Below are 57,671 nucleotides of genomic sequence, written 5' to 3'. Positions count from 1 at the left end.
CAGCACCGACGCGACCAGCAGCACCGTTCCGAAGGCCGTGTCGTCGGGTCGCGTGATCGCTCCGGCGATCAGCAGGCCCGCGAACAGCACTGCCGAGACGACGCGGCGCACCGTTCCCTCGAGTCGGACGAGCCGCCGCTCGACGGTCGGGACGGTCACGGCGAGCGTGCCGTCCTCGAGCGTGGTGGCCAGCTCGTCGAGACGCCGGGGCAGACGCCAGACGAGACCGAGGGTGTCGAGCGCCTGCCGGCCGACGTCCTGCGCGACGTTGCCGCGCTCCTCGCGGATGAGCTGCTGCGCGTAGGGCTCGACCGAGTCCCACAGGTTGAACGCCGGATCGAGCGCGCTGGCGACTCCGGAGGTGAGCGACATCGCCCGGACGATGAGCAGGAAGTTCTCGGGCAGCTGGAACGGCAGCGAGCGCACCACGTCGCCGAACTGCACCGCGAAGTCGCGGAACTCGCGCGGGTCGACCTCGCGCAGCTCCGCGAACCCCATGCCGCCGAAGCGCGCGAACAGCGTGGTCATCGCCCGCTCGAGCTCGCGCGAGTCGGCGGAGGGGAGCAGCACGCCGACCTTGCGGGCCGCGTCGACGAGGCCCTTGCCGTCGCGCGACGCGGCGGCGATCAGCATCGCCCGCAGGCCCGCGCGGGTCGTCGGCGGCACCTCGCCCATCATCCCGAAGTCGATGAAGGTCAGGCGCCACGGCAGCTCGGCGCCCGGGGTCGGCGTGACGAAGACGTTGCCGGGGTGCGGGTCGGCGTGGAAGTAGCCGTTCGTGAACAGCTGGTCGAACATGACCGCCGCGAAGACCGGAGCGACCTCGGCCGGGTCGATGCCGGCGGCGCGGAGGGCGTCGGCATCCGTGATCTTGATGGCCGTGACGTCCTGGAGGGTCAGCACCTTGCGGGTCGAGCGCTCCCAGACGACGTCGGGGACGCCCACCCGGGCGTCGCCCGCGAAGTCCGCGGCGAAGCGGACCGAGTTGGCGGCCTCCTGCAGGTAGTCGATCTCCTCGAGGCTGGTGACCGCGAACTCCTCGACGAGTGCGGGCGCGTCGACGCGATCCGAGACGAGGCGCACGTGCGTGAGCCAGCCGCCGACGCGGCGCAGTGCCGCGAGGTCGACGTCGACGATCTCGTCGATCCCGGGCCGCTGCACCTTGACGATCGCGGAGGCGAAGCCGGTGTCGGCCGCATCGATCGGAGTGAGTCGGGCGCGGTGGGCCTGACCGAGCGAGGCGGCGGCGACCGGGGTCTCGTCGACACCCGCATAGGCGCGCTCGAGCGGCAGCCCCAGCTGCGCCTCGGCGAGCGCGCGGATCCCGGAGAAGGGGACGGGCGGCACCTCGTCCTGCAGACCCTCCAGCTCGCGGGTGATCTCGGGCGGCAGGACGTCGAGGCGCGACGACATGAACTGGCCCACCTTGATCATCAGTCCGCCGAGCTCGACCGCGAGCACGTGGAAGCTGCGCGCGAAGCGGCGCATGCGCGCGGGGCGCGTGCGCAGAGCGATCGACGACAGCCCGACGCGGGGAAGCAGCAGATCGAAGAACCAGGTCACCGCGAGGTGCCAGGAGGCGAAGCGCAGGATGCGGCGGTAGCGCCGCTGATCGCTGCGCGCGCGGCGGCGGCCCGGGCCCTCAGGGCCCGGGCGTACCGGCGCCACCCGGGTCAGTCCTGCGCGAGGATCGCGTACAGCCTGCGGCGCGAGTCCTCGAGTTCCGTGATGGCCTTCCGGATCTGATCCGGGGTGCCCGATCGGCCGACCTGCGCGGCGGCCTGCGCGAGCTCGACGCCGGCCTTCGGCAGGGCGCCGAAGTCGACGGGCTCGGGCTCACCCGCGAAGGGAGCGGAGGTGCCGGAGGCGGCGACCTGGGCGCGACCCGCCTCGGTGAGCGAGTAGGTCTTGCGGCCGTTCGACTCGTCCGCCGAGATGAGTCCCTCGTCGGCGAGCAGCTGCAGGGTGGGGTAGACGGAGCCGGGGCTCGGCTTCCAGCTGCCCGAGCTGCGCTCCTCGATCTCGTGGATGATCTGGTAGCCGTGCATGGGCTGCTCGGCGAGGAGGGCGAGCACCGCCGCGCGGACGTCGCCGCGGCCGACGCGAGTGCCGCTGCGCTTCTCGAAGCTGGAGCGCACCTGCTCCATGGCCTGCCAGATGCCCTCGATGGGGTTGCCGGAGCCGAAAGCACCGGTCGATGACGAGCTGTTCATGATGACCTCCTGTTTCTGCGAACGATACTCAGCGATATGTGCGGCGACTGTGAACGACTGCCCCGTCTTCCTGGGAAGTCAATGCCCCGAGCCCATATCCGCGAGCACGTGAGACTGGTCGCATGAGTGAATCCGGCAGCAGCCAGACCCTGAACGCCGGTCGTCCGGCCAACTTCATCCGCTGGGTCCGCACCCGCGACCGCTGGTTCCCCGAGATCCTGCGCGGCCGCTACCTGCGCACCACCCCCGAGGGCTGGGAGGTCAGCGCCGACGGCGAGACGCGCCTCCTCGACCAGTCCGTCTGGGCCGTCTACAAGTAGGGCTCCTCCGCTCGCACTCTCCACACCATCCGGCGCCGCCGCCCGTTGTCCACAGATCGGACATCGCGCCTGCGGCCACACGAAAGTGAGCATTACTCTCCTGGCACGGGGCTGACGTGAACCGTCGCCGGTGCCGAGCACCGAGCGGCTGAGGAGAGGACATCGGATGAGTCGAACGGAACGGTCGGGGCCGGCTGGCCGTCGAAGGCGGCGGGCGCGAGCCGTCCGCGCGTTCGCGGGCACGACGGCGGGCTGCGCGCTCGTCGGCGGACTGCTCGGCGGCGCAGCGGTCGGCGGTGGGGTGGCGGCGATGCCCGCCGCGGCGGCGGACGCACCGCGCACGACGATCGAGAACACGCTCCTGCACGGCGGGGCGACGAACGACGGCGTGACGACCGTGTCGGCGTGGGTGCAGAAGGGCGAGACGCTCCGCGTCGACCTCCATCCGCTGAAGGGCGGCTCGGGGTCGGCGGAGGGCGAGAGCGGAGGCGGCACCGCGGCGATCACGGCGCCCGACGGCTCGGTCCTCGACGCGCAGGCGTTCGCGCCGGGTGCTCCGCCGACCGAGGCGGCGGGAGGCTCGTTCGTCGCGGCCGAGACGGGGGTCTTCCGCGTCAGCGTGACCGACGACGACGTGACCGCACCGGTCAACCTGCTGTGGAGCATCGGGGTCGCCGACGCGGGCGGCGATGCGCTCGCGGGCCGCGTCTGGTCCGAGTCCTACGCGATCCAGTCGGGAGCGAGGGCCGGCTACGCCGGTCCGGGGGAGCGGAGTGCGTCTTTCACTCTGTACGCCGTCACCGAGACGGGTGCCCGGTACGACATGACGCTGCGCGGCTACGACGGAGTCGCGTCGACGCTCCAGGCGACGAACAAGGGCAACGTGCGGGTCGGGTCCTCCGATCCGTCCTACCTCTCGGTCCCGATGCCGCAGTCGAGCGAGGCGGGCGGAGTCGGGGCGCAGTACGTGCAGGCCTCCGGGCGCTCCGGCATCGAGGGTCTGCAGACCTACAAGCTCTTCCTCGATCCGCCGTCCGATGACCTCCCTCCCTCGATCGCGCCCGACTACCGGGCGCCGACGATCGAGGGGCTGGCCTACCGACGGGCGGGATCCGCGTCGAACGCGGGATCGCTCACCGGCACGCTCGGCACCCAGCCGGGGACGGTGACGGTCGACATCGACGCCGACGGCGACGGCGACCACCGGGGAGCGCGCGACGTGCACCTCACCGAGATCGTCGCCGAGCCCGGCCCGTTCTCGGTCGACTGGGACGGTCTCGACGCGCAGGGCGCCGCGGTCGACACCGGTGATCCCGACGTCGGGTTCCGCGCGTCGATCGGCCGGACCAACGAGTTCCACTTCACCCGCGTCGACGCCGAGACGTCGTCGGGCGGCATCGCGATCGTGCGGTCGACGGGAGGCGGCACCAGCCCGTCCGCGATCCACTGGGACGACTCCCTCCTCTCCTCCTCGAACGCCGAGCGCTACTCGACGACGGCCGAGGCGCTGTCGGCCCAGGACGGCACGGAGTCGAGCGCGGGGGTGCACCGCTGGGAGGCGGACGACTCCGGCGAGGGGCGCACCCCGAACGCGAACGACTCGGTGCACGGGTCGTACGGCGACCTGCGGGCGATCGACGACTACACGTTCGGGTCCGACTCGGCTACCGCGACCGCGGGTCTCGACGGCCTCGCTCCGCACCTCACCCTCGCGAAGAGCTCGACCGTCGCCTCCGACGCGCCGCTGCTGCCGGGCGCGCGGGTGCCCTACCGGGTGACGCTCACCTCGGACGGCTCCGGCGACCACGCCGACGCCGCGGTCGTCGACTACCTCGACGAGGGGGTGCTCGACGACGCCGATCTCGACGCGGAGTCGATCCGCACCTCGCACGGCACGGCCTCGATCGATCCGGCCACGGGGCGGATCGCCTGGGCTGCGGGCACCCTCCCGGTCGGGACGGTCGCCGAGCTCGCCTTCGACGTCGTCGTCCGCGCGGGAGGTGACGGCTCTCTCGTCAACACCGCGTGCGTCGCGGGAGCGCCGTTCGTCCCCTCCGACTCGGGGACCGGGACCGATGCGAACCCCTGCGCGACCGTGCCGCACACGGTCGGCGAGGGCCGGCTGTGGCTGCAGAAGACGGCCTCGCAGCCCTCGGTCGAGCACGGCGGGCAGGCCGGCTTCGACGTCGTCGTGGGCAACTCGGGCACCGTCGAGGCGACCGATGTCAGCGTCACCGATGTGCCGGTGCTCGAGCACATCTCCGACGTGACGATCGAGGACGGCCGGGGCGGCGTCCAGTCGGTGTCTGAGCCCGTCACGGGCCTGCGGATCCCGGCGGGCGGTCAGATCGCGCTGCACGTGACCGGTCGGGTCGCCGACGGCTACGACGCGGTGACGATCCCCAACCGCGCGACCATCTCCCGCCAGCCCGACGGATTCGATCCGCCGACGGTGCAGAACCCCTGCGCCGACGACGCCGCGTCCTCGTGCGCCGAGATCCCCGTGCCGCCGGTCGGCGGCAGGCTCGAGATCGAGAAGACCGCCCTCCACGAGTCGGTCGCCCACGGCGGCAGGGCGGGCTTCACGATCGAGGTCTCGAACATCGGCGACCGTCCGGCCGAGGGCGTGACGCTCACCGACGTGCCGACGCTCGCGCACCTGTCCTACGTGACGATCTCGCGCGACGGCGGGCCCGCCTCCGCCGACCTGTCGGTGGAGGGGCTGGATCTGGCCCCCGGGGCCTCGGCGACCTTCACGGTGACGGGCGTCGTCGCCGACGGGGTCGACGCCTGGACCGTCACCAACCGGGCGAGGATCGACGACCTGCCGGCCGGCTTCGAGCCGACCCTCGTCCGCAGCCCCTGCTCCGACGAGGCGTCCGCGTCGTGCGCGCAGGTCGTCGTGCCGGCGATCGGACTCGTGCCGACCGTCCTCGCCTCCACGGGAGCGGCGGCCGGTCCGCTGGCCGCGGGCGGGGCGCTGCTGCTGCTGACGGGCGGCGGTCTGCTCGGCCTCCGCCGGATGCGCGCACTGCGCGTCCAGCACTGATCAGTCAGCGCTGAGCACAGATAAGGGAGGGGGCTCCGCGCGGGAGCCCCCTCCCACCTCACCCGACGCGTCCTGCGGGGCGCCGACTCCGGAAGGCCGAACGATGTCCCCCTCCCTCGACGAGCTCCCGCTGCGGGTCACCGAGCGCTTCCCGCTGCCCGACGGCGGTGTGGGCGTCAGCACCTGGTCGGCGGCCGACCCGGAGCAGCTCGAGCAGCAGCTGCGGACCCGCGTCGGGCACGCCCACCCCGAGCGCGAGCCCGCGCGGCACCTGCACCGGTCGCATCCGCCGCTCGTGCGCATCGAGGTGTGGGAGGGAGGCGGCCGGCGCCTCCTCGACCCCGCGCAGGAGGCGCTGACCGATGCGCGGTGGCGGAGGGCCCTCACCCGGTCCCGCCGCCCCGCGTGGCTCCGACGTCTGATCGGTCCCGCCGATCTTCCGCGGACCGATCCGCCCGCCGAGGCGGCGCGGTGGACCGAGCGTCCCGGAGAGGGCGGCTGAGACCCGATCGACGAGAGGAGAGCGGCCTCAGCCCTTCACCGCTCCGGACGTCATGCCGGCCACGATCTGGCGGTTGAAGAAGATGTACATCACCAGCGGCGGGATCGTGATGAGCAGCACGTCCATGAAGAGGAGGTTCCACGACGACTGCGACTGCGACGAGAAGTTGTAGAGCGTCAGCTGCACAGTGGCGTTGTCGTCCCCGGGGAGGAAGTACAGCGCGTAGGTGAAGTCGTTGAACACCGCGACGGCCTGCACCACGATCACGGTGACGATCACGGGCTTCAGCAGCGGCAGCACCACGGTGAAGAAGAGGCGGAACGGGCCGGCCCCGTCGATCACGGCGGCCTCGTCGAGCTCGCGCGGGATCGTCGAGACGAAGGCGCGGAACAGGAGGATGCAGAACGACAGGCCGAACGCGACGTGCACCGCGATGAGGCCGGGGAGGGTCTTGAAGAGCTCGAGGCCCTGCAGCACCCAGATCGTCGGCACCACGGCCGGCGGGATGATCAGGCCGGCGAGGACGAAGCCGTTGACGAGCGGGTTCCACTTCGACCGGCGGCGCTGCAGCACGTAGCCGACCATCGCGGCGAGCACCACCATCACCGTCACCGAGACGATCGTCAGGACCGCGCTGTTCACGAAGGCGCGCAGCAGGAGGAAGTCGCGCGCCTCGATCACGGCCTGCAGGTTCTCGAAGAACTGCCACTGGGTGGGGAAGGTGAAGCCGAGCAGCGACGACTCCTGCTGCGTCTTCGACGCGGTGAGCACGATGAAGGCGAAGGGGACGATGAAGACGATGACCGACAGCACGATCGCGGCGATACCGCCTCCGTACCGCCAGGCGCGCGAGCCGCGGCCGACACCGCGCTGCTTCACCTTGGCGCGGAGCGGATCGACGTCGAGCGGCGCCTTCGCGAGCGGGGACGGGGTGAGCGGGGTGGTGGTCACTGCTCGTTGTCCTTCCGGTTGAGCCAGGCCGACAGCGGGAAGATGATCGCCGCCACGACGAGGAAGAGGATGACGTTGCCCGCGGTCGAGAGACCGTAGAAGCCCGCCTGGTACTGCTTGTAGATGACGGAGGCGACCACGTCGCTCGTGAAGCCCGGCCCGCCCTTCGTCATCGCCCAGATCAGGTCGAACGAGCGCAGACCGCCGATGAGGGAGAGGAGGACCACGGTCACGGTGGCGGGGCGCAGCAGCGGCAGGGTGATGTGCCGGAAGTTGTGCCAGGCGCCGGCGCCGTCGACGCGGGCGGCCTCGAAGTAGTCCTGCGGGATCGCGACGATGCCCGCGATGTAGATGAGGGTCGCCAGCCCGACGCCCTTCCAGACGTCGACCAGGGCGACCGAGAACAGCGCCCACTGCGGGTCCGTCAGCCAGCCGGGCCCCGCGACGCCGATGGCGGCGAGTCCCTGGTTGACGATCCCGTCGAAGGGGTCCAGCAGCACCTTGAAGGTGATGCCGATGCCGATCGTCGACACCAGCACGGGGAAGAAGACGACGCTGCGGAGGAATCCGCGGCCGATGATCTGCGAGCTCAGGAGGAGCCCCAGGGCCATCCCGAGCACGATCTTGAGGCCCGAGGTGATCAGCGCGTAGATGAAGGTGTTGACGAAGCCGGTCGAGAGCGCCGGGTCCTGGAAGAAGGCGACGAAGTTGTCGAAGCCGATGAAGGTCGAGTCGAACAGCGTCCAGCGGGTGAGCGAGAAGTAGAGCGAGGCGACGGTCGGAACGAGGAAGAGCACCACGTAGAAGACGCCTGCGGGGAGGTAGAACCAGGTCGGGTACGGGCTCTTCATGGCCCGGCGCCGCTTCGGCGGTTCCGCGGTGCGGGTGGGCGCGGGGCGCTCCTCCGTGAGTGTCGTCATGTGATCTCCGTCGATCGGGAAGCGAGGGGGGAGGGGCGGCGCCCCGGCGGTGCGGCGGGCCGCGGAGTCGCCTCCGTCGCCCGCCGCACCGGCGTCGGTCACCAGCCGTCGAGGCCGAGCTGCTGGGCCTGCTTGGTCACGTCGTCGTCGTACTGCTGGGCGCCCTCGGCGGCCGGGGTGATGCCCGAGCCCACGGCGACCGTGATCTGCTCGAGCGCCGGACCCTTGATCGGCGAGAGGAACTCGAGCGCGAGGCCCGTGTTGTCGGCGTCGAAGTAGGGCTGCATGTCCGACACCAGCGCGGGCACGTCGTCCGGCAGGGTGCAGCCGTCGACCACGAACGGCCCCTGGGGCGCCGCGACCTCGCTCTGGATGTCGCAGCTCTCGGGAGTGACGAGGAACGCCATCAGCTTCTTCGCGCTCTCGAGCTTCGCGCCCTCGGTCGACTTGGGCACGTAGACCGCGTTGGGCTGCCAGACCGTCAGCGGGTTCGAGTCGGCGGACTCGCCCGGCAGCGGGAAGAGGCCGACCTTGTCGAGCGAGTCGGGGTAGTTCTGGATCAGCGGGCCGGCCGCGAAGGTCAGCATCGGGTACTGAGCGCCCTCGCCGGTCGCGACCATCCGGACGCCGTCGTCGTAGGTGGCCGACGCGTAGTCCTCGTTGGTGAGACCCGACTCCGCGACCTGCTGCAGGTGCTCGAAGCCCGCGAGGGCCGGCTCGTCGACGTACTTGGCCTTGTTCGCCGTGTAGTCGGTCGCCCACTCGGGGTCCTCCGCGAGGACGTTCGCGAAGTCGCCGAGCACGAAGAGCTGCGAGGTCCAGGTGTCGCCGTAGGTCTGGATGATCGGCGCGACGTCGCCGGCGGCCTTGATCGCCTCGCTGTTCGCGATGAACTCGTCCCAGGTCTTCGGCACCGTGAGGCCGAGCGAGCTGTAGACGTCCTTGTTGTACAGCACGGCACCGCCCATCGCCTGGCCCAGCGGGATGCCGTAGAGGTCGGAGTCGGTCGAGACGACCGTGCGGAAGCCCTCGTCGAGCGAGTCGACCCAGGCCTCGTCCGAGAGGGGAGCGAGGTTCTGGTCGGGGTTGAGCGCCTGGAAGAGCGAGCCCGAGTTGTAGGCGAAGACGTCGTTCATCTCGCCGGTCGCGAGGCGCGTCTTGATGAGGTTGTCGCCCTCGCTGCCCTGAGGGCGGGTCTCGATGTCGAGGGTGATGTCGGGGTTCTCCTCCTCGAACGCCGCCTTGAGCGCATCCCAGAGCTCGACGGTCGCCGTCTGGTTGTCGATGAGCACGCTGAGCGTGGCGCCGTCGGCGGAATCGCCGCCACCGCCCGTGCTGCAGCCGGTGAGCGCGAGAGCGAGAGCCGCTCCTCCTGCGCCGAGGGCGAGCCGTGCTCGCCGGTTCTGTCGGAACGACATCCAAATACCTCCATGTATCGACAACGTCACTGTTGCGGGGGTGCCCGAGGCGCCGTTCCCCACCGTTCGACGACGGCCCGAGAAGCGGCGCAGGGAGAACATACGTCGCTGCCGTGAAACGTGTCAATCGATCTACGGGAAATCGTGGACCGATCTACATGATCGTGCGTGAACCGTTACAGTGGCGTTCGCGGCGTCGGTCGACGACCCGCGATCAGGCACGTTCGACCAGGCGCGGTTCCGGGAGGAATCGTCCGCGAAGGCCCAGGGGAGGCCGTGATGAGCTCGATCGACAGCATCAACCGTCACGCGACGATCCAGGACGTCGCCCAGCGCGCAGGCGTCTCGCGCGCCGCTGTCTCGAAGGTGATCCGCAACGCCTACGGAGTCAGCCCGTCGATGCGCGAGCGCGTCACCGCGGCGATCGACGAGCTCGACTACCGACCCAGCGTCGCCGCGAGGGCGATGCGCGGCTCGAGCTTCACCATCGGCGTCGAGGTCCCGCACCTGGGCAACGCCTTCTTCAACCGCATCGTCACCGGAGCCAGCGCCGCGCTCGAGGGCAGCCGCTACCAGCTCATCGTCGCGCCGGCGCAGAGCGATTCGGGCGAGGGCTTCCGTGCCATCGAGGCGCTCGTCGACCGGCAGGTCGACGGCCTGATCGCCGTCTCGCCGATGGTCGAGCCGGCCTGGCTCGAGCGTCTCGCGCGCCGCACGCCGATCGTGATGCTCGGCCGGCACGACGACTCGACCGGATACGACACGGTGACCAACGACGACGTCTCGGGCACCGACGCCGTGATGGATCACCTCTTCGCGCTCGGCCACCGCCGCATCGCGCACCTCACCGTCAGCGAGCAGATCACCGGACGGGTGGCCGGCGCCCCGCACTCCGTCCGACTCGTGCGCTACGAGCACCGGATGCACGAGGCCGGCCTCGCCGACCAGGTGCAGGTGCTGCACCTCGACCCCGTCGTCGAGAACGCGCGGGCCCGCTCGCTCGAGGTCTTCCTCTCGCCCGACCGCCCGACCGCGCTCTTCGCCGGCAACGACTCCCTCGCCCTCGACGCCCTCTGGGCGCGCGACGACGCGGGGCTCACCTCCGCCGACCTGGCGATCGTCGGCTACGACGACATCGAGGTCGCCGGCCACCCCGGCATCTCGCTGACGACCGTCGACCAGTACGGCGAGGAGCTCGGCGATCGGGCCGTGCGCCTGCTGCTCGAGCGACTCGACGGTCGGACGGAGGCGGTTCACTTCGAGCGGACGCCGATCCTCCGGGTCCGCGACTCCTCCGGCCCCCCGCGCCACTGACCCACTCACCGCACACCACCACGCAGAAGGACGACGATGACCGACTGGACCGCCCGCTTCCTGGCCCCCGACGACGCTCTCGACGGCGCCGCCCCCCTCCTCCGCCGCGAGATCCCGCTCGACACCGGGCACGGCGAGGTCGTCTCGGCGGCCCTCCGCCTCTCGGCCCTCGGCATCGTCGAGGCGTGGATCGACGGGGCGCCCGCCTCGGACGAGCTCTTCACCCCCGGCTGGACGAGCTACGAGTGGCGCCTGCGCTACTCCGAGCACGACGTGACGCCCCTGATCAGCGGCCGGGACACGGTGACGATCGGGCTCGCCCTCGGCGACGGCTGGTACCGCGGCCGGCTGAGCTGGGGCGAGGGAGCCGCGCCCTACGGAACCGAGATCGCCGGGGCCGCCGAGCTGCGCCTCCGCTTCGCCGACGGCCACGAGCAGGTCGTCGTGACCGACGACTCCTGGCGCGCGGGCGCGAGCGCCACCACCGCCGACAGTCTCTACGACGGCCAGGACATCGACGCCCGCCGCGAGCCGACCGGCTGGACGAGCGCCGGATTCGACGACTCCGCCTGGGTCGGCGTCCACGAGGTCGAGGTCGACCCGGCGATGCTCGAGCCCTACATCGCCCCGCCCGTGCGCCGCCTCGCCGAGATCGCGCCGCAGAAGATCTGGACCAGCCCGTCGGGACGCACCCTCGTCGACTTCGGCGAGAACCTCGTCGGCTGGGTCCGCGTCGCGGTCACCGGGCCGGAGGGGACCGTCGTCACGCTGCGCCACGCCGAGGTCCTCGAGGACGACGAGCTGGGCGTCCGGCCCCTCCGCGAGGCGAAGGCGACCGATCGCTTCACGCTGTCGGGAGGCGCCGACGTCTTCGAGCCGACCCTCACCTTCCACGGGTTCCGCTACGCGGAGGTCGACGGCTGGCCGGGGGACATCGCCGACGGGGCCCTCACCGCGATCGTCGTCAGCAGCGACCTCCGCCGCATCGGCACGTTCCGCAGCTCCGAGCCCCTGCTCGACCAGCTGCACGACAACGTCTACCGCGGCATGGTCGGCAACTTCCTCGATGTGCCCACCGACTGCCCGCAGCGCGACGAGCGCCTCGGCTGGACGGGCGACATCGCCGCGTTCGCTCCGACCGCCGTGTACCTCGCCGACGCCGAGGACTTCCTCCGCGACTGGCTCCGCGACCTCGCCCTCGAGCAGCAGCACCACGACGGTGCCGTGCCGTTCGTCGTGCCCGACGTGCTCAAGCGCCGCGCGGCCGAGACCAGCTTCCCTCCGATGGACTCCACCGCACTCTGGAGCGACGCCGCGGCCTGGGTGCCGTGGGCGGTCTGGCAGGCGTACGGCGACCCGACGGTGCTCGAGGAGTCGTTCGAGTCGATGGCGTCGCACGCGCGCCGCGTCCGCTCGAAGCTGTCCGCGTCGGGCGTCTGGGACACCGGCTTCCAGTTCGGCGACTGGCTCGACCCCGACGCCGCCCCCGACGCCCCGGCCGACGCGAAGGCCGACACCGGAGTCGTCGCCACGGCCTGCGCCTACCGCACGGCCCGCATCGTGGCGGACTCCGCGGCCGTGCTCGGCCGCGACGAGGAGGCGCAGGAGTTCTCGCAGATGGCCTCGGCCCTGCGCGACGCCTTCCGCGCGAAGTACGTCGCCGACCAGCGCGTCTTCAGCGACTGCACCACCGTCTACTCGCTCGCGATCGTCTTCGGCCTGCTCGACGACTCCGAGCTGGGCTGGGCCGGCGACCGGCTCGCCGAGCTCGTCGCCGAGAGCGGCTACACGATCTCGACCGGCTTCGCGGGCACGCCCTTCATCACCGACGCCCTCTCGTCGACCGGGCACGTCGACGCCGCGTACCGCCTGCTCCTGCAGCGCGAGTGCCCGTCGTGGCTCTACCCGGTGACGATGGGCGCGACCACGATCTGGGAGCGCTGGGACTCGATGCTCCCCGACGGCAGCATCAACCCCGGCGAGATGACGAGCTTCAACCACTACGCGCTCGGCGCCGTCGCCGACTGGCTGCACCGCGTCGTCGGCGGCCTGGCCCCGCTCGACCCGGGCTACTCCCGCCTCCTGATCGCCCCGCAGCCCGGCGGCGACCTCACCTGGGCGGAGTCGACCCTCGAGACCCCGCACGGCCTCGCGAGCGTGCGCTGGGATCGCGCCGGCGACGACGTCTCGCTCGCCGTGACGGTGCCCGCGGGAGCCACCGCGGTGGTCCGCGCGGCGGGCGCCGCCGACCGCGAGCTCGGGGCGGGGGAGCACACGCTGACGCTCTGACCGGTGGGGGCCCGGCGCCTGAGGGCGTCGGGCCCTCCTCGCAGCGAGACGGCTGGTCAGTCGGCGCTGATGTAGCTGCGCAGGAGCGAGCCGAACGGGCCGGGCGGAACGCCCGTCTCGCGGAGCATCAGTCGGAGTCCCGGCGCTCCGGCGATACGGCGGAGCACCGAGGCGGCGTCACCCCGTGCTCCGGTACCCGCCTCGTCACCGATCCGCCAGCCGCCGACCTCTTCAGGACTGTGCGCGTTCCTGATCAGCATCAGGTTGAAGATGTCGAGCAGATCCTTCGGTGCCCGCCGCGACTCGTAGGCGAGCGCCTTGACGATCAGCGCTCGTTCGACCCCGGGGACCCGCGTGGAGAACGTGAGCGGGGTCTCGTCGAGCAGGATCACCGTCACGTCGAGTTCGAGCGTTCCGCGCAGAGCGAGGTCCAGGCCCGGTGCGCTGTCGAACCCGCGCCCGCCGTGCTCCGAGCTCTCGAACCGGCCCGTGAGCGACGGTACGAGGACGTCGATCTCGCGGTCGCCCGAGACGTAGTGGTTGCCCGAACCCGGCTTGTAACCGCTGGTGATCAGCAGGTCGTGCAGTGTGCCCGCAGCGGCGACGACGGGAGACACTGCTGCATCCGCGTCCACCGTTCGACGCGTGATCATGTCGGCGCTCGGGAAGGCGGCGCAGAGGAGCGCGACCATCTGCCCGCCGACGATGCACGCATCGTCGAGTTCGGCGATCGCGAGTGATGCGTCTGCCAGTGCGAGGAGAGCTGCGTCATCGGCTCGGGACGTGGACGGGAGTGTGACGGATCTCATCGCAGCCACGTCGTCACCTCCTTGCTCAGGAGGCGCTCCACGGCTTCGTCCGCGTCGGGACCGCCACTGCGCTGCAGGTCCCACGCGGCGATGAGTGGGTCCACGGTGCGTCCGCGCGGGTACCACGCGTCTGCTGTCGCCCAGATCGTCTGATCCATCGGGACGTGGACTCGCAGGGTGGCCTCGCGAGAATCGGTCTCCGCGAAGCCTGACGCTTCGAGCGGGAGGCTCCGGTCGGCGTACAGCACCGCGAGCCTCGGAACCCTCCACGGTGCGAGACGGTCGGCGGCGCTGTCCCCGGACAGCAGCGCTCTCAGCCCCGATGCCGAAGCCTGTTCCGCCTGCTCGATGACGGGTCGGATCGAGTACCAGAGCTGCGAGAGCCCGCCCGGACCCGGGTACTCCGCGAGGAAACGCTCGGCGAGAGCGCGACGATCCCGAGCGACCCAACCCTGCCCGGTGCGCTGCGCCAGGAGCGGATCTGCTCCGAGCAGCTTCGAGATCGTCATCTGCGAGACGCCGCATTCGTGAGCCAGGTCGTTCTGGAACCGCGGTTCACGTGTTCGCGCGAGCGTTCGCTGGAGCGCGAAGAGCGCGTACGACACGCGGCGTCGCCTGCCGCTCGTCTGCCGATCGTCCTTCGCGACGGTCAGATCCTCTCCTTGGACGATGACGGTGCCATCGTCCAAGCCGAACAGGGCGAGTCGGGGATCGTCGAGTGCGAGGCGTCGGGTGATGCTGTTCGCGCGGGGTGACACGAATGCGGTCACCGCGCCCGATGCCGTTCCCAGCGCATGCTTGCGCACCTCCGACGGAGTGGGCGGCCGTGGTGTGAAGACGAGGTGCGCGTCGATCTCGTCGCCGGACGAGGTGGTGATCCGCAGATCACGCGCGCTGATGATGCGCACGGCGATGCCGGCATCGAGGAGCAGCTCGTGGAGCGGCGATGAGATGGCGGAAGGACTCATCTGCGCAGTCTAAAACCATATGAACGATTCTGTTCACAAGGTTTTATCCGACCGATCTCAGACCGTGCTGAGAAGCAGGCCTCGTCCATTCCGATACGGGGCTGTCATTGAGTGCAGTTCGTGCAAGAATGCACTCTGTGATCGAGAGTGCAAACCAGAGGATGCGGGAGCGGCGAGCCCTGCTCGGCGCCCGCGCGCGCACCCTCGCGATCGAGCGCGGGCTCAGCGGCTTCACCGTCGACGAGCTCTGCGAGGACGTCGGCGTTTCGCGGCGCACCTTCTTCAACTACTTCCCGACGAAGGAGCAGGCCGTGCTCGGCCGGCCCGAGGAGGGGCTCGAGGGCGAGACTCTCGAGCGGTTCCTCGCGGGAGGCGGCGTGCCCGGCACGCTGTCGCCGACCCTCCTCGACGCTCTGGTCGACCTCGCGGTCGAGCACTTCGAGGGCATCGGGCTCACCCCCGACGGAGCCCAGCAGCTCTTCGCCCTGCTCGAGCGCGAGCCCAAGCTCTTCACCGCACTGATGCAGGCGGGCAGCGAGCGCGACCGGCTCCTCGAGCGGTTCTCCGCCGAGCGGGAGGGCGTCGCGCCCGATGACCCGCGCATCCGCCTCGCCGTGCAGCTCGTCGGCACCCTCGCGCGGCACGCCGTCGAGCAGTCGCTCGCCCACCCCGAGGGTCCGCCGTTCAACGCGGTCCTCCGCGCACGCCTCGACCTCGCCCGCACACTCCTGACCCGCACCCCCGACCCCGAGAAGGACCGATGACCACCACCGCCGGTAACACGAAGCCGCTCCTGCTCACGCAGCGCAGGATCTGGATCATCTTCTCGGCGCTCATCGCCGGCATGCTGCTCTCGAGCCTCGACCAGACCATCGTGTCGACGGCGATGCCCACCATCGTCGGCCAGCTCGGCGGAGTCGAGCACCAGGCCTGGATCACGACCGCCTACCTCCTCGCGACCACGATCGTCATGCCGATCTACGGCAAGTTCGGCGACGTGCTCGGCCGGCGCAACCTCTTCCTGATCGCGATCGCCCTGTTCACGATCGCCTCCGTCGGCTGCGCCTTCGCGGGCGACTTCTGGAGCTTCGTCGTGTTCCGCGCGATGCAGGGCCTCGGCGGCGGCGGGCTGATGATCCTCTCGCAGGCGATCATCGCCGACATCGTGCCGGCGAACGAGCGCGGCAAGTACCTCGGCCCGATCGGCGCGGTCTTCGGACTCTCGGCGATCGCCGGACCGCTGCTCGGGGGCCTGTTCGTCGACCACCTGACCTGGCAGTGGGCGTTCTACATCAACATCCCCGTCGGCATCGGCGCCTTCGCCATCGCGTGGTTCGCGCTGACCCTGCCGAGCAAGAAGGCGCAGAAGCGGATCGACATCCCCGGAGTCGTCCTGCTCTCCGCCGCGACCACGCTGCTCATCTTCTTCACCGACTTCGGCGGTGACGCCGAGTACGGCTGGGGCGCCGCGCTGACCTGGCTCTTCGGAGCCGGCTTCGCGCTCGCGGTCGCCGGATTCATCTGGGTGGAGTCGCGGGCCGAGGACCCGATCATCCCGCTGAGCCTCTTCCGCAACCCGATCTTCGTGAACGCGACCGCGATCGGCCTGACGCTGGGCCTCGGCATGTTCTCGGCGATCGCCTTCATCCCGACGTTCCTGCAGATGGCGTCGGGCACCTCGGCCGCCGTCTCGGGCCTGCTGATGCTGCCGATGATGGTCGGCCTGATGGGCACGTCGATCGCGTCCGGCATCCTGATCACCCGCACCGGCAAGTACAAGATCTACCCGATCGTCGGCACGATCCTCACCGCGATCGCGATGACGGCGATGACGACGCTGGCGGCCGACACTCCGATCTGGCTGATCTGCGTCTACCTCCTCGTCTTCGGCGCGGGGCTCGGCCTGATCATGCAGGTCGTCGTGCTCGTCGTGCAGAACGCCGTGCCCGCCGAGCAGATCGGTACCGCGACCAGCTCGAACAACTACTTCCGCGAGGTGGGAGCGGCTCTGGGCGTCGCGATCTTCGGCACGATCTTCACGAACTCGCTCACCGAGAAGCTGACGGCCGTCTTCGCCGGCTCGGGCGACGCCTCCGCCGCGGCCGCCACGCTCGACCCGCAGACCCTCGAGACCCTGCCCCAGGCGGTGCAGGACGGAGTCGTCGCCGCCTACGCCGACTCGCTCGCGCCGGTCTTCTGGTACCTGATCCCGTTCATCCTGATCGCGCTGGTGCTCGCAGTCTTCCTCAAGCAGATCCCGCTCTCGGACCAGGCCGGCATGGTCGCGCGCGGCGAGGCCGTCGGCGGTGCCGAGGCCGAGCGCCTGTCGAGCGAGCAGACCGCCGACACCCGGGGCGTGCGCACGCCCTGACCTCGCGGAGGCGATCGGCGGGTCAGGCCGCCATCTCGTCGTCGAAGGGGTCGTCCTCGGCGGGATCGGCGTCGCCTTCATCGACGGCCGACAGCTCCGCGGCGAGGCGGGCCCGCTCGACGCCCGCGATCAGCACCGCGAACGCCTCCTCGAGCGAGTCGGAGTCGCGCAGCAGGATGCGCTCGCCGCTCTCGACGTCGAGGCGCACGGTCTTGTAGACCGGCCGCGACAGCTCCGCGGCGAGGGTGATCAGTCCGAGTGCGACGCCGGCGCGGCGGGCGCGGGCGACCCAGCGATTGGAGTGGGTGCGGAGCAGGATCATGGCCGGGCCGTTCTCGAGGCAGGGGGTGTGCGGCGGGGGAAGGTATGCGTGGATCCTCTCCGAGCTTCCTGTACGCGGGGCCTCCGTGTCCTGCACTTGACATCAGAGGCGCGATCCGTCGTTCTGCGACAGGATGAAGACTCGAGACGATGCAGGGGGATTGCATGGCTGAGAGCACCGAGACGAGCGCCCGGACGGATCCGCGGTTCCACGCCGCCTACCAGCGCGGCTACGACGGCCCCGAGCCCGAGCGGCTCACCCGGGCGGAAGAGCGGTTCCGGCGTCCGCGCCGCGGTGAGGCCGAGGAGGAGCGCCGCAGGCAGGAGCCTCCGGCCGAGGCCCCGCGCATCCCCGAGCGCTGGCGAGAGGTCCGCGTGCCCCCCGAGTCGTCGGAGCCGCTGCCCGCGCCCGAGCTGCCGGCGCCCGAGCCCGAGCCCGAGCTCGAGGAGCGGGCCGAGACCGACCGCGCCCGACCCTCTGCGGCCTCGCGCACGGCGATCGCTCTCGCCGTGATGGGAGCGCTGTTCCTCGTGGTCGGGGCGGCCACGCTCTGGACCGCTAACGCGTCGGCGTACTACGACACCGTCACGGGGCCGGAGCAGTTCTTCCGCGCTGTGCTGATGTACGTGCCCGGCCCGGGGATCACGATCGGGCTCCTCTCGATCGGCGGAGCGATCACCCTGAAGGCGGCGCGCTCGTGAGGCGGGGCACGGGATGGTGGCCCGCTCTCGTCGCCTACACGGCACTGCTCTGGGTCGTGACGCTCGCGGTCCCGGCGGTGGCGGTGACGCTGCCGAACGAGTGGAGCTACAGCCCCGAGAACGTGCCGCCGCTGGCGATCCTGGCGAACTCGCTGTACACGCTCGGCCCGGCGCTCTTCGAGGCGACCCTCGCCATGACCGCGGGGACGGTGGCATTCGGCGTGTTCCGGGCGCACCGCGCGACGGCTGACGAGCCGGTACGGGAGGCGCCGTCGGACGACGACGCGACCTCGGGCTGGGCGCGCATCGTCGGCTGACTGCCTTCCCCGCTACTTCGCCAGTGCTCCGAAGTGGAAGAGGTACGTCGCGTCGAGGGTGTCCTCGAGGCCCGTCACTCCGGCCGCGGCGACGACGGTCTCGCGGCCCTGCAGCAGCGGGATGATCGGCGCGTCGGTCGCGGTCACCGCCTGGAGCTGCTCGATCGCGGCGGCGCGGGCGTCCTGGTCCGTCGCGGTCGCCTCCGCGTCGATCAGGGCGTCGACCTCGGGGTTCGAGTAGCCGTTGGCGACCGAGGCCCCTGTCGACGAGTAGGCCGAGCGGAGGAAGTTGTCGGGGTCCGGGTAGTCCGGGAAGAAGCCGAGCTGGTAGGCAGGGTAGCCCGAGTCGGGCGCGAGCTGGGTGACGTAGCTGGTCCACTCCGTCGACTGCAGCTCGACGCTGAAGAGGCCGGACGCCTCCAGCTGCGACTCGATCAGCGCGTACTCCTGATCGGAGTCGGGGCCGTAGTGGTCGCTCGTGTACTGGATCGGCAGGGTCACCGGAGTGGAGACCCCGGCGGCCGCGAGGATCGACGCGGCCTTCTCGGGGTCGGGAGCCGCTCCGTAGACGTCCGAGAACGCCTCCGTCGCGCCGAGCTGGCCGTCGAGCACGACGGAGTACGCGGGCGCGTAGGTGCCGCGGTAGACCTGGTCGGCGAGCTCCTGACGGTCGACGAGCGAGGCGACGGCCTGGCGGATCGCGAGCTTCTGCTCGGCGCTGCCGCCCGGCTGCGTGTTCACGTTGAAGGTGAGGAAGCGCACCGAGCCGCCGGGTCCGTCGACGACCTGCAGGTCGGAGTTCCCCTTCAGGTCCTCGACGTCGGTCGCGGTGAGCGAGCGGTAGGCCACGTCGACGGCGCCGTTCTCGACGTCGAGGCGCAGGTTGGTCGACGAGGTGTACGGGCGGAGGACGACCTCGTCCGTCTCGGGGGCGGTGCCCGAGTAGGAGGAGTTCGCGGTGAGCTGCAGCAGCCCGCCGTCCTCGTAGCTCCCGACGGCGTAGGGGCCCGAGCCGATCACATCGGCGTCCTCGAGCAGCGCGTCGGCGGGGAACACCTCCTCGTCGACGATCGGCCCGGCCATGCTGGTCAGCACCGACGGCCAGGTCTGGTCGTTCGGCACCGCGAGGGTGAAGACCACGTCGTCGCCGTCCTGCGCGACCGACTCCATGTTCGCGAGCAGCGGCGAGGGGCCGGTGTCGGCGGCGATGTCGAGGACGCGCTGGAACGAGAAGACGACGTCGGAGGCGGTGAGCTCGTCGCCGTTCGAGAAGGTCAGATCCGGCGTGATCGAGCAGCGGTAGGTGGTCGCGCTGTCGTAGTCGCAGGCCTCGGCGACCTCGGGGACGGGCGTGGTGTCGCCGTTCTCGTAGGTGAGGAGGTGCTGGTAGATCTGGTTCTGCGGCGTGAAGCTGCCGCGGTCCCAGGCTCCGGCCGGGTCGAGCGAGACGATCGAGTCGGTGGTGCCGATGACGAGGCGGTCGCTCGCCGCAGAGCCGCCGGACGCGCCGGTGCAGCCGGCCAGGGCGACGGTGGTGCCGAGCACCGCGAGGGCGCCGAGCGCGCGGAAGGAGTGCATGCTGCTGCTTTCGTGAGGGTGGGGAGTCAGGAGGGGGTGAGGCGGAAGCGCTCGAGCGCCTCCGCCCCGTCGGCGAGGTCGGCGAGGAGCTCGCCGAGCACGGGGCCGAACTTGAAGCCGTGCCCCGAGAAGCCGGTCGCGAGGGTGACGCGGCCGACCCGGTCGAGCACGAAGTCCTCGGTGGGAGTGGTGTCGTAGAGGCAGCTGATCGGGTCGGCGCTCGCCGCATCCGCCCCGGGCACCCACTCGGCGACGTAGCGCTGCAGGCGGGCGAGCGCCTCGGGCTCGGGACGGCGGTCGCCGCGCTGGTCGGGATCGATGACGCGGCCCGTGCCGTGCTCGCCGACCTTCACGCCGACTCCGGGGGTCGCGAGGCCGTAGATCGTGGGCAGCGCGCCGCGGTGGTGCACGAAGCTCGGCCAGCCGTCGAGACCGGTCGCGAAGTGGGCCGGCTCCTCCTGGGTGACGCGCACCTCGGGGATCCCCAGTCCGGCGGTCGAGACGAGGTCGCCGACGAGTCCCGGGGTCCAGGAGCCGGCGGCGACGACGACGGCGTCCGCGGTGATCGGTCCCTCGTCGGTGACGAGGCGGACGCCTCCGTCGCGCTCGCGGATCTCGTGGACGCCGACGCTCGCCCGCACGGTCGCCCCGTGGGCCTGCGCCGACTCGAGCAGCGCCTCGATCGCGGCGGCGGCGTCGAGCCGGCCGCCCTCCGGGTGCAGCAGCACGTCGGTCTCGAAGCGCAGTCCCGGCCAGCGGCGCGACGCCTCCGCCGCGTCGAGGCGCTCGACGGGGATGCCGTCGCGGGCGAAGGCCTCCTCGATCGCGAGCAGGGCGGAGGCGTCGCCGTGGTCGATCGCGCCGGTCGGGGTGAACAGGCGCCGACCCGACTCGGCCTCGAGCCGCGCCCACTCGGTCGCCGCACGACCGGTCAGCGCGCGGTAGTCGTCCTCGACGTAGCCGCGGCGGAAGATGCGCGTCTCGCCGTGCGACGAGCCGCGGTCGTGGCCGCGCTCGAAGCGCTCGAGGACGAGCACGCGGTCGCCGCGCTCGGCGAGGGTGCGGGCAGCTGCGGCTCCGACGATTCCCGCGCCCACGACGACGACATCGCGGCCGGTCATCGGGCGTCGACCTCGCGGCGCGGAGGCATCGCGGCCAGCACCGCGGCCTCGTCGGCGAAGGGCTGCGGCGCGAACCGCGACGGCGCGTACCGGTCGGGGTCGCCGAGCGACGAGCGGCCCTCGAGCACGAGCTCGGCGACCAGGCGGCCGAGGCCCGGCCCGTGGGTCACTCCGGACTCGTTGTCGCCCGCGGCGACGAACAGCCCGGGCAGCTCGGGGACGGGACCTGCGAGGAAGCGGCGGTCGGCCGTGTACGAGACCACGCCCTGGGTCCACTCCGTCTCGCGCACCGCGTCGGCGGAGGCGGGCAGCAGTCGCGCGAGGATCGGCGCGAGGTGCGCGTCCATCGCCTCGACCAGGTCGGTGCGCCGCGGGCGCCGGTCGGCCTCGGCCTCGCCGAGCGGCTCGTAGCCCACGCCGTTGCCGAAGGTGAGCCCGCCCCGGTGCTCGCGGACCCAGAGGCCGTCGAGCTCGGGCAGCATCAGCGTCGGCAGCGGCGGGAGGCCGAACGGCGCGGTGGTCAGGCGGCTCGCGACGACGCGGGCGAGAGGGAGGCGGCGGCCGAGCGGTGCGAGCAGCTCGTTCGTCCACGAGCCGGCGGCGAGGACCACGGAGTCGCCCGTGAACGTGCGGCCGTCGGCGGTGCGGACGCCGCTCGCGCGGCCGTCGGCGGCGAGGACCTCGGTGACGGGCGCGTGCTCGACGATCTCGACTCCGGCCGCGCGGGCGACGGCGACGAGGGCGAGCGCCGCGTCGGGCGCGCTGATCTGGATGCCGCCGGGCTGGAGGAATCCGCCCGTGACGGCCGCGGGGTCGAGGCCGGGGATCAGCTCCGCGGCTTCGTCAGGGGTGAGCGAGCGCGACCCCTCGGGCCGGAGCGGGTGGTCGGCGAGCGGGCCGAGGTGATCGCGGACGCCGTCGTCGGTGACCGCGAGCCAGGCGCTGCCGGTCTCGCGGAGCAGGATGTCGACGCCGTCGGGATGGGCTGCCAGCGCGCGGTAGAAGTCGATGCCGTACTGCTCGAGATCGCGCTCCGACTCGTTCCAGTACCAGGCGTAGCCGGCGGCCCAGAGGCCGACGAAGCCGGCGCCGGCCGCGGTGGTGGCGCTCGCCGCCGCCCCCGACTCGACCAGCGTGACGTGGGCGCCCGACCGCGCGAGGTGGAGCGCGGTGGCCGTCCCGAACAGCCCCGCGCCGACGACGACCACATCCCGACTCATGCTAGGTAGTGAACCAGTCGGTGGCAGTGCTGGTCGAATCGATGTGACGCCGGGAGTCGATAGGCAGGGCGCACGCGATCAGCGCACCGAGCGGATCGGGACGATCAGGATCGCCGAGATCACGAGGAGGACGAACGCCGCGACGAAGGCGAGCTGGTAGCCGCCCGTGGTCGCGACGACGAGGGAGGTGACCACCGGGCCGAGCATCTGCCCGCCCGAGTTCGCCATGTTGAGCAGTCCGAGGTCCTTCGCGGCCGTCTTCGGATCGGGTAGCACCTCGATGTTGAGCGCCTGGTCGACCGAGGTGAAGACTCCGTTGCCGATGCCCGCGAGCACCGAGAAGACGATCATCCCCCAGGCGAACGGGGCGAGGAACGGCACCAGGATCCCGACGCCCACGAGCAGCGCGGCGACGATGATGAACGGCTTCCGCCGCCCGAGACGATCGGAGAGCGGGCCGGAGCCGAGCCCGAAGACGAGGGCCGTGACGAGCTGGATGCCGGCCATGATCGCGATGATCCCGGCGGCACCGCCCTGGTCGAGCCCGATGTGGTCGATGAGGATGTACAGCTGGTAGTTGGTGATCGCGTACATGCCGGCGATGAGGGCGAACTTGCCGAAGAGCGCCAGGTAGAAGTCGCGGGACCCGCGGCGGGGGAGCGCGAACGAGTGCAGCAGCCGGCGCCCCGAGAGCTTCGCGCGCGCCTCTGCGCGGTTGGACTTCTCGGGGGCGACGACGACGAAGAACACGCCGCTCACGAGCGACACCACCGCGAAGACCTGGATGCCGACGGTCGGGTCCGAGACGAAGCCCGCGCCCACGATCTGCCCGATCGACGCGCCGAGCACCATGCCCACTCCGTAGATGGAGGAGACGGTGCCGCGGTACTTGCTCGGCACGCGGTCCGAGATGACGGCCACCATCGGCGCGATGATCGCGTTGAGGAAGAGCATGTAGACGCACCACCAGACGACCAGGGTGGTGGTCGTCGTCGCGGAGTGGAGGCCCCACAGGCCGATCGAGGTGCCGACCGAGCCCAGCAGGATCCACGGCGCGCGAGCTCCGATCGGCGAGCGGGTGAGGTCGGAGAGCGCCCCGAACACGATGTTCGACAGGAGCGAGAGGAAGGCTCCGGCGAGTCCCATCGTGGCCACCAGTCCGACGCGCTCCTCGGGCGCGACCTCGGCGACCAGAGCGGGCATCACCACTCCGACCGACCCGACGTACGGTCCGATCCAGAGGATCCCGGCGAGGAAGAGGGCGGTCGCGAGGCGCCAGTTGAAGCGCGAGAGCGAGACGGCCCCGACCGTCACGTTGCCGACGGTCAGGTCGTCGGGCTGAGGTGCGTGGAGGCGAGGGATCTGCGACATCGTCGTCCTTCTCGGGAATGGTGGAAACAATTTCTTTAGGTTTCCTGGGCTGGTTCAGAGTATGCCGGCGGCAGAACGACTGCAAGCAACGACGTCGAGCGGGCCCTCGGGGTCGAAGAAACTGTTTCGTCTACAGTGGGGCGACATCCGCTCTCGAAAGGCCCTCCCGTGGCTCGCACCCCCGACACCCGCGTCACCCTCGATCAGGTCGCCGCGCGCGCGGGCGTCTCGAAGGCGACCGCGTCCAAGGTGCTCAACGGCCGGCCGGGAGCCTCGTCGACCACCCGGGCGCGCGTCGAGCAGGCGATCCACGACCTCGGCTACTCCCCGAGCACGCGTCCCTCCCGCGTCGGCGGCGGCATCACCGTCGTCTTCGACACCCTGCTCAGCCTCTACTCGCTGCGCGTGCTCGAGGGCATCGTCGGAGGCGCGCAGAGCGAGCGCGTCGACGTCACGACCGGCGTCCTGGCTCCCGGCGGCTCGGCGGACGAGGGCCTGCGCTTCGACCGCTCCTTCGTCCGCTCCGTCGCGACGAAGGGCCACCTGGGGATCCTCGCCGTCACCACCGCGATCGACGCCGAGATCCTCGCCGCATGCGAGGAGGTGTCGCTGCCGCTCGTCGCGGTCGACGCGCCCAACCCGCTCGACCCCTCCGTGGTGAGCATCGGCTCGAACCACTGGGTCGGCGGCCAGCAGTCGACCGAGCACCTCGTCTCGCTCGGGCACCGGCGGATCGCGTTCGTCGGCGGCGACGCCCGCAATCCAGGGCTCCGGGCGCGCTACGGCGGCTACCGCGAGGCGCTGGCCTCGGCGGGCATCGCGGAGGATCCGGCCCTGGTCTCGGAGCACGGCATGGCGAGTGCCGAGTGGATCGTCCCCGGTCTGCTCGCCCTCGACGACCCTCCGACCGCGATCGTCGCCACGAACGACGCCGACGCGTTCCAGGCGATCCGCGCGGTCGTCGGCGCCGGTCTCACCGTCCCGGGTGACGTCAGCGTGATGGGCTACGACGACACCTTCGCCGTGCTGCCCACCGCGCCCCTGCTCTCGACCGTGCGCACCCCGATGCACGACATCGGCCGCCTCGCCGTCGACACCCTCGTCCGGATGCACGACGGCATCGCGCCGATCTCGCACCGCATCGAGCTCGCCACGACCCTCGTCATCCGCGAGTCGACGGCGCCGCCGGCCCTGCCCGCGTCCGCAGATCAGGCGTGAGCGCTCGCCTTCTGGCGGACGTGGATCTCGATACGCCCGCGAGCTCGCTGGTCGAGTAGCCGCCGCAGGCGGCGTATCGAGACCCACTCGCTTCAGGAGGGAGGTCTGCACGCCGTGCCTTCTGACGGACGTGGATCTCGATACGCCCGCTGCGCGGGCTACTCGATCAGCGAGGGGGGCGGACTGCCGCTCGCGAGCTCGCTGGTCGAGTAGCCCCGCAGGGGCGTATCGAGACCCGCCATCTTCAGCGGGGAGGTCTGCACGCCGTGCCTTCTGGCGGACGGGGATCTCGATACGCCCGCTGTGCGGGCTACTCGACCAGCGAGGGGGGCGGACTGACGCCTGCGAGCTCGCTCGCGATCGGCGAGGAGGGAAGGGGCCGACTGCCGCTCGCAAGCTCGCTGGTCGAGTAGCCGCCGCAGGGGCGTATCGAGACCCGCCATCTTCAGCGGGGAGGTCTGCACGCCGTGCCTTCTGGCGGACGGGGATCTCGATACGCCCGCTGTGCGGGCTACTCGATCAGCGAGAGGGAGGGGGAAGGGGCGGACTGATGCCCGCGAGCTCGTTGGTCGAGTAGCCGCCGCAGGCGGCGTATCGAGACCCGCCAGCTTCAGCAGGGAGGTCTGCACGCCTCGTCTTCTGACGGACGGGGATCTCGATACGCCCGCTGTGCGGGCTACTCGATCAGCGAGAGGGGGGATGGGGGCGCACGCGCGGAGGATCGCCCGCGGAGCGGGCTGAGTGCCGATCAGAACGGTGGCGGGGTGTCGACGAACCGCGGTCGTGGGGGTGGCTCCGGTGGTCGTCCGGGGAGGGCGGGTGGGTGGGTGGTGACGCGTCGTCCGGTGGGGGTGGTCCAGTCGGTGGTGCCGTCGGGGTGGAGGCGGTAGGTCCAGCGGTCGCCGTGGCGGACGTGGTGGTGGCTCGTGCAGAGCGAGGCGAGGTTGTCGAGGGCGGTGTGGCCGCCGTTGCGCCATTCGAGGGTGTGGTCGGCTTCGGCGGTGGAGGCGGGGCGGGTGCAGCCGGGGAAGCGGCAGGTCCGGTCGCGCAGCTGCAGGTGGAGGCGCATCCGCGGGGGTGGGACGCGGTGGGTGCGCCCGACGGAGGCGACCGCGCCGGTGGCGGGGTCGGTGAGGATCCGGGTGAACGAGGCGCCGACGCCCACGAGCTCGCGGGCCACGTCGGCGGGGACGAGGCCGTAGCCGTCGAGGTCGGCCGGGGCGTCGTCGGCCCCGGAGGCGGTGCTCGCGGCGAGCGTCAGGCGCACCTCCGCGCGCACCCCGGGGACGAAGGTCGGCGGGGTGCTCGGGCCGTCGCCGGGCGGGGTGGTGCCGGCGATGTCCCCGTCGCAGAGCAGGTCGGCGAGCGCGTCGGCCCGAAGCTGCGCGAGCGTGCGCTCGTCGCCCGGCTCGTCGTCGGCGCCGTCGCGGAGGGTGCGGGCGATGCGGTCGAGGCGGTGGTAGGCGCCCATCGCGGCGGGTGCGGGCAGCAGCGCGCAGAGGGTGGCCATCCCGTCGACCTCCGGCGAGACCCACACGCCCCGGTCCTTGCGGGCGCGGACGTGCCGCACGGCCAGCGGCTCGTCGTGCAGCTCGTCCCGCATCCGCGCGACGGCCCGCCGCAGCTGGGTCGGGTTCTTCGTCAGGGCCGCCTCGAGTGCGCGCTCGTCCAGAGCGGCCCGGGCCGCGGCGGGAAGGGTGGCGGCGGCGTCGCAGATGACCGTGCTCGCCTCCCACAGCAGTCGCCCCTCGGCCAGAGCGGCGCGGGTGCGAGGCAGGTCCTCGATCAGCAGCTGGGCCAGCTCGAGGGTCCGCGTCACGGCCCGCTCCGTCATCCCCGCGCCGACGGCGAGCTCGGCGCGGAGGGAGCGCTCGACGAGTTCGTGCGTTTCGCTGCGCGAGAGGCGGCCGCCGCGTGCGAACGACTCCGGGATCGTGAGACCCGTCCGGTAGGCCCCGTGCAGGGCGCAGGCCCTCGCGAACAGCAGCTGCGCCGACGCGAACCCCGCGCGCGCGGCGAGCCCGGTCAGCGCGGCGATCGCGCCGAGTCGCGCCTCCGCCGTCCCTGTCCCATCTGCTTCATCCATACGAGTATTGAAGCAGCGACCACCGACACCGAGCCCGCCTCAGCGCCCGAACGCGACGACTCGACCCCGACGAGCGCCTGTGAGGGCACCATCGACCGCATTCGCGGGTCCACTCAGCTCGCCGACGCCGATCGCCGCGCCCGCACCACGGCGATCAGACGCACGAGCCCCGTGATCGCCGCGGTCACTCCGCCCGAGACCAGCAGCACCAGGCCCACACCCGCGACCCAGGTCGTGTCGCCCGCGCGCTCCTGCACGACGAACTCGAGGCAGAAGAGGAACACGCCCGCGTAGGTGGGGACGAGCGACGCGATCGTGCCGGGGCGCCGCAGCCGCTGCGCGGGCGTCCGCCAGAGCGCGGGCGGCTCGAGCCAGCGGCGGAGGAGGCGGACCGCGAGGGTCCCGAGGATCCCGACCACCGCGACCAGGATCAGGATCACTCCGGGCGTGCCTACGGCGGTCGTCGCGGCCTCGTTCATCGACAGGGCGATGCCGACCGCCATCAGCACGGCTCCGAGCACCCCCGCCACCATCGCCGCCCAGACCCCGAACCCGCCCCGCAGCAGGGTCTCGCGGACGGGCAGCGCTTCGACGGGCGCGTCGACGAGCCGGCGAGCGGGCGCCACCACGGCCGGGGCGGATGCGGCCCAGCCCTGCGGAGCCGCCGTCTCGACGACCTCCTCGCGCACCGGAACCGACCGCAGCGGCACGTCGATCCGCACCCCGGGCCGACCGCGCACGACCACGGTCGCGCTCAGATCGACGGAGCGGGGCAGGAGCGTCGGCGAGAGCACGAGCGATCCCGCGGAGTCGAGCGACCAGCCGAGCGGCGCCTCGCCGTACCAGGCGGCCGCCTGCGAGCCGTCGAGGGCGACCGTGATCGGCCGCGCGTCGGTGTAGGCGGTCGGCGGGATGTCGGCGACGCCGCGATTGCGGACCGTGGCGGTCACCCGCCACCAGTCGTCGCCGGCGTGGGCGAGCCGCACCACGACGTCGACCAGCGCGGTCGGCGCCGCCCGCCGCCGCCCGGCCACCACGCCCGCTCCCGCCACCGCGGCGACGAGCAGTCCGAGCAGTCCGAGCGCGATCTCCATCCGCTCAGTGAAGCAGAGAGGGAAGCACAGAGGTCCTCCGCGGGGAGCGCAGTCGCCCCGCGCGGGAAGCACAGTCGCCCCACGGGGGTTTGGCCGCTCGCGGGGCGACTCTGCATACTGAAGCAGCCGCCCCCAACAGGGAGCGTTCAGCTGCGACAGCGGAGGGTGGAGCGGTGTCGACCGTGCGCAACCGGGCCCCCGCCGCCCGCCGGACCGCCAGCGCCCTGCCTCTCTGGCTGGGCGTGGCGGGTCTTCTGGTGAGCCTCGCGCTGGCGATCCTGGCCGCGTCGACGGCCGCCGCGCCGGTCCGCGTGCTCGGCGTCCCGCTGCCCCTGGTGCGCGGCGGCGCCGTCTGGATGAGCGTCGTCGGCTACCTGCTCACTCCGCTGCTCGTCTTCCTCGCGGCCGGCTGGGACCTCTCCTCCCAGCGCGCGAACTCCCTCCGCGACGCCCGGCACTTCGCGCCCGACCCGCGCCTCACCCGCTGGCTGCTCTGGCTCTCGGGCGCCGCCCTCGTCCTCGGCGCGTGGCACATCCTCAACATCAGCGTCCCCGTGTCCGACTGGCTCGGCCTGTGATCCGCCGCGCGCTCGCGGTCGTCGTCACCGCGCTCCTCCTCGTCCTGGGCTTCGGAGCCGCTGCACAAGCGGCCACCACCACGACCACCGCCCCGACCGCCTCGCTCACCGACATCGGTCGCGGCGCGATCGAGGACCTCCGCACCTGCCTCTCCTCCTCCGACGTCCTCAACGTCTACTACCTCGTCGACAACTCCGGATCGCTGAACACCGGCGGCGACGACGGTCGCGGCTCCGACCCGGATGTCGCGCGCGCCGACATCCTCGCGGGCAGCCTCGCCGAGCTCGGCGGCCTCCGCGACGACCTCACGGTCAACTGGGGCGCCGCGTTCTTCAGCCGCGCCTTCGAGCCCGCCGTCGACTGGCAGCAGTGGACCGGCGACAGCCCGGCCGCGCTCGCCGACACCATCCGCGCCAAGACGCCCGGCGGAGGCACCAACTGGCTCGCCGGCCTGCAGGGAGTCCAGTCGGCGCTGCAGAGCCAGCCGAGCGCCGGCTCCGCCTGCCAGCTCGTCATCTGGCTGACCGACGGCGAGATCGACCTCGGCTCGGCGCAGGCCACCGCCGACGCCACCAACGCCCTCTGCGGCGCGCGCATCGACCCCGACGGTGACGAGCCGGGCGGCTTCGGCGTGCTCGCCGCGCTCCGCCAGGCCGGAGTCGTCGTGATCGGCACACTCCTGGCCGACGGCGAGCAGCGGGAGGAGGCGAGGGTCATGTGGCCGCTGGTCGAGGGCAGCGGCGCCTACGGAGGCGGCACCGCCACCTGCGGGCCCGCGACGGCCCCCGAGGGCTCCGTCCGCGGCGCCGTGGTCGACGCCTCCGACCCCGCGGCGCTCGCGTCGGTGTTCCTCGAGCTCGGCGCCCGCATCGGCGGCGGAGCCCAGCAGGGCCTCGCGGCCGACGGCACCTTCTGGATCGACGGCGGCGTCTCGCGGATCCAGGCCGTCGTCACGGATCCGGCGTGGACCCTCACCCCGCCGGCCGGCTCGGGTCTCGGCACCCTGTCCGCGACCTCGCCCGAGGTGCAGGTCAGCGGCTCCTCCGGCGCGCAGCTCGTCGAGCTGACCGTCGACCGCCCCGAGCTGCAGGGCCAGTGGACCCTCACCGGCGCCGACAGCGTCTTCTACTTCTCCGATCTCCGCATCGTCTTCGACGAGGCGAACCAGGTCGAGCGCGGCGACGACGGCTCGCTCGCGGCCAGCCTCACCGCCCGCGTGGAGAACGCCGACGGCTCGCCCGCCGACCTGTCGGTCTTCGACCAGGCCGTCTTCACCGCGACCGCCACCGCCGACGGCAGCACGACCGCGCTGCCCGACGCCCGCATCGACGAGGCCACCGGAGCGATCACCGTGCCGCTGCCCGCCGACGTGACGGCCTCCGAGATCCTCGTCACCGCCTCCGTCGAGCCGCTGACGACCGCGCCGCACCAGGTCGCGCTCGCGCCCGTCACGACGCAGCAGACCGTCACCACCGTGCTCCCGGCCTCGTTCCCCAGCGTCTCGTCGCCGGTCGTGCTCTCCGAGCTCACCGGGTCCGAGGGGCGAGCGGAGGGGACCCTCGCGATCCAGGGGCCGACCGCGGGAGGCGACGGCCAGGTCTGCCTCGCCGAGCCGCCGACCGTGACGAGCGACAACGCCGACCGCGCGGACTCCTGGGCCTGGACCTTCACCGACGACACCGGTGCGGCCCTCGCGCCGGGGGCGTGCGTGACCGTCTCCCAGGGCGCGACCCGCACGCTCGCCGTGACCGCCGAGAACGCCGTCGCCGCCGACTCCTCCGTCACCGCGACCCTCCCGCTCGACATCCGCACCGCGGCCGGCAGCAGCGCGCCGCAGACGATCGCGCTCTCCTTCCCCTCGACGTTCCCGGTCAACGCGGCCGCGATCGGGCTGGTCTCGCTCGTGCTGCTCCTGCTCGGCGTGCTCCTCCCGCTCCTGCTGCTCTGGCTCTTCAACCGCCGCAACACGCGCATCGCGATGGTGGGCTCGTTCCAGCGCGGCACGATCCCGGTCGAGATCACGCCGGAGGGGGTGCGTGCGGCGCCGACCGCGACCCGCCTCGACGAGCGCTTCCGCTACCTCCGCAGCGAGACCGGTGTGCGCGAGCTCGCCGATCCCGAGCTGGGGCGGCTGCGCGCGCACGTGCCGTGGTGGCCGCTCAAGGCACCGAGCTACCGGGTGGGCCCGCCCGCGGGAGGCGTCGTCGTCGCCTCACGGACCGGCACACGGAAGTCGTCCTCCGCGAAGCTCGTGGCCGGTCACGCCGAGTTCACGTCGCTCCCGCTCGACGCCTTCTGGGCGCTCGTCGTCCCCGAGCAGGAGCTCGACCGGCCGCGCGGCGACGACCCCGTCCGCGCGACCGCCGTGCTCTACCACCGCGTCGACCGCGACGACGAGGGCCAGTACGACCGTCGCCTCGACGACCTGCTCCGCGACTCCGGAGCCCCCGCGTGGGTCACCGTCGACACGCTGCGTCGCGAGCGCGCGGCGAGGCGACCCGAGCCCCCGGAGCCGCAGCGCCCCGCCCCGCGCGACGGTGCGCCCGCCCGCGCGAGTGCCCCGTCCGTCCCGTCCCGCCCGACCTCGCCCCCGCGCCCCGGCACCCCGCCTCCGCGATCCGGAGGCGCCCCCGGCCGCCCGAGCTCACCGCCCCCACCCCGCCCCGGAGGCGCGACACCGCCCCCGCCGCCCGGCCGATCCGGCCCTCGAACCCCTCCGCCCCGCGGTCGCTGACAGCGACTCCACTCAGCGCCTCGACTCGCGACACGACGAAAGCAGACAGTCATGCTCAAACCCTTCCTCCTCATCGGAGTCGGCGGCTCCGGCGGCAAGACCCTCCGCGGCATCAAGTACCAGCTCGAGCTCAAGCTCCAGCAGCTCGGCTGGGAGGGCGGCATCCCCGCCGCCTGGCGCTTCCTGCACTTCGACACCCCCACCGTCCAGGACGGCATGGAGTACCAGGCGCCGTTCCTGCCCCGGCAGGACTACCGCGGGCTCGTCAGCACCGCGGCGACGTTCGACATCGTGCACGGCTCGATCACGAGCGCGCACGCGACCAACAACGCGATGCGCCACGACATCGAGCGCCAGCTGCCCGACCCGCGGCTGGTGAAGGTCGACGTGACCAAGGGCGCCGGCCAGTACCGCGCGGTCGGCCGCGCCGTCGCGCTCGCCGCGACGAAGGAGATCGCTCAGGCCGCGCGCACCGCCATCGGCCGCATGAACGACGCGGAGGCGCTCGCCGAGCTGCAGACGCTCGGTGCGCGCCTGAACGCCCGCGACGACGGCGGAGACGGCAGCCCGATCGTCATCGTCATCTCGTCGGTCGCCGGCGGCTCGGGAGCGGGCCAGTTCCTCGACGTGATCGAGATCGTCAAGTCGACCGCCAAGCAGTACCCGTGGTCGAACCAGTTCTTCAGCATGCTCTACGCGCCCGACGTCTTCGACCAGCTGAACGTGACCGCCGGCATGCCCGGCAACGCGCTCGCCTCGATCTCCGAGACGATGAACGGCTTCTGGACCGACACTCCGTCGCCCGCGACCCTCGAGCTCCTGCGCACCAAGGGCGTCGCGCCCTCGTACGGAGCCGCGATGGACCGCGTCGGTGCCGCGTACCCGTTCATCATCGGCCGCAGCAACAGCAAGGTCACCTTCGAGGACCAGAACGCCGTCTACGACGCGGTCGCCACCAGCCTCACCGCGTGGATGATCGACGAGCGCGTGCAGGACGACATGATCGCCTACTCCTCGGGCAACTGGCAGGCCCGCTCGGCCGCGAACGTGCTGCCCGACAACTCAGGGCTCATGAGCCCCGCGCACCACTCGCCGCCCTTCTCCTCGATCGGCTTCGGCCGCGTCACCCTCGGCCGCGAGCGGTTCCTCGAGTACTCGGCCGAGCGCTTCGCCCGCTCGGCGATCGACCGGATGCTCTACGCCCACGCGGAGGAGGACCCGCAGTTCGAGCGGATGACCGAGCGCGAGTACATCGAGAAGTCGGCCGACAGCGAGTACCAGCGCTTCCTCCGCGAGCTGCGGCTGAACGAGGAGACCGCCGAGCACAACGACGTCACCGACGCGCTGCGCGACACCGCGACCCTCGACCTGATCAAGTCCGAGCTGCAGCGCACCGCCGACGACGAGCTCAGCCGCCCCGAGTCGCTCGACCGCCAGGGCGGCACCGACATCACCACGTGGACCGACCGCCTGGTCAACGAGTACACCCGGGCGAGCCCCCGCCTCCTGCACCGCGATCGCGAGGCCCGCCAGCAGCGCCTCGACGAGTGGACCCGCACGATGCCCGGCCACATCCTCGAGACCGTCTCGCGCTACGTGGCGCAGGACGGCCTCCCCGTGGTCGTCGCGATGCTCCGCCGCCTCGAGCGCGGCCTCAAGGGCACCGTCGACGCGCTGCGCGTCGAGGCCCGCCAGCACGAGGAGTGGGTGGGCACGCTGAGCTCGCTCGTGTCCGACGAGCTGCGCACCTCGGCCAACCAGCAGTCGATCCGCCCCGATCAGGAGGCGGTGCAGTTCGCGATCCAGCGGCTCGGGCAGGCGCTCGAGTGGTCGTCGGAGGCGGCGCTGCGCGACTCCGCGTGGGCCCTGCTCGCCGAGCTCCGCGAGACCTTCCTCGGCCCGCTCGCCGACTACCTCGACGGCTCCCGCACTGCGCTGCTGCAGCGCGTGCACTCGCGCAAGACGAGCGACGACCGCGAGAACGCCTACGAGTTCTGGCCGCGCCGCGTCGACGACACCGTGCCGCGCAAGTACATCTCGGCGCCCAACGAGCGGATGCTGATCGAGCCCGAGAAGTACCCCGGCGAGTTCCAGAAGCTGGTGCGCGCCTCGGTCGACGGCGACGCCAAGTACCAGGACGCCGTGCTGCGGGTCATCACCGACCAGCTCGTCGGCGTGAGCCCCGACACCGAGTCGGAGGCGGGCGCCTGGTCGCTCGTCGGCAACCCGCGCACGTGGAAGCCCACCGTGACCGCCGACCCGGCCGTCGCGAACCCGGCGCAGCGCGCCTCCTTCGAGCTCGCCACCGACCCCGAGACCTACGTCGCCCGGGCCCGCGCGTGGATGAAGCGCGACGGCACCCCGTTCGCCGCCTACATCGGCGAGGACCTGCTCGGCTTCTTCGACAGGGAGATCCTGCCGCCGGACGTGTTCGCCGCGCGCCGCGACCGCTACCGCGAGCAGCTCCAGGCCGCCCTCGGCGCGAGTGAGCCGCTGGTGAAGCTGAACCCCGCACTGCTGCGCGCCGTGCACGGCAAGGCGATCAACCAGGACACCTCGCTCGTCTTCAGCTCGATCCCGTTCCGCCAGGGCACCGAGATGTACGAGGTGACCAAGGGCGTGCTCGGCCAGATGGGCGTCTGGGACGACGCGACCAGCGAGTCGTGGTTCCAGGACCAGAAGGTCGACGGCATCGAGGTCTTCGCGATGTCGGGCTTCCCGTACCAGCCGATCGTGATGGACTCGGTGATGGAGCCCATCGCCCGCGGCTGGCTCGCGCAGTCGAACACCCAGGACAGCCGCGAGGCCTTCTGGAAGTTCAAGCGCGCGCGCCTGCTCGGCGAGAGCATCCCCGCCGATCCCCGCGCCATCGAGTCGATGATCCGCGGCTGGTACGTCGCCAAGGCCCTCGGCCGTCTCGCCGTCGACTCGACGCAGGGCGAGAAGGGCCCGAAGCTCTCGGTCTGGGACCCGTCGACCCGCGGCTTCGCCGACTTCCCGCACCCGCTGCTCAGCGAGCGGAACGCCCGCCCGGCGGACTTCCCGGGCGTCGTGCTGCAGTCGCTCGCCATCGCGATGGCGCTCTGCAACGTCGAGGGCACCCTCGCCCCGCTCGCCGCCTACCGCGTGCTCACCTCGCTCGGCGGCAGCCGCGGCGAGGAGACCGAGCTGGCCGAGTGGCTGCAGACCGGGTCGCTGCCCACCGGCGCACCGGTCCCGGAGGCGTCCCGCGCCGGCTCGGCCGACGGCGACCTCGCCTCGCGCCGCGCCGCCGTGCAGGCCTACCTCTCGAACGAGCTCGCCCGCTTCGACAGCGAGATCGTGCAGCAGGACGAGATGGTGTCGGTCTACGACTACCCCGTGACGTGGGAGATGCGGGAGCAGTTCCAGGACGCGATCCGCGCGCTCGTGTCGTCGGTGCTGTCGACCGGTCCCCGGGACACCGGAGTGTGAGCGTGCCTTCCGAAGACTCCCGCTCGGACGGCTTCTGGCCCGACGGCAAGGCGGCGATCGTCCTGCTGCCCAGCGGCGCGCAGGGCGAGACCCTGCTCGAGCTCGCCGCGCAGTGGACGAAGACCGGCCTCCTCGGCCAGGCGCTCTGGGTGCTGCCCGAGCACGTGAAGACCTCCGAGTACGCGCCTCCGCAGATCGAGGCCGTCGTGCTCGGGGTGGGCGCCGACCTCGAGTCGGTCGCGATCTCGGTCGACCTCTTCGAGGCGCTGGCGGAGGAGCAGCTCGCCCTGGTGCGGCTGGTCACCCTCCGCTCGGCTCTGCCCGAGCGCCAGACCGACGCCGCGCAGGACGCGGTCGCCGAGCTGGTGAGCCGCTGGGTGCGCACCTCGATGCCGCTGCCGAACCCCTCCGCGACCCTCGCCGACCAGACAACCGAGCTGCGCCGGGTCACCCTGATCTGCGCGCCCACGGCCTTCCAGCTGCGCGAGCGCGTGGAGGCGCACGAGCACGGCTTCATCGTGATCGCCTCGCCCGAGGACCGCTCGAGCCCCTGGTCGGGCGACGCGTTCGTGCGCGACGACGAGCGCTTCACCGGCTTCACGCTGACCCATCTGGCCAGCGTCGCGGGGCTGTGGAACGGCGTGACCGACGGCAGCGTCGAGCTGATGAGCCGCGAGAGCGACGGCGGCGACTCCGTCTGGATCTCGCGCGTGTTCCTCAACGCGGTGCTGACGGAGTCGCTCGGCCGCCGCGTCGCCGCCGGCGTCCTCGAGAACGCGGCCCGCCCCGACTCCCTGCTGATCGACCCCAGCGTCAGCCCGCCGCCCCCCGGCACCGCCTTCATCGAGGACGGCCAGATCGCCGGCTACGTCGACGGGATGGTCGAGGGGGCGCTGCGCCTGGACGGCGGAGCGCTCACCTACGACTCCGCAGGCGCGCTCGACGTGCCCGAGCCTTCTCGGATCGGCTTCTTCGCGCAGATCGGCCGCTTCTTCTCGTTCTCGGCCGGCAAGCTCGTGCAGATGCCGCGCTGGAGCGCCCGCTGGCTCTCGTCGAGCGCCAACCGCTCAATGACCCGCGCGCTGCACACCGCCGAGGGCTCGGCCGTGGTCGGCTCGCAGCTCGACGAGGTGCTGGATGTGCGCGACCGCCTGCTGCTCGCCGACCTCGAGCGCCTCCGCGACGACGAGGGCCGCGCGCGGGCCGAGGCAGGGGCGCCCGCCGCGATGGCGCACGTGCGCACGACACCGCAGCTGTGGGCCGGACTCCGCGAGCTCGTCTTCGGCGCGCTCGACGGCAGCGCCGACCTGCGCGACGCGGGCTTCGTGCCCGTCGAGGGCGCGGTGCCCGTCTTCGGGCGCGTGGGCGACGTGCTCGCGCTGCCCGACGGGCCGTGGGAGGCGGGCGCGCACGACGTGCCGCCCGGGTTCCCTTCTCGGGTGGACTGGTATGCGCTGGCGCTCGAGGATCCGCGAGTGAAGCTGCAGAACTGGGTGACGGCGTCGGAGGCGTCGGTCGCCGCGGAGGTGCCCGCGCCGGTCGCTGTGGAGGATCCCGTCGCTGTGGAGGAGCCTCCCGCATTCGACCCGCCCGCTCAGGAGTCGCTGGTCGAGCCGGATGCGGAGCCGGAGCGCCCCGTCGTGCAGATCGAGCTGCCGGCGGAGGAGCCCGTCGCGCCGCCCGTCGACCCCGAGGCGCGCCGCTCCGGCCGTCTGCAGGCGCTCGCCGAGTACGACCTCTGGGCCGGCGCGCAGAGCTCGTCGTTCGTCTGGCGCTTCCTCGACCGGATCGGCGCCGAGCGCCGCCGCGCCGAGGACGAGGTCGCGTACCTGGTCGGCGAGATCGACGCGATCCGCCCCCAGCGCGCGGGGGAGCTGCTGGCGCTGCGCCGCGACTTCCACCGCTCGATGCTCGTCGGCTGGGTCACTGTCGTCGCCCTGGCGCTCGCCGTCGGCGTCGGCATCTGGTTCGTCAACGACTACGCGACGCGCACCGACTCGTTCGATCCGCGCATCCTGACCTCGCTGCTCTCGTGGATGCTCGTGGGCCTCGGAGGCGCCGCGCTGCTCATCACTCTGGTCTCGCTCGTGCGCTACCACTCCGGCTGGTCGCGCTTCGAGCGCCGCATCGAGGTCGAGCGCACCCGCCTCGCCCACTACGGAGCGAGTGCCCGGCGCGCCCGCGAGGAGGCCGCGCGCCTCCGCTCGGTGCACCGCCAGGCCGTGGACTGGCTGGTGCTGCTGTCGAAGGCGATCCACCGGCCGTGGCACGTGCCGCCCGTGTGGACGCAGCACGAGACCTTCGACGTCGAGCGCGGCCACATGCCCTTCGCCGTGCGCCTCGCCACCGTCAGCGGCGAGGAGACCGCCGCCGTCGCCCGCATGCGCGCCGCGATGACGTCGAAGCTGGTCCGCCGCGGCTGGCGCCACGAGGCCTTCGAGGCCCTCGTGCAGGAGATGGCCGCCGACTACGGAGCGGGCCAGGGCTTCGGCCTCTCGGCGCTGGACGAGGACCTCCCGCACTCGTCCAACCACACCCGGCGGATGCTGTTGCGAGCGTTGGACGACGAGTCCCTGCTCACGCGGATCGCCGCCCCGCGCCTGGCCGACATCGTCGCCTCCGTGCAGCGCGACGAGGAGTCGATCGCCCGCCCGCGCGTGCGCCCGATGGGCGTGAACCCTCTGAACGCCCTCCGCCGCCCCGAGGACTACGACGGCGTCGAGCTCGACCTCCCGTGGGACGACTTCCTGCTCGAGTCGCTGACCCGCGCCGACCCGATGACGCCGGTGAGCGCGACGGTGCTCACGGAGCTGCAGGTGGGGGAGCGGTACCACGAGCGCGTGACGAGCTTCCTCGTCGCGCCGTCGCGGCTGCAGGAGCGGCTGCGGTTCGACCCGTCGGCGCCGATCCATGTGGTGCCGTACGAGGGCGCGACGGGTGCGCCGGTGGACCTGGTGTGGCGCGTGGACGTCGTCGGGCCGGTGCCGCGCGCGGCGATCCGGCTGTGGGACGGGGCGCGCTCGGTGGCGGCGCCGGTCGTCGCGCCCGAGGGCGACTCGGGGGTCTAGCGGTGGGAGCACCTCCGCCGCCGCGACCGGAAGCGCCGCGGCGGGTGGCGCCTCCGGTGCTTCGGGGTGGTGTGCCGGCGCGTGGCGTGCGTCGGCGTACGCCGTGGTGGGCGTTCGTTGTCGCGGCGGTGGGGGCCGTCGCTGTCGCGTTCGCGGTGGTGGGAGTGGAGGAGACGGTCGGTGGGCCGGTCGCGGCGTCTCCCGCGCCTGTCGTCTCGGCGTCCGCTTCGCCTGTCGCTTCGCCATCCGCTTCGCCTGCCGCATCACCGACGGACCCTCCTGCCGACGGACCCGCTGCCTCCGCGCTCGCCGCCCTCGCCGCGATCCCGACCGACGACGGCTTCGCCGACCTGCCCTACGACCGCGACCTGTTCGGCCAGGCCTGGTCCGACATCGACCGCAACGGCTGCGACACCCGCAACGACATCCTCGGCCGCGACCTCCTCGACCCGGTGTTCAAGCCCGGCACCCGCGACTGCAAGGTCCTCTCGGGCACCCTGATCGACCCCTACGACGGCACCGCCGTCTCCTTCGTCTCCGGCTCCGACACCTCGCGCCTGGTGCAGATCGACCACGTCGTCGCCCTCGGCTGGGCCTGGCACCACGGGGCTTGGGCATGGACGGACGAGCAGCGCCTGATGTTCGCGAACGACCCGGCGAACCTCGTCGCGGCCTCGGAGGAGACGAACCAGTCGAAGAGCGACGCCGGGCCGGGGGAGTGGCTGCCGCCGGAGCGGGAGCTGCGGTGCGGGTATGTGGAGCAGTTCGTGGGGGTGGTGAGCGCATACGGATTGGGTGTCGGTGAAGCGGACCGGGCCGCCGCTGAGACGATCCTCCTCGCTTGCGCCTCCTGACCGCGAGAACGGGAGCGCCTGCCGCACGACATTTGTCGGTCGTCCGGGCGAGAATGGCTGAGCTGAGAGGGGGCCCCGATGGCCGGGAGCGCGAACGAGGACTTCGACTACGAGACGGTTCTGCCGGCCGTCTGGAGTCGCGCATTCCCGTGGCTCGAGGGGCACGCCACCGCTGACAGGGCCGAGCTGCGATCGCTGCTGGTCGCTGCCGCTCCCGATGATCCAGCGGCTCGGGCCGCCATCGTCGAGCACATCGTCGAATACCGCAGCTCGTCGACCATGCGCGAGCTGTTCCCGACCGTGCGCAGCAGGGATGTGCCCGATCGAGTGCAGAGCGTGCGACTCCGGAACGTACTGCTTCGGGAAGCGCTGACCGACTTCGAGTCGCTCGCTCCGCTGCGAGTACGGGGTGTGATGGTGCTCCGCGGCATGGGTGCCCGGAGTGTGACGGACCTGCTGGCCTGGCTGGTCGGGGAGGCGCTCAGCTCGGTCGGCTCGTCGACCGAGCCGGTCGCAGAAACGCAGGCTACTTCCCGGCGCCTCCGTCGAGCGGCGGACGCGACGCCGCGGTCGAGGCTGCTCGACGCGGTGCAGGTTGTGTCCTCCTGGAATCAGGCTCTCGGTCAGGGTGCGGCTCCTCTGCTCTCCGCGCCGCGAGACGCAGGCTCGGCGCCGCTCGCCGTCATCGAGGCGTGGAGTCTGCTCGACTCGCTGACGTCCGATGACTGGATCGGGACGGGTGCCGAGGCCGCTTCTCTTGCACAGCAGATCGGAGTCCACCTTGCCGACCTCGACGAGCGGAGGCGGATTATCCTTCTGGAGCGGCATGTTCAAGGTCGGCGGGCGACACTGGACCAGCTCGGCGAGCGGCTCGGCGTGACGCGCGAGCGCGTGAGGCAGATCGAGAGCAAGGTGCGGGACTCGCTGTCCACCTGGCTCGAGCGCGACGAAGCGCTGGCCTTCCGAGCGGCCGCAGTGAGATCGCGGATCGGATCGCTCTCGCACATCGAGACGCTCGCTGAGGTCCCCGGAGTCCTGGAGTCTGTCGATGTTGATGGGACCACTGCTCTCGCGGTTCTGGACGCAGTCGACGACGGCTTCGAGGGTGATGGCGAATGGTTCGCGGTCCCGTCACTGGGAGCTGCTCGGGCCGAGTCGGAGACCCGATTCGCCGACCTGGTCGACCAGCACGGAGGCGCCCCGCACAGTGAAGTCGTCGCGTCCTTCGCAGAATGGACGGGGCTTTCGGAGAAGCGAGTCGTCGAATGGATGACGTTGCTCGGTCACGTCCGCATCGGCGATGTCTGGGCGCGGACGCGTCGTGCCTCGATTCCTGACCTCACGGTGGCACTTCTCAGCAACGAGGGTGAGCCGAGGCCGATCGATTGGATCGAAGCTGCCTTCGAGGGACAGCGCGCGGTGCAGTCGATCCGGAACGCTCTCGCGCTCGACGAGCGGCTGGTGCGCGTCGGCCGCGGTGACTGGGGGCTCGTGGAGTGGGGCGGGGAGGCCTACACGAGCATCAAGGACGCGATCGCGGCCGAGATCGAGCGCAACGACGGCGCCATCGCCCTCGATTCGCTCCTCGAGGCTCTTCCTCAAAGGCTCTCGGTGGCCGCGAGCAGTGTTCGCGGATACGCGTCAGGTTGGCCCTTTGTCACTCGCGGCGGGGTCGTCCGCTTCGCGGAACGACGGGCCGCTGTCCGGAAGAGGCCCGGCCTCACGAAGAACCTCTACTTCCTCGATGACGGCGGCGTCGCCTTCCGCCTCGAGGTGACAGCCGAGCACCTCCGGGGGAGTGGGACGGTGCTCTCCTCGGGAGTTGCACTGGCTCTCGGGCTCGCGCCCGGTGAGAGGAAGCGCTGGCACGGAGACGACTGGGGCGTCACGGTGACATGGGAGGGCACCCAGCCCCAGATGGGCACTCTTCGCGCAGCTCTCGCAACGATCGACAGCGCCGGCGGCGACATCGCGCGTCTCCTATTCGTCGGGGACCAGGTCACCATCGCTGCGGTGGACGACCCGCAGGACGTCCGCGCGCTGACGGGCGTCGACGATCCTCGCGCGCTGGCGGTCGCTGTCGGCCTTGATATGGAGGCCTCCGCATCGGACCTGCTCATGCGCGTGGAGGAACGCGGCGAGGCCGACCTGGCCGCGCTCCTGCGCGCACAAGCGGACGACTGAGGACGCCGACCCGCAATTGGTCCTCAGTAGGCGTCGGTCGCGACGAGGTCGTGCTCGGCGCTGCGGTCGAGCGCAGCGAGCGCCCGCGCCGCCTGGCGCTCGCTCGGCACGGTCCCGGGGACGGCGAGACGCTCGATGAGAGCGCGCTCGATGGGGCTGACCACGCCTCGCTCGACGCCCTCGCCTAGAACCGCTGCCCAGACAGCCGGTTTCACCCGGAGGACGCGCGCGACAGCTTCTACGACCGACCCCGCGGGAGTGGTCGAGCTCGGGGCGCTCGGCGCGGCGTGGGCCGCGCTGGTCGGCACGAGCTCATCGACGAGCGCAGGATTCAAGACGACCCGCTTCTTCTGCGCGGCGTCCCAGCAAGCGTTCTGCTTCGCCCACTGGGTCACGTTTCCTTGAGGCCGGTCGCGATCGGTGAGCACCGCGTGCATCGCCCGAGCCAGCGTGAGCAGCGTTTCCTCGGCGACAGGGCCGATCGCCTGCTCGCGCCACACCCGATCGAAGTCGAAGCGGTGATCGGGCATCTTGCGGCCGAGCTCGAAGGCGAACTTCGAGATCGCATAGGCGACGATGTTCGCGAGATAGCCGCCCTCGTACCAGTCCGACTGCATGACGGCGGTCCGGAGGCGGTTGTACATGATGACCTTGGCGACGCTCTGCCGGTAGTACTCGTCGTTCACCGCATCGGCCGACTGCTCCCAGAGGCGGTCGGTCTCCACCGCGTAGGCCATGAAGTTGCTCTGCGCACCTCGGCTGACCTCGTGAGGCTTCTGGTCCCAGGCGAAAGCGAACTTCGCCCAGTCCGTCTTCGTGACGACCTGGTTCTTGGGGAATTCGAGCTCGAAGCGCCGCTGTTCCGCGGCCGTCCGCGCATTCTTCGTGTTCTCGTACTGTCCGCGGGTCCTCTCGTAGAACCACCCGGTGCCGAACTGGACGCCGTCCTGTGCGGGCGCCTTCACGCGAAGGCTGATCTGCTCGAGACGGATGTGGAACGGGCTGTTCGAGAAGAAGTCGGCCTCGCTGACCTTGTTCTGGCTGTTGGCGAAGCGCGACACCTTCGCGACGAGATCGGCTGCTTGAGCAGGTGCGACCGTCACGAGCTTCATCTGAACGAAGACGCCCTCCAATGAGCGGTCCTTCGTCTGCCGCACGAAGTGAGCAAGAGAAGAAGTCGTCTGACCGCCGTTCACGATCTGCCAGTTGTCGATCGAGGTGATGAAGTTCGCGCCCTCCCTCTGCTCGACTGTGACGCCCGTGGCTGTCGTGGTGAGCCCGTTGTTGTAGGCCAGGAACATGTCCGGCTCATCGGCCAGAGTGGTCTGAATTCCCTTGTTGACCTTCCCGCGTGCGCTGAGGAACGTCCGCACATTGGACTCGAGCAATTGGCTGCCGTAGCGCTGGAAGGCATCTGCAAGCAGACGCCCGGGAAGTACTGCCAGGTAACTCGTCGCGGCAGCACCGTTCTCCGCCCCGATGAGGCAGGGCAGCCCCTCCGGCATCCACTCGGTGAGATCGATCCGAATGTCGTCCCGGCCGCTCTCCGAAGCAGCGAGCTCGTCGAATCGCCGGAGGTCCCAGATGGAGTAGGACGCGGGCTTGCCTGCGACGACTTCGTCCTCGATCGTTGTGACGCGAGAACTGAGCGTCGCATCGGTGACGAGGATGAACTTCAGGCGGTTGTACTTCGCGAGGTTCTCCCTGAAGTAGATCGCGTACTCGGCTTCGCGGGAGCTGATCTCGAGGTTGTCGGAGAGCCAGCCGTCGACCGAGTGCTCCAGGTACGCCTCTCCAGCGCCGAAGATCTTCCGCGCCTCCGTCCTCGTGAGGACCGAGCCCGGAGAGTCGTAGTGCGCTCCGACGATCACGACCAGGGAGTCGTCCGCGGTGTCCTCCGCGTACCCGAGGATCTCGAGCTTCTTCGATCGCCGCCCAGAGCAGCGCAGGGGCTCGACCGTCGCGTCGAAGACGACTTCAGCCTCTTGAAGACGAGCGACCAGCTCCTCGCCGAAGGCCTGCACGGCGAACGAGGACGAGCCCTCTGCCCTCAGGGCGATGCGCTCGCGCAGTGCTTCCTCGAAAGTCATTCGTTGTACTCCGGTGGGTGCTCAGTGCAGTCGGAGACTGCCCGCGTAGTCCGCAAGCGACGCGATGTTCAAACGGTAGGTGACGCTCGTCACTGCGGCCGGAACCGAGACTGCGCGCACACGCGGGAATTCGTCCACGACATCGAAAGCCAGGATGTCCCCGATCCGGAACCACCAGTCGGCGTAGTAGCTGTCCTCACGGTCGAAACCGAGGGCGTGGACGGCATCGCTCCAGAGCTTCCTTGAGCCTGGGTCGTGATCAGCCTCGGCCGCCAGGGCATCGAAGAGCTGGAGCAGATTGCGAGCCTCCGCGTCGGATGGGTCGGATCTCTCCATGGGCACGACTGCGAGCTGGAGCGTGGTGTTGGCCGGTTCCAGCTGCTGCAGGCTCGAGATCGTCACTTCCATGGACGGCCGGTGGGCCGACTTCACCTCGACGCAGTGCCCGGAGGGGAAGATGAAGTCCTTGCTGTTGCCGAAGGGGCCGCTCCAGTCCCGGAGGGCAGTGGACGGCGTCTTTCCCGCGGTGAGGATCATCTCGAGGATCGTCAGCTCGGCCATCAGCCCTCGCAGTGCGTCCTCCCCAAGTCGACCGCGCGGCTTCGCGAGGAAGTCCCGGAACGCCTCGAGACTGCGTGCGAACGCCTCCACGCTCGCCTCTGCGCCGTCGACCCGCTGACTCTCTTCGAGGAGGTACCGGCAGAGCACGAGGAACGCGGGGTCGAGTTCCGGCTCGAGGGAGGTGATCCGCAGATAAGTGAGTCCCGACTGAGGGGCCTGCGAGACCTGGACTGAGAAGCCACGCCCACCGTCGATGAAGTAGTCGAGTGTCGACGGGAGCTCAATCACGAGAGCCGGATGCCGCTGACTGTTCTGAACGAAGACGCGAAGCCACAAATGACGAAGCCTGACGACCTTGCCGTCCTCCCCTCGGAGGGCGGTTGCGAAGGCTTCTTCAAGCTTCACGCGGCACCCTCATCTGATTCCTCGTCTGCCGTCGGCAAGTTCAGATTCATGCGCGCGTAAACCGTGTTCGCTACAAAGCGGGCTACCCGGCCCTTCTTGCTTCCTGCTCGCTCTTGATCGTCGGAGGAGACCGGGAAGGCCACAACGACTGCGATCAGCGGTTTATTTGCTCGTATCTTCGGGCGCTTGTCGTCCTTCACCACGGCGCCATGCTCTTCTTCAGTTTTCGCCTCAGAGTAGGTCTGAGTGATCACGCTGTAGACGAGGAGCAAGGGGCGCTCCAACGCATGGCGGATGATCGTGGGCTCCGATAGCCGCTCGCCAACTCCGAGATCGGCCTCAAGCTTGCGGATGACGTCCCGCTTCATCGCGTTCTTTATGTCGGAACCTGCGGCGACGCGTCGATTCCCGAAGCGCAACGACATGCCCGAGCTTGCCTCGACTCCCGCCCGGAGGCTGGTCTTCGGGTCACCCGGAAGTCCGAGAGCACTCGACTGATCCCCGGAACCGGAGACGAAGCCGACATCCCAGCTCTCTGCATTCACGGCATCAGCCAGGTGTGCGGAAAGCTGAGCCTTGTCGCTCTTGGCTGTGCGACCGAAGAATGTCTCAGTGTCGTGACCTCTGAACTGCGCGAAGAAGCGCACGACCACTTCTGCAGGCACGCTGTCCCAAACGAGTGCCCCCCGGTCCTCTGCGGGGCCCCCGAGGGTCTTCAGGGTCTCGACCAGATCGACTGCTGCTTTCGAGTTCCGGTTCAGGTCATCACTCGCCGCCGACAGCACATAAGACTCGAAGGATGCGCCGTTGATATCGACCTCACCCTCGATCTGCAAAGCATTCTTCTGCTTGTTTGCTGCCGTGATCAGGAAGGCCTCGGGGTGCCTGCGCATCTTCAACCCGAACTGCTCCGGTGTCATCTTCAGAGAATTCATCAGGCGGAGGGACCCACGAAGATCGTCCGAGACGTCTGCGACATACTTGAAGAGGTCCACGACAGCAGAATCGATCCAGACTCGCACGAGGTCCTCGTAACCCGGTCTATAGCCGAACCACCGTCCCATCTGGAGCAGGGTGTCCGCGGCGGCTGCCTTCCTGACGAAGTAGCTCACCTGGAGTCCGTCGAGTGTGAGGCCTCGCGCGAGGACGTCGCCGCCGACGAAGATCGTGGGCAGCCGGGATTCGGCCTCACGGTCCTCCCGCGACATCTCACTCAAGCGCTTGTTCCGAGGGCCCATAGTGCCGCTGTTGACCAGGACGACTGTGACCTCGGCTGCGATGTCGAGGAGGTGCGGTCGCAGCTCCTCCCAGGAGGCTGTCCCCGGATACTCCTCCTCGAAGACCTCCCTGAGCACAGAGGCTGGGGACTTGCCGTCTGCCAGCTCATCCTCCGGCAACGCATACTCGGCGAGCACTGCTCGCGTGACCTCGTCGACGAAGTGCTTGACCTCCGCCGTCACGTTCTCCTGAACATCGTTGAATCGGGAGACGTTGATCATCATCGATGCAGGACGGGTCTCCTCGTCTCGCACCCGTCGGATCGCAGTGCCCACGAGAAAAGCGCTCAGCGCCTTGATCATGCTGTCCGGCAACTCCTCCAGTTGCGCCGTGCGCTTGTGACTGAAGGGAAGGACGTCCAGACAGTCCTGCACGTCGGTGCGGATGCGCTTCGGCGCGTCCGGTGCGGTCTCCCGACCGAAGTAGGACTCGACCCCGGTGTAGTTCGACGGGCTCTCGAGAGCCTGGATGAAGTCGCGGGGGAAGAGGTCTTCGTCGACAGAGTCATCGATCAGCACATTCGCGAAAGGAGTCGCTGTGATGGCCAGGTACGAGCTGCGACTGGAAGCGGCGAGCAGTCGACGGATCACCTTGTTTACGGCGGCCGCGTCTTCCTCGGTCTTCGTGTTCACGGACGCCCAGTCCGCTTCATCGTCCAGCACGACCAGCGGCGCATTCAATTTGCCGTTCTGCGCCTGTCCGACAAGGTAGTTGGCGAGATTCGCGAGGACCTTGGCGTTCTTCTTGACGACGAAAATCGTGGGGGTGTCGCCCTCGAGGGCGACGACACCGGCGTTCTTGCTGGCGGCGCTGAAATCCGAGCGTGTGGTCGTCAGGATGTTGCTCTGGATCGTGGAGTCGATCTTCCCGACGCCGATGCGCATGTTCGCGTACCTGGAGTCGATGTTGTCCGCGATGTAGACGGAGTCGACACCGGTCATGTCCTTGTCGAGTCGCTGTTGCGTCTGACGCCGGAGTTCCTCCGTGTGCCCGCCGATGACGACGACGATCTTGTAGCCGTAATCGATCGCCTTATTCAGTATGCCCAGGTAGGTGGCGGTCTTGCCCGACTGCACCTCTCCGATGACGAGTCCTCGTCGAGCCCACTCACCGGAGCGCTTTGGATCGCCCATGTGCTCTACGACGATGTCCGTCAGCTCGTCGAGCTTGCGGATGACATTCGGGCTCCACTCGCGATTGACTAGGAGCTGCCGGTAGGCGTTCCACCGCTTCGTGTCCGTCGTGGCGCTTCGCTCCGCGAGCCACTCCTTGAACGTGGCCGAGTCGACGACGATAGGAACAAGATCGATTACGACGTTCTGCAACTCGGTCACTCGAGCAACCACGTCGTCGACATCGTTCGCGGCGAGCTGGGGTGCGAGAATAGGAGCGAGTTGTCGCGCCCTTGTCTCGAGATCGTCCAGCGGGATCGACTCGTCGTTGAACAGCATCCCGTTCAGAGCGTCGAGGAGGATCTTCTTCTGGGTGCTGATTGCCGAGCTCGTCATGCGCTTGCGCTCCATACCTGCTTGATGAGTTCGTCGAGATCCTCGACGCGATCGAAGGGCTCGATGGCCCGAAGTGTCGACGCGACCTGCGTCGCTGAGAGATTTCCGAAGCCGCCTGAGCGGTGGAGCGCCGAGAGCTGCTCCAATACGTCCGAGGTGGTGACCAGCGGTGCAGAGCTGGTCTGGCCCTTCGCCGCCTCGATGTAGAGGTCCGCAGTAGGAAAGGTCTGGCCGAGGTCGGCGAGCAGGCGGCCGAGCTGTCGCCGCTGCTCGTCTGTCATCGACTCCTGGAGGGCATTGACGAGTGGATGATCCGCATTGACCTGATACCGGTACCCGTCGCGCTCCGTCACCTTCTCCCACATCCGCGCGATCGCATCGCCCGTTGCCCGCCGCCCCCGGAAGGTGTGCACCCGCTTGCTCTTCCCGATGACCTGGTCCATCACTCGCCTGAAGTGGGTTCGGAAGGCCTGGGGCGGCTCGGCCCGAGACTTCTTGATGTCCAGCTGCCACAGGTGATCCACGGTGTTCGGGATGTCGACCATCACGCGGGACTGCTTGGACAGCTCCTCGCGTCGGGACAATCCGAACCAGTGGCCGTAGGAGATGAGCCGGCGGTTCCGGTAGATGTAGAAGCCCTGCCGCTCTCGCATGCCGGCGCCGAGATCCCAGCGCTCCCGCTCCTTCTTCGAAAGCGCGGACGGGTGAGGAAGCGTGTACGACTGGAATTCGATCCGCTGCCCCTCGATCGTCAGAGGCTCCCGATAGGACTCCTGCGTCTTCGGATTCTTCGAGAGGAAGGGATCCAGTGCGGCCACGTTGATGCCATTCACGGAGATCACGAGCGGATTCCTCGTTCCATCATCGAGGAACCGATGGAAGGTGAGCGACAGGTGACCCCTGAGGTCCTGCAGACGCTCGGCCATCACGACATCGGGCCGGGCTGCGGCTCCGAGCATGTAGTCAAGCTCCTGCCAGATCACCAGAGTGCCGGCCTCCCGCGTCAGCAGGGTCTCTGCGCGGGGCAGATCGGCGTACTCGCTCGCGCTCAGGATGCTCAACGACCACTGCCCAGTGGCAAGCACGTGATCGATATCCCATTGGAGGGCGGACGTCTCACCATTCTTGCGGGTGAGGACCGTCAGCCGCCTCGCCTGGGAGAGTGAGGCGGTCTTGAGCCCGAGGCCGAACCGGCCCAAGTCGGAGCCTGCCCGCGCTCCGGTGCGTGCGCTTCCAGCGAGCTGGAGCGCGGTGCGTGCGTCATCCGGAGTCATCCCCGCACCGTCGTCGAGGATGGTGAGGAACGAGGAATCGATCGGATCGCCGGTGATCTCGATGCGTCGAGCGTCCGCACTGATGCTGTTATCAACGAGGTCGGCGATCGCGGCCTGGAACGAGTAGCCGACAGAGCGCATCGACTCCAGGAGCTCCACGCCGGGAACCAGGATCTCGTGCTCCAAGCCGCCCCCTTGATGAACCTGAGCACAGCCTACGTGCCGGATGCAGGGCTCCCGCGCACGGATGGATCCATGCATGCGTATTTCTTCCTAACCCTGCGGCACCGCGCCGGGGTCCTGGCGCTAGGGACGGCTCAGGGGCCGGCAGAGAGGTAAGCTGCTCCTACTCCCCGGCGGCTGGATCGTCTCGTCGAGCACTCGCTCGATCGGATGCTTGCGGAACGCCTGGTGGCGTGAATCCGCCGATGTCGGTAGCTGGATGCACACTGACGCGGGGCAGAACGAGAGGCAGCACGTGGAATTCAGAATGGGTGAGCTCTTCTGCGGCCCTGGCGGGATGGCTCTGGGCGCTCATCGAGCTGCTCAGGAGCTCGGTGTCGATCTCCGGCATGCCTGGGCGAACGACTACGACGCCGATACCTGCGCGACGTACCGTTCCAATATCCCCGGCGCGACAGCAGAGTCTGTGATCCACGCCGACGTCCGAGTCCTCGAGACCTCGTCCCTCGCCCCGATCGACGGCTTCGCCTTCGGCTTCCCCTGCAACGACTTCAGTCGAGTGGGCGAGCGCAAGGGCATGATGGGTCGCTTCGGGCCGCTCTACAAGTACGGCGTGAACGTGCTGAATGAGCACTCGCCGGCCTGGTTCGTCGCCGAGAACGTCGGTGATCTGAAAGGCTCCAACGACGGGCACTCCTTCCGCCAGATCCTCCGGGAGCTCGAGCGGGCGGGCGACCAGGGCGGGTACGTCCTCACGCCGCACCTGTACAAGTTCGAGCAGTACGGCCTTCCGCAACGTCGACACCGCATTCTCATCGTCGGCATCCGAAAGGACCTCGACGTGGAGTTCCGCATCCCCGCGACCGAGCCCTACGCCCACATCGACAACTCGGCGGGCAACAGGCTCGAGAACCCTCCGATCGGGCCGCTCGTCACGCAGAATGAGCTGGCGAAGCAGAAGCCGTGGGTCATCGAAAGGCTGACGCACATCAAGCCGGGTCAGAGCGCTTTCACTGCCGAGCTCCCCGAGCACCTGCGGCTCAACGTCACAGGCGCGACGATCAGCCAGATCTACAAGCGGTTGGAGCGCGACAAGCCCTCTTACACCGTCACCGGATCGGGTGGCGGTGGGACGCACGTCTACCACTGGGACGAGCCTCGCGCGCTCACGAATCGCGAGCGGGCGAGGCTGCAGACCTTCCCGGATGAGTACGAGTTCGTCGGCGGGCGGGACAGCGTGCGGCGTCAGATCGGAATGGCCGTTCCGGTCGAGGGAGCAGAGGTGGTCTTCTCGTCCCTCTTCAAGTCCTTCCTCGGGATCGGCTACGAGACGACGCATACGAATCTGCCCCGCTCGGTCGCAACCGTGATCAGGACCCCTGCAGGCCGCTGAGTCGAGTCGTCATGGCACGCGCGGTCGAGACGTCCTCATGGGCGTCGTCTGACGGAGCTCGTCGCTCGATGCGCGGCAACAAGCGCAAGGACACCGCGCCGGAGCTCGCGGTCCGCCGCAGGCTCCACGCGATGGGCTTGCGGTATCGAATCGACCATCCGCCCGTGCCCGGGTTGCGCAGACGCGCGGACATCGTCTTCACCCGCAGGCGGATCGCGGTCTTCATCGACGGGTGCTTCTGGCACAGCTGCCCCCTCCACGCGACTACCCCCAAGCAGAATGCCGAGTACTGGCTGCCGAAGCTCGCCACCAACGTGGAGCGTGATCGTGACACCGACGCCCGATTGACCGCTGCAGGCTGGACTGTGCTGCGCTACTGGGAGCACGAGGCTCCCGAGCTGATAGCTGCGGAGATCCGGTCTCGCTGGAGCGACGCCCTGGTGCAAGCAGAAGTTCCGTAGACCGCGCTCAGTCCAGGTGGAAAGTCGAGATGAGGATCTCGATCAGCTCGCGTGCCGCTCGTTCGTCCATCTGAAGCGTCTGACTGCTCTTCGGACCGGACTTGCGATCGTCCGATCCGAAGGTCGAGAGATGGATGTACCTGCTTCCGTCCTCGGCGACGACTTCCTGATAACTGCAGTCCACCTCCGTCTGGTGGACGCTGACGTTCTGTGTTCCGACTCGCAACGACCTGATTCTCGCCATGTGTGCCGCCTCCCACTGAGCCACCCCGAAAATGGGGACAGCAAGGACAGGATGGCACTGCTTCCCCCAGCCGTTCTCACTTCTTGAGCGGGTCGTTCCCCCAGTTCATCAGCGAGTACCGCCACTTCGTCTCCGTCACGTCCCCCGACGGCCGCTGCTTCGAGTGCCGCGCCACGTACGCCGTGACCTTCTTCATGTGCGCGTAGTCGTCGTCCGTGAGATCGGCCTGCTTGGTACCGAGGATGTCGATGATGCGGCGGCCGCTCTCGTGGCCGGTGGACTCGCCTCCGCCGGCGGGCTTCTGGCCGACCTCCTTCGACTCGTCCTTCGCCAGCCAGTCCTCGAGCTGCTTCGCGGTCATGTTCACGGCGTCGTGGAACTCGTCGCGGATCGTGCGCTTCTCGTCGTCTGTCGTCATCGTCGGTCCCTCGCTCGCGACCCCGGGATGGGGTACGCCTCCACTCGAGCGCCCCGTCGCCGAGAGGTCAAGCCCCGTGCCCCTGCGCATCGGCGGACGTAGCGTCGAAAGCGTCCGCACTAGCGCGACCACGATCAGAGAAGAGGCAGCCATGCCCTCACGCAACACGCTCGTCCGCAGCCTCCACGACCTCGGTGCCGCCGCCTGGTTCGGGGGCTCCCTCATGGGCGCCGTCGGCCTCAACGGAGCCGCCGCCACCTCGTCCGACCCGTCCGAGCGCCTCCGCGTCGCCTCCGTGGGCTGGGCCCGCTGGACCCCCGTGCAGCTCGCGGCCATCGCCGCCCACGGCGTCGGAGGCATCGGCCTCATCCTGTCGAACAAGGAGCGCCTGAAGAACCAGCAGGAGAGCCGCACCAACACGATCATCAAGACCGTCGTGACCGGCCTCGCCGGCGCCGCCTCCGTCACCGCCGCGATCGCCGGCGCGACCCAGGCGAAGCACATCGACGAGGGCGCCAAGGGTGTCACCGAGGCGTCGGCGAGCAACACGCCGGAGCTGACCACCGCGCTGCGCGTGCAGAAGGTCACTCAGTGGCTGATCCCGGTGCTGACCTCGGTCATCATCATCCTCGGCGCCCAGCAGGGCGAGCAGCAGCGCCCGATCAAGGGCCTGTTCGAGACCACGGCGCGGATGTTCCGCAAGTAGCAGGTCTCGGGTGCGCCCGTGCGGCGGCGCGGGTCGAGAGCGAAGGATGGATGCGGGAACCTCGCGCCGGACCGCAGGGTCGGGCGCCGCAGGACGCATCCATCCTTCGTCGTTCGAGCAGCCCCTACGGCGTCGCCGTGCAGAGCGCCGTCGCGAAGGCGCCGGTGCTCGTCTGCTCGGCGATGACGGTGCCGTCGAGGGTGATGCGGCAGGTGATGTCGCCCTCGTCGTCGGCGCCGTTCGTCGCGGTGAGGGTGAAGGCCTGGAAGGCGGGGGTGCCGTCGTCCTGCACCTGCAGCTCCTCGGTGAAGGGGAGGGCGACGTCGGTGGCCTGCTCGACTCCGGAGCCGACGCCGTCGAGGGTCGAGTAGACGACGGTGGCGGTGGTGCCCGTGCCGGTGACCTCGTAGACGAGGGGCACGGTGGGGCCGTCGGTCGCGTCGGCCTGCGCGGTCTGGATCGCGTTCGAGACGCCGGTCGCGAACCCGGCGGTGTAGACGATGGCCAGGATGATCGACAGGATCAGCGCGACCGCGTTCAGGATCACTCCGGCGATCGCGGTGCCGCGGGTGCGGTTCTTGAGGAACAGCGCGACGATGCCCAGCACCAGGCCGATGAAGGCGAGGAAGCCCGAGACGTAGTTGACGATCGGGATCACGGCGCCGACGAGGGCGAGGATGCCGATGATGAGCGAGGCGAGTCCGAGGCCGTTGCCCGTCTTGGCGGGAGTCGGGCCGGGGCCCTGGCCGGGAGTGGGCTCGGGGAACACGGCGGGGTTGTACAGGGTCATGCGGCGAGTATCGCAGCCGGGCGGATCCGCTGAGCCTTGATGGGCCGCCCGGCGATTGACCGCGCCATCTCTATATAGGTAGCCTCGCCGCATGACTCCGCTCGCCCGCATCACCGCCGCCACCGCGGACGTGCTGCGCGTCCTCCTCGACTCCGACGCCCCGACCTGGGGGATGCTCGTCATCAAGGCCACGGGCCGCCCGGCCGGCAGCGTCTACCCGATCCTCGAGCGGCTCGAGGGCGCGGGCTGGGTGACCTCGGTCTGGGAGTCGGACTCCGAGCGCAGCGGCCCGCGGCGCCGGCTCTACGAGCTCACGGGCGAGGGGGCGGAGGCGGCACCCGCGGCGATCGCGCGCGCCGCCGCCCCGGCCCGGGCCGTCGGCACCGCGGGGGTGACCGCGTGATCGACCTGCTGCTGCGCCTCCTGGCCCGCCTCCTCCCACCGCTCGCGCGCGAGCGCTACCTCGAGGAGTGGCGCGCCGACGTCGCCGGTGCGCCCGAGCACCGACGCGACATCGTGATCGGGGCGCTCGTCCTCAGCGCCACCCTCGACCGGGCGCTGCCCGCGCACTCGGGCGAGCCGCGGTTCCTCCGGCCGCGCCGACTCGCCCGGCGCGGTCTGGGACTGCTGGCGGCGGCGGCCTTCGTGCTGATCGGCGTCTACCTCACCGGCGGGGGCATCGTGCCCGAGGGGGCGTCGGCGGGAGTGCTCACGGCGCTGCAGACGAGCGGCCGGGTCGTCACGGCGCTGGCGCTCGTGGCCGGGGTCGTCGGAGTCGCGCACCTGGTCGGAGCCGCCCGCTCCGCCGAGACCCGCACCGCTCGCGTGTCGCTGCTCGCGGCCATCGCGGGACCCGCAGCGGTCGTCGTCGGGGTGCTGGTGCCGGGAGCGCCCTGGTGGCTGCCGCTGCTGGGCTTCGTCGTGGTGCTCGCCGGGCTGGCCACCGGGCTCGCCGTGATCGGGGGCACGCGTCCGGTCGCGGTCGCGCACCGGGAGGCGACCCGGCGGCAGCGCGTGCCGATCGCCCTCGGCGGCGCGGCGCTGGTGCTCGCGGTGGTCGTGGTCGGCGGGATCGACCTGCTGGTCTGGAACCCTCTGACGAAGGTTCCCGGCACCGACCTCGCGACGATCTACGCGCTGATGGCCGAGCGCGACGGCTTCTCGCTCACGGGCACTGTCGTCGCGCTGGTGATCTGGGCCGTGTTCTGGAGCGTCCCGGCGCTGCTCGTGGCGGGGCTCGCCCTCCACCCCTCCGGCCGGATCCTCACTCCGCGACGCCTCGCGATCGTGATGCTCTCGCTGGTGGGGGCCGCGATCTTCTTCCGCTTCTTCACCGGCTTCGGCATCGGGATGTCGATCGCCGACACCTTCTACACCAACGGCGGGGACGCCTCGATCGTCTCGGCGGCGCTTCCGCTGCTCGGTCAGGTCGCGTGGGCGGGCGCGGCGATCGCGCTGGGCTGGGCGCCGCGGGTGCCGATGCGACCGGTCGCGAGCGCGACGGTCGCCTGACGGGTGCACAACATCAGCTGAGGACGCCGCTCACGCACGATGGTGCGCGAGAGCCACTCTCGGCTGATGTTGCGCGCGCAGAAGCGGGGCCAGCGGACGAACCGCCGACCCCGCCTCGGTCTCACTCTTACTTCTGCGCGGTCCGCCTGCGCGTCGCGGTCAGCGCCAGCGCACCCGCGCCTCCGGCCACGAGCGCGAACGCCAGGGCGGCGAGCCCGGTCGTCCCCTCGGTGCCGGTGTGCGCGAGGGCCGCGGTCGGCTTCGCGGTGGCGGTGGGAGTCGCGGACGGCGCCGGCACCACGGGCACGGCGGTCGCGGTCGGCTCGGCGGTGGGCTCAACGGTGGGCTCGGCCGTGGGCTCAGCCGTCGGCTCCGCGGTCGGCTGCGGCGTCGGCTCCGTCACCGGCAGCTCCGGAGTCGAGGCCGGGGCCACGCGGTGCAGCGTCGCCTGCTCGTAGTCGTACGACATCGCGAGCAGCGCCGCGTCCTGGCTGCGCGGGGCGGCCAGTTCGAGGCCGGCGGCGGCTCCGGTTGAGGTGAAGCCTGCCGGCAGCGAGACCGTCGGGACGCCCGTGTTGGCGCCGACGTCGCAGAACGTCGTGCCCGCCCAGTCGGGCGCGGCCGAGGTGGCGCTGGTCGGCATGGCGAGGGCGTCGAGGTCGTTGTCGACGAAGAACTGGTCCATCGCGATCTTGCCCGCGTCCTGCGCGGCGATCGCCGCGTCGTAGGCGGGGTTCGGGATGTCCTCGTTGCTCTCGAAGAACTCGACGTCCTCCGGCAGCAGCGAGGTCTTCCCGTCCTTCATGACATCGGAGAAGGTCAGCGCGTCGACCGGCTCGGTGAGGGCGGCGAGGCCGTCGGGCCAGGTCGCCTCCGTCGTGGCGAAGAACGAGTCGATGCTCGGGCGCATGTCGAGGTAGCCGCCGCTCACCAGCGTGTCCGAGACGAACTCGCGGGTGAAGGTCGGCACCGGCACGATCTCGGCGCCCTGCGCAGCGAGGTCGCGGACGGCCTGATCGATGAGCGCCGTCGTCTCGGTGAGGCCCGGGCGGGCCGGATCCTCCTCGTAGTCCCACTGCACGTAGCCGATGCGCTTGCCCTCGAGGGCAGTGTCGCTGAGCCCCTCGACGTAGGCCGAGCTGTCCTGCTCGTCGGCGATGACCGTCAGCGGGTCGGTCGGGTCGTAGCCGGCGAGCACCTCCATCAGCAGTGCCGCATCCGTCACGGTCGTCGTCATCGGACCCGAGACGTCCTGGCGGGGCGACAGCGGGACGATGCCCGTGACGCTGGTCAGGCCCATGGTGGGGCGGTAGCCGACGAGACTCTGGTGCGCGCTCGGTCCGACGATCGAGCCGCAGGTGTCGGTGCCGAGGCCCGCGGGGGCGTAGCCGGCGGCGACGGCCGCGCCGGTGCCTCCGCTCGAGCCGCTGGCGCTGTTGGCCTGGTTGTAGGGGTTGTTCGTGCGGCCGCGCTCGGAGCTGAGCGTGTAGGTGCCGTGCCAGGCGAACTCGGACATGTTGGTCTTCGCGAGGATGATCGCGCCGGCCGCACGGAGTCGCTCGACCGCTGTCGAGTCGAGCTTCGTCTGGTACGTGTGCAGGGAGGCGCTGCCGGCGGTCGTCGGCATGTCGAACGTGGCGTAGTTGTCCTTCACCAGGATCGGGATGCCGTGCAGCGGTCCGCGGATCGTGCCGGCCGCGCGCTCGGCGTCGAGGGCGGCGGCCGTGCTGAGCGCCTCCGGGTTGGCGAGGATCACGGCGGCGAGCCCGGGCTGGTCGCCGTAGGGGTCGTCGTAGGCGGCGATGCGGTCGAGGTAGCGCTGGGTGAGGGCGACCGACGTGGTCGCTCCCGACTCGAGCAGCGCGAGGGCGTCGGTGATGCTGAGGTCGACGACCGCGGGGGCGGTGACGGCCGGGGTCGGAGCGGTGGTCGCGCCGAACGCCGAGGGGGCGGCGAGGGCGGCGCTCAGGGCGAGACCGGAGCAGAGGGCGGTGGCGGCGGAGAGTCGGGCGACCCTCCGGAGGGGGGAGTGGGACAAGCGAACACCTTCGAACGGAGTGGGAGGGGGCTTGGAGCCTCCCCAGTTTCGGGGGCGCGTGTTGCCGCCCTGTTTCCGTCCCGGGTCGATCGAGCGCGCGCGATGTCCCCCTTCGCGGGGGTGCTCGAGAGGACTGCTTCCGCCGCGACGTGACTCAGCGGCAGTCGATCACACCGTCGTCGGCCATCGAGACGCTTTCGCCGCCCTTCACTCCGAGGCGCAGGTGAGCCTGCTCCCCGGTCCACCGCAGGTCGTAGTCGTCGGCGCTGAAGGGCTGGTAGCCGTCGTCCGCCCCGTAGTCCTCGACCCACTCCGCGGCCGCGGAGCCGGACCGCACCACTCCCACCGATCCTCCGCCTGCGCGGAGGAACCCGAACTCGCGCACGACGATGCGGCAGCCGCCCTCGCTCGCCGACGGGAGGACGGAGTACCAGCTCGTCGTGAACAGGAGCGAGAAGAAGACCGCGCACGGAACGCAGAGGATCAGCAGGAGCGCCCCGGCGACGCCGATCGCGGTGCGGATCCAGGAGTCGGCGCGCGGAGCCGCCGGGAGCACGAGGCCGACCAGCACCGAGACCACGCCGCCCGCGAGGAGGACGAGCTCGATCCCGAAGAGCGTCGGGACGAGGGGGCCGATCACGATCGTCCCCCAGCCCAGCGCCTCCTGAGCACTCAGGCCGGCGACGCGGTAGAGGGGTGCGATCGGCCCCAGTACGCCGAGCGCCACCACGGCCACGAGCTGCACGACGCCCGCGGCGAGCAGGCGACCTCCGAGTCGCGGCGCGTCAGCGGGCTGCTCGGTCATCGAGCAGATCCGCACTGCTCCCGACATCGTCGCCCACGTGCGTCAGGATGTCGCCCGGCTGGCAGCCGAGGACCTCGCAGATGGCGTCGAGGGTCGAGAAGCGGACGGCCTTGGCGCGGCCGTTCTTGAGGATCGAGATGTTGGCGGTGGTGATGCCGACCGCGGCGGCGAGGTCGGTGACCGACATCTTGCGCTTGGCCAGCTCGACGTCGAGGTTGATGACGATGGCCATCAGACGACCTCGGCGAGCTCGCTGCGCTGCTCGATCGCGAGGTGCAGGAGGCGGCGCATCACGACGACGAGCAGCGCCAGGGCGGCGCTCGCGACGGCCACCAGGGCGAAGGCCAGCGCGGGGAGCGGCGCGGGCATCGCTGCGAACGCGGCGACCGCTCCGATCGTGGCGAGGACGGAGCCGGAGACGAAGGCGCCGATCGCGAGGTCGACCCACAGGTCGGAGCGGTGGTCGCCGGCGAACAGCGCGTCGTCGCGGGCCAGGGTGAGCAGGCGCCAGATCGACACCAGGACGACCTCGACGCAGAGCACTCCGGCGACGACCACGGCGACCAGCACGCCGTCGACGGGTCCGCCGTCGAGGGCCTCGAGCGCGATCGAGCCCACGCTCAGCTGGATCAGCACACCGCCGAGCAGCAGCAGGAGGAGGAGTGCGCGGAGCGCGACGAGGACGGGTCGAGGCATCGGAAGCTCCTATATCGAATAACGTGCGGTTCGTATCGAATGTCGATACTGTCACCTCTCGAGACCGGCGGCAAGGCGCCTCCGGGGACGGGCGACACGATGACGCGGTACCGACGACTCCTCGGCGCGGCCCTGCTCGTCGGGGCGCTCGCCGGCTGCTCGGCCGACCACGGGCGCGCGCTCGACGCGGCGCTGGCGCAAAACGCGTGCGTGCTCGAGAGCACCGTGGACGCGAGCCCGAGGCCGCTGCTGTCGCGGTCGGTTCCCGCGGTCGTCGAGGTCGAC

47 protein-coding genes (2 of these 47 only partly in view) are annotated in these 57,671 nt (G+C 70.6%); 22 read left to right on the top strand and 25 right to left on the bottom strand.

Annotated features, from left to right (window positions below):
- Together GRS92_RS07330 and GRS92_RS07325 are read right to left on the bottom strand one after the other, a co-directional pair.
- A protein-coding gene (locus tag GRS92_RS07330) for an ABC1 kinase family protein (RefSeq protein WP_159854705.1) crosses the window boundary here: on the bottom strand, window positions 1–1,668 show its 5' portion. Its footprint begins 39 nt before the window's first position; only the first 1,668 of its 1,707 coding nucleotides appear in the window; its start codon is at window positions 1,666–1,668; its stop codon lies off the left edge, out of view.
- 5 nt (window positions 1,669–1,673) lie between these two features.
- Window positions 1,674–2,213 (bottom strand): PadR family transcriptional regulator, encoded by a 540-nt coding sequence (locus tag GRS92_RS07325; RefSeq protein ID WP_159854703.1) that lies wholly within the window; start codon window positions 2,211–2,213, stop codon window positions 1,674–1,676.
- A gap of 122 nt (window positions 2,214–2,335) precedes the next feature.
- Between GRS92_RS07325 and GRS92_RS07320 the strand changes: the two genes are divergently transcribed.
- The 3 genes from GRS92_RS07320 to GRS92_RS07310 all read left to right on the top strand — a co-directional run bounded on the left by GRS92_RS07320 (window position 2,336) and on the right by GRS92_RS07310 (window position 6,084).
- Entirely contained in the window at window positions 2,336–2,533 is a 198-nt protein-coding gene (locus tag GRS92_RS07320) for a hypothetical protein (protein ID WP_159854701.1), read from the top strand.
- Between the two features lie 166 nt (window positions 2,534–2,699).
- Window positions 2,700–5,582, top strand: a complete 2,883-nt coding sequence (locus GRS92_RS07315; protein WP_159854699.1) for a DUF7927 domain-containing protein — start codon at window positions 2,700–2,702, stop codon at window positions 5,580–5,582.
- 103 nt (window positions 5,583–5,685) lie between these two features.
- Window positions 5,686–6,084 (top strand): hypothetical protein, encoded by a 399-nt coding sequence (locus tag GRS92_RS07310; RefSeq protein WP_159854697.1) that lies wholly within the window; start codon window positions 5,686–5,688, stop codon window positions 6,082–6,084.
- Between the two features lie 27 nt (window positions 6,085–6,111).
- On the opposite strand, the gene GRS92_RS07305 is transcribed toward GRS92_RS07310, so the two are convergent.
- From GRS92_RS07305 to GRS92_RS07295, 3 genes are all read right to left on the bottom strand, one after another.
- On the bottom strand, window positions 6,112–6,963 hold the full coding sequence (locus GRS92_RS07305; RefSeq protein WP_159854882.1) for a carbohydrate ABC transporter permease: 852 nt from the start codon (window positions 6,961–6,963) through the stop codon (window positions 6,112–6,114).
- A 68-nt stretch (window positions 6,964–7,031) separates the two neighbouring features.
- Window positions 7,032–7,955, bottom strand: a complete 924-nt coding sequence (locus GRS92_RS07300) for a carbohydrate ABC transporter permease (RefSeq protein ID WP_159854695.1) — start codon at window positions 7,953–7,955, stop codon at window positions 7,032–7,034.
- 98 nt (window positions 7,956–8,053) lie between these two features.
- On the bottom strand, window positions 8,054–9,373 hold the full coding sequence (locus GRS92_RS07295; RefSeq protein ID WP_159854693.1) for an ABC transporter substrate-binding protein: 1,320 nt from the start codon (window positions 9,371–9,373) through the stop codon (window positions 8,054–8,056).
- 279 nt (window positions 9,374–9,652) lie between these two features.
- On the opposite strand from GRS92_RS07295, the gene GRS92_RS07290 reads away from it, so the two are divergent.
- Window positions 9,653–10,687 (top strand): LacI family DNA-binding transcriptional regulator, encoded by a 1,035-nt coding sequence (locus GRS92_RS07290; RefSeq protein ID WP_159854692.1) that lies wholly within the window; start codon window positions 9,653–9,655, stop codon window positions 10,685–10,687.
- A 36-nt stretch (window positions 10,688–10,723) separates the two neighbouring features.
- Window positions 10,724–12,976 carry an alpha-L-rhamnosidase gene (locus GRS92_RS07285; protein ID WP_159854691.1) on the top strand — a complete coding sequence of 751 codons (2,253 nt, stop codon included), beginning with the start codon at window positions 10,724–10,726 and terminating at the stop codon, window positions 12,974–12,976.
- Between the two features lie 56 nt (window positions 12,977–13,032).
- Here the strand turns inward: GRS92_RS07285 and GRS92_RS07280 are convergent, their stop codons facing one another.
- Together GRS92_RS07280 and GRS92_RS07275 are read right to left on the bottom strand one after the other, a co-directional pair.
- Window positions 13,033–13,668, bottom strand: coding sequence for a hypothetical protein (locus GRS92_RS07280; RefSeq protein ID WP_159854690.1), 636 nt, complete (start codon window positions 13,666–13,668; stop codon window positions 13,033–13,035).
- Window positions 13,669–13,781: 113 nt separating this feature from the next.
- Window positions 13,782–14,693: a hypothetical protein gene (locus GRS92_RS07275; RefSeq protein WP_235021862.1), complete on the bottom strand. Its 912-nt coding sequence runs from the start codon at window positions 14,691–14,693 to the stop codon at window positions 13,782–13,784.
- A 197-nt stretch (window positions 14,694–14,890) separates the two neighbouring features.
- On the opposite strand from GRS92_RS07275, the gene GRS92_RS07270 reads away from it, so the two are divergent.
- Window positions 14,891–15,517 (top strand): TetR/AcrR family transcriptional regulator, encoded by a 627-nt coding sequence (locus tag GRS92_RS07270; protein ID WP_159854688.1) that lies wholly within the window; start codon window positions 14,891–14,893, stop codon window positions 15,515–15,517.
- Complete coding sequence (locus GRS92_RS07265; RefSeq protein WP_159854687.1) at window positions 15,514–17,124, top strand: MDR family MFS transporter; 1,611 nt, start codon at window positions 15,514–15,516, stop codon at window positions 17,122–17,124. Before GRS92_RS07270 ends, GRS92_RS07265 begins: the two co-directional genes overlap by 4 nt.
- 22 nt (window positions 17,125–17,146) lie before the next feature.
- On the opposite strand, the gene GRS92_RS07260 is transcribed toward GRS92_RS07265, so the two are convergent.
- Window positions 17,147–17,446: a hypothetical protein gene (locus GRS92_RS07260; RefSeq protein WP_159854686.1), complete on the bottom strand. Its 300-nt coding sequence runs from the start codon at window positions 17,444–17,446 to the stop codon at window positions 17,147–17,149.
- 164 nt (window positions 17,447–17,610) lie between these two features.
- Here GRS92_RS07260 and GRS92_RS07255 point away from each other — a divergent pair, with 164 nt between their 5' ends.
- Together GRS92_RS07255 and GRS92_RS07250 are read left to right on the top strand one after the other, a co-directional pair.
- Window positions 17,611–18,147 (top strand): hypothetical protein, encoded by a 537-nt coding sequence (locus GRS92_RS07255; RefSeq protein WP_159854685.1) that lies wholly within the window; start codon window positions 17,611–17,613, stop codon window positions 18,145–18,147.
- Entirely contained in the window at window positions 18,144–18,464 is a 321-nt protein-coding gene (locus GRS92_RS07250; protein ID WP_159854684.1) for a hypothetical protein, read from the top strand. The genes GRS92_RS07255 and GRS92_RS07250 overlap by 4 nt, the downstream gene beginning before the upstream one ends.
- Before the next feature lie 12 nt (window positions 18,465–18,476).
- Here GRS92_RS07250 and GRS92_RS07245 read toward each other — a convergent pair whose 3' ends face one another.
- The 4 genes from GRS92_RS07245 to GRS92_RS07230 all read right to left on the bottom strand — a co-directional run bounded on the left by GRS92_RS07245 (window position 18,477) and on the right by GRS92_RS07230 (window position 23,754).
- Complete coding sequence (locus tag GRS92_RS07245; RefSeq protein ID WP_159854683.1) at window positions 18,477–20,042, bottom strand: ABC transporter substrate-binding protein; 1,566 nt, start codon at window positions 20,040–20,042, stop codon at window positions 18,477–18,479.
- A gap of 26 nt (window positions 20,043–20,068) precedes the next feature.
- Complete coding sequence (solA, locus tag GRS92_RS07240; RefSeq protein ID WP_159854681.1) at window positions 20,069–21,163, bottom strand: N-methyl-L-tryptophan oxidase; 1,095 nt, start codon at window positions 21,161–21,163, stop codon at window positions 20,069–20,071.
- A complete protein-coding gene (locus tag GRS92_RS07235; RefSeq protein WP_159854680.1) occupies window positions 21,160–22,383 on the bottom strand; it encodes an NAD(P)/FAD-dependent oxidoreductase in 1,224 nt (407 codons plus the stop codon). Before GRS92_RS07235 ends, solA begins: the two co-directional genes overlap by 4 nt.
- A 78-nt stretch (window positions 22,384–22,461) precedes the next feature.
- Window positions 22,462–23,754: an MFS transporter gene (locus tag GRS92_RS07230; protein WP_159854679.1), complete on the bottom strand. Its 1,293-nt coding sequence runs from the start codon at window positions 23,752–23,754 to the stop codon at window positions 22,462–22,464.
- Between the two features lie 168 nt (window positions 23,755–23,922).
- On the opposite strand from GRS92_RS07230, the gene GRS92_RS07225 reads away from it, so the two are divergent.
- Complete coding sequence (locus GRS92_RS07225) at window positions 23,923–24,972, top strand: LacI family DNA-binding transcriptional regulator (RefSeq protein WP_159854678.1); 1,050 nt, start codon at window positions 23,923–23,925, stop codon at window positions 24,970–24,972.
- 748 nt (window positions 24,973–25,720) lie between these two features.
- Here GRS92_RS07225 and GRS92_RS07220 read toward each other — a convergent pair.
- Entirely contained in the window at window positions 25,721–27,058 is a 1,338-nt protein-coding gene (locus GRS92_RS07220) for an HNH endonuclease signature motif containing protein (protein ID WP_159854677.1), read from the bottom strand.
- A gap of 113 nt (window positions 27,059–27,171) precedes the next feature.
- Window positions 27,172–28,152 (bottom strand): hypothetical protein, encoded by a 981-nt coding sequence (locus tag GRS92_RS07215; RefSeq protein ID WP_159854676.1) that lies wholly within the window; start codon window positions 28,150–28,152, stop codon window positions 27,172–27,174.
- Between the two features lie 173 nt (window positions 28,153–28,325).
- On the opposite strand from GRS92_RS07215, the gene GRS92_RS07210 reads away from it, so the two are divergent.
- From GRS92_RS07210 to GRS92_RS07185, 6 genes are all read left to right on the top strand, one after another.
- Window positions 28,326–28,730, top strand: coding sequence for a hypothetical protein (locus tag GRS92_RS07210; RefSeq protein ID WP_159854675.1), 405 nt, complete (start codon window positions 28,326–28,328; stop codon window positions 28,728–28,730).
- Window positions 28,727–31,465, top strand: a complete 2,739-nt coding sequence (locus GRS92_RS07205) for a hypothetical protein (protein WP_159854674.1) — start codon at window positions 28,727–28,729, stop codon at window positions 31,463–31,465. Before GRS92_RS07210 ends, GRS92_RS07205 begins: the two co-directional genes overlap by 4 nt.
- 51 nt (window positions 31,466–31,516) lie before the next feature.
- The gene (locus GRS92_RS07200; RefSeq protein ID WP_159854673.1) at window positions 31,517–34,918 is read left to right on the top strand and encodes a tubulin-like doman-containing protein; all 3,402 of its coding nucleotides are present in this window, start codon (window positions 31,517–31,519) and stop codon (window positions 34,916–34,918) included.
- Window positions 34,919–34,920: 2 nt separating this feature from the next.
- Window positions 34,921–37,986 carry a hypothetical protein gene (locus GRS92_RS07195; RefSeq protein WP_159854672.1) on the top strand — a complete coding sequence of 1,022 codons (3,066 nt, stop codon included), beginning with the start codon at window positions 34,921–34,923 and terminating at the stop codon, window positions 37,984–37,986.
- Window positions 37,987–38,072: 86 nt separating this feature from the next.
- Window positions 38,073–38,840 (top strand): HNH endonuclease family protein, encoded by a 768-nt coding sequence (locus GRS92_RS07190; protein WP_159854671.1) that lies wholly within the window; start codon window positions 38,073–38,075, stop codon window positions 38,838–38,840.
- Window positions 38,841–38,918: 78 nt separating this feature from the next.
- Window positions 38,919–41,024 carry a sigma factor-like helix-turn-helix DNA-binding protein gene (locus tag GRS92_RS07185; protein ID WP_159854669.1) on the top strand — a complete coding sequence of 702 codons (2,106 nt, stop codon included), beginning with the start codon at window positions 38,919–38,921 and terminating at the stop codon, window positions 41,022–41,024.
- Window positions 41,025–41,047: 23 nt separating this feature from the next.
- On the opposite strand, the gene GRS92_RS07180 is transcribed toward GRS92_RS07185, so the two are convergent.
- Genes GRS92_RS07180 through GRS92_RS07165 form a run of 4 tightly spaced genes read right to left on the bottom strand, consistent with a single transcriptional unit; the run spans window position 41,048 to window position 48,326 of the window.
- The gene (locus tag GRS92_RS07180) at window positions 41,048–43,114 is read right to left on the bottom strand and encodes an AIPR family protein (RefSeq protein WP_159854667.1); all 2,067 of its coding nucleotides are present in this window, start codon (window positions 43,112–43,114) and stop codon (window positions 41,048–41,050) included.
- A gap of 21 nt (window positions 43,115–43,135) precedes the next feature.
- Window positions 43,136–44,080 (bottom strand): PD-(D/E)XK motif protein, encoded by a 945-nt coding sequence (locus GRS92_RS07175; protein WP_159854665.1) that lies wholly within the window; start codon window positions 44,078–44,080, stop codon window positions 43,136–43,138.
- Entirely contained in the window at window positions 44,077–46,881 is a 2,805-nt protein-coding gene (locus GRS92_RS07170) for a Z1 domain-containing protein (protein ID WP_235021861.1), read from the bottom strand. The genes GRS92_RS07175 and GRS92_RS07170 overlap by 4 nt, the downstream gene beginning before the upstream one ends.
- Window positions 46,863–48,326, bottom strand: a complete 1,464-nt coding sequence (locus GRS92_RS07165; RefSeq protein WP_159854661.1) for an ATP-binding protein — start codon at window positions 48,324–48,326, stop codon at window positions 46,863–46,865. Before GRS92_RS07165 ends, GRS92_RS07170 begins: the two co-directional genes overlap by 19 nt.
- Window positions 48,327–48,537: 211 nt before the next feature.
- Here GRS92_RS07165 and GRS92_RS07160 point away from each other — a divergent pair, with 211 nt between their 5' ends.
- Window positions 48,538–49,716: a DNA cytosine methyltransferase gene (locus tag GRS92_RS07160; protein WP_235021860.1), complete on the top strand. Its 1,179-nt coding sequence runs from the start codon at window positions 48,538–48,540 to the stop codon at window positions 49,714–49,716.
- Window positions 49,717–49,727: 11 nt separating this feature from the next.
- The gene (locus GRS92_RS07155; RefSeq protein WP_159854659.1) at window positions 49,728–50,177 is read left to right on the top strand and encodes a very short patch repair endonuclease; all 450 of its coding nucleotides are present in this window, start codon (window positions 49,728–49,730) and stop codon (window positions 50,175–50,177) included.
- Between the two features lie 7 nt (window positions 50,178–50,184).
- Here the strand turns inward: GRS92_RS07155 and GRS92_RS07150 are convergent, their stop codons facing one another.
- Both GRS92_RS07150 and GRS92_RS07145 read right to left on the bottom strand, forming a co-directional pair.
- Window positions 50,185–50,421, bottom strand: a complete 237-nt coding sequence (locus GRS92_RS07150; RefSeq protein WP_159854657.1) for a hypothetical protein — start codon at window positions 50,419–50,421, stop codon at window positions 50,185–50,187.
- Between the two features lie 76 nt (window positions 50,422–50,497).
- Window positions 50,498–50,839 carry a DUF3140 domain-containing protein gene (locus tag GRS92_RS07145; RefSeq protein WP_159854655.1) on the bottom strand — a complete coding sequence of 114 codons (342 nt, stop codon included), beginning with the start codon at window positions 50,837–50,839 and terminating at the stop codon, window positions 50,498–50,500.
- 151 nt (window positions 50,840–50,990) lie between these two features.
- On the opposite strand from GRS92_RS07145, the gene GRS92_RS07140 reads away from it, so the two are divergent.
- The gene (locus GRS92_RS07140; RefSeq protein WP_159854653.1) at window positions 50,991–51,545 is read left to right on the top strand and encodes a hypothetical protein; all 555 of its coding nucleotides are present in this window, start codon (window positions 50,991–50,993) and stop codon (window positions 51,543–51,545) included.
- Window positions 51,546–51,669: 124 nt separating this feature from the next.
- Here GRS92_RS07140 and GRS92_RS07135 read toward each other — a convergent pair whose 3' ends face one another.
- On the bottom strand, window positions 51,670–52,335 hold the full coding sequence (locus GRS92_RS07135; RefSeq protein ID WP_159854651.1) for a DUF4190 domain-containing protein: 666 nt from the start codon (window positions 52,333–52,335) through the stop codon (window positions 51,670–51,672).
- Window positions 52,336–52,426: 91 nt separating this feature from the next.
- Here GRS92_RS07135 and GRS92_RS07130 point away from each other — a divergent pair, with 91 nt between their 5' ends.
- Together GRS92_RS07130 and GRS92_RS07125 are read left to right on the top strand one after the other, a co-directional pair.
- Window positions 52,427–52,738: a PadR family transcriptional regulator gene (locus GRS92_RS07130; protein WP_159854649.1), complete on the top strand. Its 312-nt coding sequence runs from the start codon at window positions 52,427–52,429 to the stop codon at window positions 52,736–52,738.
- Entirely contained in the window at window positions 52,735–53,847 is a 1,113-nt protein-coding gene (locus GRS92_RS07125; protein ID WP_159854647.1) for a hypothetical protein, read from the top strand. Before GRS92_RS07130 ends, GRS92_RS07125 begins: the two co-directional genes overlap by 4 nt.
- Before the next feature lie 127 nt (window positions 53,848–53,974).
- Here GRS92_RS07125 and GRS92_RS07120 read toward each other — a convergent pair whose 3' ends face one another.
- The 4 genes from GRS92_RS07120 to GRS92_RS07105 all read right to left on the bottom strand — a co-directional run bounded on the left by GRS92_RS07120 (window position 53,975) and on the right by GRS92_RS07105 (window position 57,386).
- Entirely contained in the window at window positions 53,975–55,885 is a 1,911-nt protein-coding gene (locus GRS92_RS07120) for an amidase family protein (protein WP_204162362.1), read from the bottom strand.
- 154 nt (window positions 55,886–56,039) lie between these two features.
- Window positions 56,040–56,690 (bottom strand): hypothetical protein, encoded by a 651-nt coding sequence (locus GRS92_RS07115; RefSeq protein WP_159854645.1) that lies wholly within the window; start codon window positions 56,688–56,690, stop codon window positions 56,040–56,042.
- Complete coding sequence (locus tag GRS92_RS07110; protein ID WP_159854643.1) at window positions 56,671–56,922, bottom strand: helix-turn-helix domain-containing protein; 252 nt, start codon at window positions 56,920–56,922, stop codon at window positions 56,671–56,673. The genes GRS92_RS07115 and GRS92_RS07110 overlap by 20 nt, the downstream gene beginning before the upstream one ends.
- On the bottom strand, window positions 56,922–57,386 hold the full coding sequence (locus tag GRS92_RS07105; RefSeq protein ID WP_159854641.1) for a DUF2975 domain-containing protein: 465 nt from the start codon (window positions 57,384–57,386) through the stop codon (window positions 56,922–56,924). Before GRS92_RS07105 ends, GRS92_RS07110 begins: the two co-directional genes overlap by 1 nt.
- A gap of 39 nt (window positions 57,387–57,425) precedes the next feature.
- Here GRS92_RS07105 and GRS92_RS07100 point away from each other — a divergent pair, with 39 nt between their 5' ends.
- Window positions 57,426–57,671: the start of a hypothetical protein gene (locus GRS92_RS07100; RefSeq protein ID WP_159854639.1), read on the top strand. Its footprint extends 843 nt past the window's final position; the window shows 246 of its 1,089 coding nt (coding positions 1–246); it begins with the start codon at window positions 57,426–57,428; its stop codon lies off the right edge, out of view.

Source organism: Rathayibacter sp. VKM Ac-2754 (assembly GCF_009807095.1).
Classification (GTDB): domain Bacteria; phylum Actinomycetota; class Actinomycetes; order Actinomycetales; family Microbacteriaceae; genus Rathayibacter.
This window is presented reverse-complemented; position numbering and strand designations above follow the sequence as displayed.

Bases quoted from the DNA above. Each gene is read 5' to 3' on its own strand.
- GRS92_RS07325 (WP_159854703.1), bottom strand. From the start codon at position 2,213: ATGAACAGCTCGTCATCGACCGGTGCTTTCGGCTCCGGCAACCCCATC.
- GRS92_RS07320 (WP_159854701.1), top strand. From the start codon at position 2,336: ATGAGTGAATCCGGCAGCAGCCAGACCCTGAACGCCGGTCGTCCGGCC.
- GRS92_RS07315 (WP_159854699.1), top strand. From the start codon at position 2,700: ATGAGTCGAACGGAACGGTCGGGGCCGGCTGGCCGTCGAAGGCGGCGG.
- GRS92_RS07310 (WP_159854697.1), top strand. From the start codon at position 5,686: ATGTCCCCCTCCCTCGACGAGCTCCCGCTGCGGGTCACCGAGCGCTTC.
- GRS92_RS07300 (WP_159854695.1), bottom strand. From the start codon at position 7,955: ATGACGACACTCACGGAGGAGCGCCCCGCGCCCACCCGCACCGCGGAA.
- GRS92_RS07295 (WP_159854693.1), bottom strand. From the start codon at position 9,373: ATGTCGTTCCGACAGAACCGGCGAGCACGGCTCGCCCTCGGCGCAGGA.
- GRS92_RS07290 (WP_159854692.1), top strand. From the start codon at position 9,653: ATGAGCTCGATCGACAGCATCAACCGTCACGCGACGATCCAGGACGTC.
- GRS92_RS07285 (WP_159854691.1), top strand. From the start codon at position 10,724: ATGACCGACTGGACCGCCCGCTTCCTGGCCCCCGACGACGCTCTCGAC.
- GRS92_RS07280 (WP_159854690.1), bottom strand. From the start codon at position 13,668: ATGGTCGCGCTCCTCTGCGCCGCCTTCCCGAGCGCCGACATGATCACG.
- GRS92_RS07265 (WP_159854687.1), top strand. From the start codon at position 15,514: ATGACCACCACCGCCGGTAACACGAAGCCGCTCCTGCTCACGCAGCGC.
- GRS92_RS07260 (WP_159854686.1), bottom strand. From the start codon at position 17,446: ATGATCCTGCTCCGCACCCACTCCAATCGCTGGGTCGCCCGCGCCCGC.
- GRS92_RS07255 (WP_159854685.1), top strand. From the start codon at position 17,611: ATGGCTGAGAGCACCGAGACGAGCGCCCGGACGGATCCGCGGTTCCAC.
- GRS92_RS07245 (WP_159854683.1), bottom strand. From the start codon at position 20,042: ATGCACTCCTTCCGCGCGCTCGGCGCCCTCGCGGTGCTCGGCACCACC.
- solA (WP_159854681.1), bottom strand. From the start codon at position 21,163: ATGACCGGCCGCGATGTCGTCGTCGTGGGCGCGGGAATCGTCGGAGCC.
- GRS92_RS07235 (WP_159854680.1), bottom strand. From the start codon at position 22,383: ATGAGTCGGGATGTGGTCGTCGTCGGCGCGGGGCTGTTCGGGACGGCC.
- GRS92_RS07230 (WP_159854679.1), bottom strand. From the start codon at position 23,754: ATGTCGCAGATCCCTCGCCTCCACGCACCTCAGCCCGACGACCTGACC.
- GRS92_RS07220 (WP_159854677.1), bottom strand. From the start codon at position 27,058: ATGGATGAAGCAGATGGGACAGGGACGGCGGAGGCGCGACTCGGCGCG.
- GRS92_RS07215 (WP_159854676.1), bottom strand. From the start codon at position 28,152: ATGGAGATCGCGCTCGGACTGCTCGGACTGCTCGTCGCCGCGGTGGCG.
- GRS92_RS07200 (WP_159854673.1), top strand. From the start codon at position 31,517: ATGCTCAAACCCTTCCTCCTCATCGGAGTCGGCGGCTCCGGCGGCAAG.
- GRS92_RS07185 (WP_159854669.1), top strand. From the start codon at position 38,919: ATGGCCGGGAGCGCGAACGAGGACTTCGACTACGAGACGGTTCTGCCG.
- GRS92_RS07180 (WP_159854667.1), bottom strand. From the start codon at position 43,114: ATGACTTTCGAGGAAGCACTGCGCGAGCGCATCGCCCTGAGGGCAGAG.
- GRS92_RS07170 (WP_235021861.1), bottom strand. From the start codon at position 46,881: ATGGAGCGCAAGCGCATGACGAGCTCGGCAATCAGCACCCAGAAGAAG.
- GRS92_RS07155 (WP_159854659.1), top strand. From the start codon at position 49,728: ATGGCACGCGCGGTCGAGACGTCCTCATGGGCGTCGTCTGACGGAGCT.
- GRS92_RS07150 (WP_159854657.1), bottom strand. From the start codon at position 50,421: ATGGCGAGAATCAGGTCGTTGCGAGTCGGAACACAGAACGTCAGCGTC.
- GRS92_RS07145 (WP_159854655.1), bottom strand. From the start codon at position 50,839: ATGACGACAGACGACGAGAAGCGCACGATCCGCGACGAGTTCCACGAC.
- GRS92_RS07140 (WP_159854653.1), top strand. From the start codon at position 50,991: ATGCCCTCACGCAACACGCTCGTCCGCAGCCTCCACGACCTCGGTGCC.
- GRS92_RS07135 (WP_159854651.1), bottom strand. From the start codon at position 52,335: ATGACCCTGTACAACCCCGCCGTGTTCCCCGAGCCCACTCCCGGCCAG.
- GRS92_RS07130 (WP_159854649.1), top strand. From the start codon at position 52,427: ATGACTCCGCTCGCCCGCATCACCGCCGCCACCGCGGACGTGCTGCGC.
- GRS92_RS07115 (WP_159854645.1), bottom strand. From the start codon at position 56,690: ATGACCGAGCAGCCCGCTGACGCGCCGCGACTCGGAGGTCGCCTGCTC.
- GRS92_RS07110 (WP_159854643.1), bottom strand. From the start codon at position 56,922: ATGGCCATCGTCATCAACCTCGACGTCGAGCTGGCCAAGCGCAAGATG.
- GRS92_RS07105 (WP_159854641.1), bottom strand. From the start codon at position 57,386: ATGCCTCGACCCGTCCTCGTCGCGCTCCGCGCACTCCTCCTCCTGCTG.